48 protein-coding genes and 5 tRNA genes (2 of these 53 cut by a window edge) are annotated in these 57,671 nt (G+C 38.5%); 39 read left to right on the forward strand and 14 right to left on the reverse strand.

Features of this window, described 5'->3' with window-relative positions:
• From B3E92_RS20600 to B3E92_RS20650, 11 genes are all read right to left on the reverse strand, one after another.
• Positions 1-1,397, reverse strand: the 5' portion of a protein-coding gene (locus tag B3E92_RS20600) for an ABC transporter permease (protein WP_070566251.1). 994 nt of this gene lie to the left of the window's left edge; 1,397 of the gene's 2,391 nt are visible here — the first part of the coding sequence; the start codon lies at positions 1,395-1,397; the stop codon falls past the left edge of the window.
• A 215-nt stretch (positions 1,398-1,612) separates the two neighbouring features.
• The gene (locus B3E92_RS20605; RefSeq protein WP_070566253.1) at positions 1,613-3,976 is read right to left on the reverse strand and encodes an FtsX-like permease family protein; all 2,364 of its coding nucleotides are present in this window, start codon (positions 3,974-3,976) and stop codon (positions 1,613-1,615) included.
• A 33-nt stretch (positions 3,977-4,009) separates the two neighbouring features.
• Positions 4,010-6,391, reverse strand: a complete 2,382-nt coding sequence (locus B3E92_RS20610) for an ABC transporter permease (RefSeq protein ID WP_070566255.1) — start codon at positions 6,389-6,391, stop codon at positions 4,010-4,012.
• Positions 6,392-6,460: 69 nt separating this feature from the next.
• The gene (locus B3E92_RS20615; RefSeq protein ID WP_070566257.1) at positions 6,461-8,869 is read right to left on the reverse strand and encodes an ABC transporter permease; all 2,409 of its coding nucleotides are present in this window, start codon (positions 8,867-8,869) and stop codon (positions 6,461-6,463) included.
• A gap of 45 nt (positions 8,870-8,914) precedes the next feature.
• Entirely contained in the window at positions 8,915-11,386 is a 2,472-nt protein-coding gene (locus B3E92_RS20620; protein WP_286898114.1) for an ABC transporter permease, read from the reverse strand.
• Positions 11,387-11,420: 34 nt separating this feature from the next.
• Positions 11,421-13,841: an ABC transporter permease gene (locus B3E92_RS20625; protein WP_286898115.1), complete on the reverse strand. Its 2,421-nt coding sequence runs from the start codon at positions 13,839-13,841 to the stop codon at positions 11,421-11,423.
• Between the two features lie 60 nt (positions 13,842-13,901).
• Positions 13,902-16,277: an ABC transporter permease gene (locus B3E92_RS20630; RefSeq protein WP_070566264.1), complete on the reverse strand. Its 2,376-nt coding sequence runs from the start codon at positions 16,275-16,277 to the stop codon at positions 13,902-13,904.
• Between the two features lie 48 nt (positions 16,278-16,325).
• A complete protein-coding gene (locus B3E92_RS20635) occupies positions 16,326-18,731 on the reverse strand; it encodes an ABC transporter permease (RefSeq protein WP_286898116.1) in 2,406 nt (801 codons plus the stop codon).
• A gap of 44 nt (positions 18,732-18,775) precedes the next feature.
• A complete protein-coding gene (locus B3E92_RS20640) occupies positions 18,776-19,453 on the reverse strand; it encodes an ABC transporter ATP-binding protein (protein ID WP_046672289.1) in 678 nt (225 codons plus the stop codon).
• Positions 19,454-19,544: 91 nt separating this feature from the next.
• A complete protein-coding gene (locus tag B3E92_RS20645; RefSeq protein ID WP_088160331.1) occupies positions 19,545-21,911 on the reverse strand; it encodes an ABC transporter permease in 2,367 nt (788 codons plus the stop codon).
• A gap of 66 nt (positions 21,912-21,977) precedes the next feature.
• Positions 21,978-23,231 (reverse strand): efflux RND transporter periplasmic adaptor subunit, encoded by a 1,254-nt coding sequence (locus tag B3E92_RS20650; protein ID WP_120333433.1) that lies wholly within the window; start codon positions 23,229-23,231, stop codon positions 21,978-21,980.
• A 657-nt stretch (positions 23,232-23,888) separates the two neighbouring features.
• On the opposite strand from B3E92_RS20650, the gene B3E92_RS20655 reads away from it, so the two are divergent.
• From B3E92_RS20655 to B3E92_RS20670, 4 genes are all read left to right on the forward strand, one after another.
• Complete coding sequence (locus B3E92_RS20655) at positions 23,889-25,271, forward strand: TolC family protein (RefSeq protein WP_158638948.1); 1,383 nt, start codon at positions 23,889-23,891, stop codon at positions 25,269-25,271.
• Positions 25,272-25,303: 32 nt separating this feature from the next.
• Complete coding sequence (locus tag B3E92_RS20660) at positions 25,304-26,665, forward strand: sigma-54-dependent transcriptional regulator (RefSeq protein WP_070566332.1); 1,362 nt, start codon at positions 25,304-25,306, stop codon at positions 26,663-26,665.
• Between the two features lie 3 nt (positions 26,666-26,668).
• Complete coding sequence (locus B3E92_RS20665) at positions 26,669-27,988, forward strand: sensor histidine kinase (RefSeq protein WP_070566275.1); 1,320 nt, start codon at positions 26,669-26,671, stop codon at positions 27,986-27,988.
• Positions 27,989-28,071: 83 nt separating this feature from the next.
• The gene (locus B3E92_RS20670) at positions 28,072-28,590 is read left to right on the forward strand and encodes a hypothetical protein (RefSeq protein ID WP_115047353.1); all 519 of its coding nucleotides are present in this window, start codon (positions 28,072-28,074) and stop codon (positions 28,588-28,590) included.
• A gap of 213 nt (positions 28,591-28,803) precedes the next feature.
• Here B3E92_RS20670 and B3E92_RS20675 read toward each other — a convergent pair whose 3' ends face one another.
• Positions 28,804-29,967: a BamA/TamA family outer membrane protein gene (locus tag B3E92_RS20675; protein WP_070566280.1), complete on the reverse strand. Its 1,164-nt coding sequence runs from the start codon at positions 29,965-29,967 to the stop codon at positions 28,804-28,806.
• Positions 29,968-30,293: 326 nt separating this feature from the next.
• On the opposite strand from B3E92_RS20675, the gene B3E92_RS20680 reads away from it, so the two are divergent.
• From B3E92_RS20680 to B3E92_RS20720, 9 genes are all read left to right on the forward strand, one after another.
• Positions 30,294-30,366 (forward strand) — tRNA-Thr (locus B3E92_RS20680).
• 26 nt (positions 30,367-30,392) lie between these two features.
• Positions 30,393-30,473: transfer RNA gene (locus tag B3E92_RS20685), tRNA-Tyr, on the forward strand.
• 50 nt (positions 30,474-30,523) lie between these two features.
• A tRNA-Gly gene (locus tag B3E92_RS20690) sits at positions 30,524-30,596 on the forward strand.
• Positions 30,597-30,691: 95 nt separating this feature from the next.
• Positions 30,692-30,763 (forward strand) — tRNA-Thr (locus B3E92_RS20695).
• A 72-nt stretch (positions 30,764-30,835) separates the two neighbouring features.
• Positions 30,836-32,020, forward strand: a complete 1,185-nt coding sequence (tuf, locus tag B3E92_RS20700) for an elongation factor Tu (protein ID WP_075991174.1) — start codon at positions 30,836-30,838, stop codon at positions 32,018-32,020.
• A 163-nt stretch (positions 32,021-32,183) separates the two neighbouring features.
• Positions 32,184-32,254 (forward strand) — tRNA-Trp (locus B3E92_RS20705).
• Between the two features lie 23 nt (positions 32,255-32,277).
• The gene (secE, locus tag B3E92_RS20710; RefSeq protein WP_028072657.1) at positions 32,278-32,472 is read left to right on the forward strand and encodes a preprotein translocase subunit SecE; all 195 of its coding nucleotides are present in this window, start codon (positions 32,278-32,280) and stop codon (positions 32,470-32,472) included.
• A 20-nt stretch (positions 32,473-32,492) separates the two neighbouring features.
• Positions 32,493-33,038, forward strand: a complete 546-nt coding sequence (gene nusG / locus B3E92_RS20715; RefSeq protein ID WP_046672242.1) for a transcription termination/antitermination protein NusG — start codon at positions 32,493-32,495, stop codon at positions 33,036-33,038.
• Positions 33,039-33,108: 70 nt separating this feature from the next.
• A complete protein-coding gene (locus tag B3E92_RS20720) occupies positions 33,109-34,689 on the forward strand; it encodes a S41 family peptidase (RefSeq protein WP_115047355.1) in 1,581 nt (526 codons plus the stop codon).
• A 20-nt stretch (positions 34,690-34,709) separates the two neighbouring features.
• Here B3E92_RS20720 and B3E92_RS20725 read toward each other — a convergent pair whose 3' ends face one another.
• On the reverse strand, positions 34,710-35,030 hold the full coding sequence (locus tag B3E92_RS20725; RefSeq protein ID WP_070566287.1) for a helix-turn-helix domain-containing protein: 321 nt from the start codon (positions 35,028-35,030) through the stop codon (positions 34,710-34,712).
• Positions 35,031-35,181: 151 nt separating this feature from the next.
• On the opposite strand from B3E92_RS20725, the gene B3E92_RS20730 reads away from it, so the two are divergent.
• A complete protein-coding gene (locus B3E92_RS20730; RefSeq protein WP_286728094.1) occupies positions 35,182-35,319 on the forward strand; it encodes a hypothetical protein in 138 nt (45 codons plus the stop codon).
• On the opposite strand, the gene B3E92_RS20735 is transcribed toward B3E92_RS20730, so the two are convergent.
• Positions 35,316-35,957 (reverse strand): rhomboid family intramembrane serine protease, encoded by a 642-nt coding sequence (locus B3E92_RS20735; protein WP_070566289.1) that lies wholly within the window; start codon positions 35,955-35,957, stop codon positions 35,316-35,318. The two genes, B3E92_RS20730 and B3E92_RS20735, sit on opposite strands and share 4 nt — an antisense overlap.
• Positions 35,958-36,125: 168 nt before the next feature.
• On the opposite strand from B3E92_RS20735, the gene B3E92_RS20740 reads away from it, so the two are divergent.
• The 25 genes from B3E92_RS20740 to rpoB form a co-directional block, all read left to right on the forward strand.
• Positions 36,126-36,356, forward strand: a complete 231-nt coding sequence (locus B3E92_RS20740) for a hypothetical protein (protein WP_070566291.1) — start codon at positions 36,126-36,128, stop codon at positions 36,354-36,356.
• Between the two features lie 80 nt (positions 36,357-36,436).
• Positions 36,437-36,667 carry a hypothetical protein gene (locus tag B3E92_RS20745; RefSeq protein ID WP_139144992.1) on the forward strand — a complete coding sequence of 77 codons (231 nt, stop codon included), beginning with the start codon at positions 36,437-36,439 and terminating at the stop codon, positions 36,665-36,667.
• 24 nt (positions 36,668-36,691) lie between these two features.
• Positions 36,692-37,756, forward strand: coding sequence for a hypothetical protein (locus B3E92_RS20750; protein ID WP_201639708.1), 1,065 nt, complete (start codon positions 36,692-36,694; stop codon positions 37,754-37,756).
• Between the two features lie 4 nt (positions 37,757-37,760).
• The gene (locus tag B3E92_RS20755) at positions 37,761-38,201 is read left to right on the forward strand and encodes a MauE/DoxX family redox-associated membrane protein (protein ID WP_145329975.1); all 441 of its coding nucleotides are present in this window, start codon (positions 37,761-37,763) and stop codon (positions 38,199-38,201) included.
• Complete coding sequence (locus B3E92_RS20760) at positions 38,176-38,886, forward strand: GLPGLI family protein (RefSeq protein WP_070566299.1); 711 nt, start codon at positions 38,176-38,178, stop codon at positions 38,884-38,886. Before B3E92_RS20755 ends, B3E92_RS20760 begins: the two co-directional genes overlap by 26 nt.
• Positions 38,887-38,894: 8 nt before the next feature.
• Positions 38,895-41,474 carry a carboxypeptidase-like regulatory domain-containing protein gene (locus B3E92_RS20765; RefSeq protein ID WP_145329977.1) on the forward strand — a complete coding sequence of 860 codons (2,580 nt, stop codon included), beginning with the start codon at positions 38,895-38,897 and terminating at the stop codon, positions 41,472-41,474.
• Between the two features lie 80 nt (positions 41,475-41,554).
• Positions 41,555-42,655: an HlyD family secretion protein gene (locus tag B3E92_RS20770; protein WP_286850966.1), complete on the forward strand. Its 1,101-nt coding sequence runs from the start codon at positions 41,555-41,557 to the stop codon at positions 42,653-42,655.
• 36 nt (positions 42,656-42,691) lie between these two features.
• Positions 42,692-44,854: a peptidase domain-containing ABC transporter gene (locus tag B3E92_RS20775; RefSeq protein ID WP_286898117.1), complete on the forward strand. Its 2,163-nt coding sequence runs from the start codon at positions 42,692-42,694 to the stop codon at positions 44,852-44,854.
• A gap of 17 nt (positions 44,855-44,871) precedes the next feature.
• A complete protein-coding gene (locus B3E92_RS20780; protein WP_286850964.1) occupies positions 44,872-46,218 on the forward strand; it encodes a TolC family protein in 1,347 nt (448 codons plus the stop codon).
• A gap of 7 nt (positions 46,219-46,225) precedes the next feature.
• On the forward strand, positions 46,226-46,558 hold the full coding sequence (locus B3E92_RS20785) for a hypothetical protein (protein ID WP_070566309.1): 333 nt from the start codon (positions 46,226-46,228) through the stop codon (positions 46,556-46,558).
• Positions 46,559-46,648: 90 nt separating this feature from the next.
• On the forward strand, positions 46,649-46,825 hold the full coding sequence (locus B3E92_RS20790) for a hypothetical protein (protein ID WP_175441997.1): 177 nt from the start codon (positions 46,649-46,651) through the stop codon (positions 46,823-46,825).
• 12 nt (positions 46,826-46,837) lie between these two features.
• The gene (locus B3E92_RS20795) at positions 46,838-47,002 is read left to right on the forward strand and encodes a hypothetical protein (protein WP_157625908.1); all 165 of its coding nucleotides are present in this window, start codon (positions 46,838-46,840) and stop codon (positions 47,000-47,002) included.
• Between the two features lie 80 nt (positions 47,003-47,082).
• Positions 47,083-47,676, forward strand: coding sequence for a CPBP family intramembrane glutamic endopeptidase (locus B3E92_RS20800; RefSeq protein ID WP_070566311.1), 594 nt, complete (start codon positions 47,083-47,085; stop codon positions 47,674-47,676).
• Between the two features lie 468 nt (positions 47,677-48,144).
• Entirely contained in the window at positions 48,145-48,750 is a 606-nt protein-coding gene (locus B3E92_RS20805; RefSeq protein ID WP_070566313.1) for a DUF3267 domain-containing protein, read from the forward strand.
• Positions 48,751-48,896: 146 nt separating this feature from the next.
• Complete coding sequence (locus tag B3E92_RS20810; RefSeq protein ID WP_262896115.1) at positions 48,897-49,028, forward strand: hypothetical protein; 132 nt, start codon at positions 48,897-48,899, stop codon at positions 49,026-49,028.
• A 19-nt stretch (positions 49,029-49,047) separates the two neighbouring features.
• Positions 49,048-49,896, forward strand: a complete 849-nt coding sequence (locus tag B3E92_RS20815) for a TraB/GumN family protein (RefSeq protein ID WP_157698365.1) — start codon at positions 49,048-49,050, stop codon at positions 49,894-49,896.
• Between the two features lie 194 nt (positions 49,897-50,090).
• Positions 50,091-50,261: a DUF3267 domain-containing protein gene (locus B3E92_RS24410; protein WP_368072491.1), complete on the forward strand. Its 171-nt coding sequence runs from the start codon at positions 50,091-50,093 to the stop codon at positions 50,259-50,261.
• A 231-nt stretch (positions 50,262-50,492) separates the two neighbouring features.
• On the forward strand, positions 50,493-50,918 hold the full coding sequence (locus B3E92_RS24415; protein WP_376747257.1) for a type II CAAX prenyl endopeptidase Rce1 family protein: 426 nt from the start codon (positions 50,493-50,495) through the stop codon (positions 50,916-50,918).
• Positions 50,919-51,380: 462 nt separating this feature from the next.
• Complete coding sequence (locus tag B3E92_RS20820; RefSeq protein WP_145329983.1) at positions 51,381-52,487, forward strand: hypothetical protein; 1,107 nt, start codon at positions 51,381-51,383, stop codon at positions 52,485-52,487.
• Positions 52,488-52,786: 299 nt separating this feature from the next.
• A complete protein-coding gene (locus B3E92_RS20825) occupies positions 52,787-53,899 on the forward strand; it encodes a hypothetical protein (RefSeq protein WP_286898118.1) in 1,113 nt (370 codons plus the stop codon).
• A 354-nt stretch (positions 53,900-54,253) separates the two neighbouring features.
• Positions 54,254-54,697: a 50S ribosomal protein L11 gene (gene rplK, locus B3E92_RS20830; protein ID WP_286775308.1), complete on the forward strand. Its 444-nt coding sequence runs from the start codon at positions 54,254-54,256 to the stop codon at positions 54,695-54,697.
• A 22-nt stretch (positions 54,698-54,719) separates the two neighbouring features.
• Complete coding sequence (gene rplA, locus B3E92_RS20835; protein WP_046672240.1) at positions 54,720-55,418, forward strand: 50S ribosomal protein L1; 699 nt, start codon at positions 54,720-54,722, stop codon at positions 55,416-55,418.
• Positions 55,419-55,420: 2 nt separating this feature from the next.
• Positions 55,421-55,939: a 50S ribosomal protein L10 gene (gene rplJ / locus B3E92_RS20840; protein WP_046672239.1), complete on the forward strand. Its 519-nt coding sequence runs from the start codon at positions 55,421-55,423 to the stop codon at positions 55,937-55,939.
• Positions 55,940-56,017: 78 nt separating this feature from the next.
• Positions 56,018-56,395 (forward strand): 50S ribosomal protein L7/L12, encoded by a 378-nt coding sequence (gene rplL / locus B3E92_RS20845; protein WP_002992785.1) that lies wholly within the window; start codon positions 56,018-56,020, stop codon positions 56,393-56,395.
• Positions 56,396-56,563: 168 nt separating this feature from the next.
• Positions 56,564-57,671, forward strand: partial view of a DNA-directed RNA polymerase subunit beta gene (rpoB, locus tag B3E92_RS20850; protein WP_046672286.1) — the 5' end (the start) only. Its footprint extends 2,702 nt past the window's final position; only the first 1,108 of its 3,810 coding nucleotides appear in the window; the start codon lies at positions 56,564-56,566; its stop codon lies off the right edge, out of view.

Genomic DNA, 57,671 nt, shown 5'->3' on the forward strand with positions numbered 1-57,671 from the left:
CCTCGGCCATCGATGACAAGCATATCAGAGCGATCTAACCCGGTATTCTTAGACTGGATAAAATCCATCTGTCTACTCGCAAATAAGGTACAGATAATAAAAAATATAGAGATACTGAATTGAAAAGTAACGAGCACCTTGCTTAAAGATAGGCCACGTAGTTTTTCAGTTAATTTTCGCTTGAAAATAGAAATAGGCTTTGAACTGGCAATTGAATAGGCTGGCCAGCCACCTGACAAAAGCGTCAGCAAGGCTATGAAAACAAGTAAAATTGTATAAAACCGAGGGTCTGTCCATATGGTTAATTTCATTTCGGCCCCCATAAATGAACTGAACACGGGCAACAAGAGTACCGTAGTCAGAAGGCTAAATACAACAGCTAGAAAAACCATCAGGCTACATTCAAAAAAGAACTGGAAGAATATCGTTTTCTTTGCTGCACCCAAAACTTTCTTGACACCGATTTCTTTCTTGCGTTCAAGCGCATGTGCTAAGACCAAATTTGTAAAATTGATGCAGGTTAAAATAATAAGTGCAGCACCTAATGCCAATAAAATATAGATATAAGTGATGTTTCCCGTACCTGCTGCTTTGGAGTGAAGATGGATATCGGTCAGCTTTTCCAGGACGAATCGAAATTGATAGCCTTGTTTTGTTGCTTCGGCGAATTTTGATTTTGTCATTTGGTCCAATTTCTGTTGGATCGAACCGACCTGATCTTTGTTTTTTAGGAGCGCTATGGTTATATCATTTGCAGATGACCAAGCCATTTCTTTGTAGCGTTCTAATCCTTTGTTGGAAAGGAGCGCAGAGAAGTTCAACTGTGTATTTGTGGGCAAGTCTGCGATGATACCTGTGATTTTCCAGTTGACTTTGTCAATGGATAGTGTCTGACCGATGGCCGACTGATTGGGGAAATATTTCGCTGCGAGTTTTTTTGTTAAGACAATCTGATTTGGTTCTGCTAAGGCTGATCGTGAATCACCTTCGAGAAAGGTATAACCTAAAGTTTTAAAAACATTCTGGTCAGCATACAGTAGGCCTTTTTCAGTTATTAGTGCCTCTTTGGATTCTATTTTGCCGCCTTTGGAATAGCCGTATAATCTGGTTGCCTGTTCTACATCCGGAAATTCAGCCTGCAACGTAGGAGCTAAGCCTGTCGGTGTTACGGCAGAATTTACTTCTTCCGTGCTATTGGGTGCTTTATAGGTGAGGCTAATATAAGTCAGGCGGTCCGCATTGGGAAGGAAACGCTCATAACTGGATTCATGATAGATGTACGCTGCCAACAATAGGAAACATGTTATTCCGATGCTGAGGCCAAACATATTTAAAAGAGAAAATCCTTTGTTTTTTCTGATATTCCGCCAAGCAATTTTAAAATAGTTCTTTAACATGGTTATGAGCATTTATACTGTTAATTAGGCTATATTCTTGTCACTTAGCTCGCTTTAGTAGAAGGCTCCGTTATTCGAAAAATAGCAAAGCCAAGTAGTTCAATTCGTTTGCCATAAATATAATGTATTGATTTTTAGGCTTTTGTTGTGTTTTTATAGCGGTTTTAAATGTTCGGAAACGGACAGTATAGTGTCCGTCCCCGAACAAATTGGTATTATTCGCTTCTTAAGGTTTTTACAGGATTTGCTAATGTTGCTTTAATCGCTTGGTAACTAACGGTTAATAAGGTGATGATTAGGGCGGTTAAGCCTGTGATAGCAAAGACCGTCCATGTAATTGATATGCGGTAGACATAATCTTCGAGCCATGATTCCATTAGCAGATAGGCTAAAGGGGCTGCGAGTAAAAAGCCAATGCCTGTGAGCCAAATGTATTCTGTGGAAAGTAGTCGCCACAAGCCAAGTTCTGATGCGCCCAATACTTTACGAATGCCAATTTCTTTTTCTCGTTGCTCCGTAAGAAAGGAAACCAGCGCGTAGAGACCAAGACATGAAATGAGTATGGCCAACCCTGTAAATAAACTGGTTAAGCTCTTGATCATTTCCATCTGTTGAAACTCTTTGGCATATTCCTGATCCGTAAAGGTATAATCAAAAATAAGATCAGGATCTATGCGGTTGAATGCTGTGGCAATAGCTTTTAGGTTTTGTTTGACATCTTGATTTTCATCCAGTTGAAGCGTGATTTTATTCTTTGGTAAAAATTTTAGAAAATAAGCCGTCGGTGTAATGGATTTGAACGGCGATTCGGACAGCGTGTTCTGGATAATACCCACGATATGGTAATTAATACCGGCACGTGAAAGTTGTTTGCTGTTTAGGTCGGTAACTCCCATAAATTTGGCCGCAGCTTCGTTCAGAATAACAGCTGTTGAATCTGTTTTGAAATCTTTTGAAAAATTGCGTCCTTTTATAAAGTTCCATTGTACAGTATTAGCAAAGTTTTCATCCACGGTGAAGATCCCCATGATCGCACCGTCCCTGGTATCATTGCCCTGCCAATTAAAGCCACCACCCGTTAAGGATAGGTGGTTGACAAAGTTGGAAGAAAGGGAAGCATCTTTAACTAAACGCTGACCGATCAACTCTTTTCTAAGGACATCAAAGTTTTTGACGATAGTTGAATTGGATGAAGTAATGTTTATCAAATTTGAACCTTTATAACCTATTGGGCGGTCCTTGGTATAATGCAGTTGTTGAATCACCAGATAAGTGGATATCATCAGGAAAATAGAAATCGCAAATTGCACGATGACCATTGCCTTTCTACTTCTTGATCCGCCTTTTCGGTTGTTGATCTTACCTTTAAGTGCAAGAATAGGATTAAAGGCCGATAGAAATAATGCCGGATACATACCCGCTAAAAGCCCTATAACGCCTATTCCTAATAAAGAATAGCCATAAAAACGAATATCCGCAAAAGGTATATGCAATGAAGTGTGTGTAATCGTTTTGACCCAAGGCAAAAGCAATGTAGCGAATAGAACAGCGATCAAAAATGCGCAGGCTACCGCTAGGATTGACTCAACAAGAAAGCCTGCAATAAGCTGCCGGCGGTTGACACCAACCGATTTTAAAACCCCGATTTCTTTTCCTCTTTTCAGGCTTCTCGCCGTACTCAAGTTAATAAAATTAATACTGGCCAATAAAATAATGAATACGCTTATCCAAACAAACATCCATACATATTGAATCTGCCCGCCGACGTTCTTTCCATTTTTAAATGAATCGTATAAATGCCATTTGGACATCGCATGTAACAGGATTTCAGGTTTTATATCCGTCAGTTTTTTGTTGATGATATTTGTTAGTTTATTTTCCAAAGCGGGAACAAAGGCAGCATTTTCGATCTTAGCGAAAGTGCTGAAATAACAGCTGGACCAGCTTTCTTCAATACCTTGGTCTTTAGCAAGATAATCGACAAACGGCAATACATAATCTAAGCCATAAAAAGTGTTGTTTTCAGGAATATCTTTATAAACGCCCTGAACAGTATATTGTTCTTTACCATTCAATTGGAGCGTTTTCCCGATAACACTTGTCTGATTGAACAGTCGTTTTGCTAAGGATTCGGAAATTATGATGGTCGATGGATTGCCCGGTGTGGTACTATTTCCTTCTAAAGATTCGAGGGAAAATAATTCGGCGAATTTTCCCATGGCATAGAATCCCGGTGCATTAAGCTTTTTATCACCTACTTTAAGATTGTTGCTTTCCATATTGGTGACCAAAGTGGCATCTGCCATCTCATTTTTGAAATCAGACGCGATTGTTTTGACCAAGGGAATAGGGGTGGAGCGATCAGTAGATTTCTCATCATTGAAGGTTCCAGTCATCATGACCTGATAAATATGTTGATAATTGCTGTAATGCTTATCAAAAGAAAATTGTTTCAGTACCCATAATGTACTTATCAGGGCAACAGTAAACCCCAGTGCTAACCCCAAAATATTTATTGTTGTGTTTAAGGGACTGCGCTTCAAATTTCTCAGCGCTGCTTTTAGGAATAATCGAATCATTTTATGCTGTTGTTTTTGGTTCTCAAATATAAACTATTCATCGTGCAAACTTTTCACAGGATTGGCGTATGCCGCTTTAATGGATTGGAAACTCACCGTAAATAATGCAATAGCAATGGTTATCCCCGCCGCATATAGAAATATGGTGAATGGGAGCGTCGTTCTAAAGGCAAAACCATCGAGCCAATTTATACTGAAATATACAGCAATTGGTATTGCGATGACATTGGCCAAAATGACTAAGAGTAGAAATTCCTTGTTTAATAATTGCATAATGCTAAATACCGTTGCGCCAAGGACCTTTCTGATACCAATTTCTTTGGTCCTAACTTGTGCAGTATAGGTACATAGTCCTAAGAGTCCTAAGCAGGAGATGACGATGGCGATCAGGGCAAAAAAATTGAATAAAGAGCCTTGTTTCTGCTCATTCGTATATTGCTTTTGATAGCTTTCGTCCAGGAAGCTGTAGTTCATAGGCATATCATCATAATAACTTTTCCAGATGTGTTGCAAGGAGTTTAATGCGGATTTTGTACCAGAAGTTGTTGTTTTGATGTATAGCTGCCAGCAATCTTTTGGGCTATATTGAAAGACCATCGGCTCGATCTTTTGTCTAGCGCTCGCATAATTAAAATCTTTTACAACCCCAATAATAGTTCCCGGAACTGTTCGAATGCGTAAACGTGTGCCAATAGGATCTTTTAAACCCATTTCCCGTACTGCCGTTTCATTAAGAATGAAATGTGTTGAATCTGCTATGGAGCCTGTGAAATTACGACCTTGTGTTAGTTTTATCTTAAAAAAGTTGAGTGCAGATTGATCAGAATAGGTCATATTGAACCAGAGATTGGATTTGCTGGGCTTTCCTTCCCAATCGTTGTCTCCAGTTGAAGCTCCACCATAAACCATATCCCGGCCAAGACGGATAACATCATCAATATCCTTGTTTTTTAGAAGTTCGGTTTTGACAGCATCAAAATGTTTGGACATTTTTGGTGCCATAGCAACGGAAATAATATGATCCTTTTCGTAGCCTAAATTTTGATGTTTTATAAAATCCAATTGGCGACCGATAACAATTGTTAAAGTGATAAGGATGATGGAAACAGTGAACTGCAGGACAACCAGTATTTTTCGTGCACTGGAATTTTTTATGGTAAACCGGCCTTTAAGTACTTTAATCGGATCAAATCTCGATAAAAGCAGGGCAGGATATACACTTGTAAGTACAAGTGTTCCTAAAAGCATGAGCAGTAGGCTTATCCATAACGTAGGATTAAAGAGCTGTAGGGAAATCTGCTTCCCCGAGAAATTATTAAACAAAGGGAGGCCAATAAATACTAGCGCAAGTGCCAATGTTGATGCAATGACAAATAGTATGGTTGTTTCCAATATAAATTGGAAAAAAAGTTCCTTTTTACCAGCGCCGATAACTTTACGTATCCCCACTTCTTTTGCGCGCGACAACGACCGTGCAGTAGAAAGATTGATATAGTTAATACTTGCGATAACAAGAATCATAATCGCTACGCCTATAAAAACTCGAACATTGTCAATTCCTGCATCACTACCATCCATTTGGTAGAGATGCACCTTTGCGAGTGCTTGTGTAACGTAGGGGACAGGGGCATCCTCAGGTTTATTCCTTTCGTGTATCGCCTGTAGCTTTTTTGAAACTGTGGCAAGATTTGCATCAGGCCTCAGTTGGAGATAAGTTTCGAATGAAAAATTGGACCAATCTTCATCCATGGAAGATAAAAAGGTCTTATTATCATAGGTCGTTTTGTTTTTAATGTAAGCCTGTTCGTTAAATCTCGAAATGGGGAGCAGAACCTGAAATTGAAAAGTAGAGTTTTCTGGATAATCAGCAATGACACCTGATACAACACAAAGGTCCTCGATACCCAATGTCACAGTTTTTCCAATTGGATTTTCATCACCGAAGTACCGACGTGCCGTACGTTGCGTAAGTACAATGGAATTGTTGTCGGGGAAGGGTTGTTTTGAATTGCCCTGTAGTAGTGGAAAATCGAAAACCGTAAAATAACTGGGGTCTACAAATGCAAAGTTCTTTTCATTAAATCTCTTCTCTTTATATTTAAGTGCAGCATCTCCAATTTTGAAAATACGGACTGCATCCTGGACTTCAGGAATTTCCTTTTTTGCGAAACTTCCTAGGGGAGCAATGATGGATCCAAAGATTCGTTTTGATATCCCAGTTCCTCCTTCTATTCCAATTTTGTAGATGGAATGCTGATTTTTATGGAACCGGTCAAAGGACAACTCGTCTTGTATCCACAGCAATAAGAATATCCCCACAACCATTCCTGCTGTTAATCCTAAAATATTAATGGCGCTGTAGAATTTATTAGAAAAAATACTTCGCCACGCGGTTTTGATGAAGTTCTTTATCATTGTTATGGGGTTTTAAGTTCTTAATATATGTTATGCACAGGAGTACGCTTATTGCTTTTACCCGCTGATTTATTCATCCCTTAGACTATTGATCGGATTTGCTTTTGCTGCAAAGACACTTTTGGTTGATAATACAAGACTTGCAAATGCAATCAAGCCCAGTGCAGACAGTCCAAAAATCCAGGGACTTATCGTGGTTCGATAAACAAATTCATTGAGCCAGCTCTGCATAAAATAATAAGCAATTGGAAAGGCTACTAGACAGGCTATTGCAACCAATGATAGCAAATTCCGAAGCAGTAGAAAGGTTATCTGGAAAACAGATGCCCCCAATACTTTACGGATTCCAATTTCCTTTGTGCGTTGATTTGCCGTAAATATGGCTAATCCAAATAAACCTAGGCCAGCAATCAGGATTGAAAGCCCTACTGCCCATGATAGAAGCTTAGAAAGCTGTTTTTCTTGGGTGTAGAAATTTTGGACGACATCATCCAAAAATTTCAGATCCAGTTCGTCGTCTGGAAAGACCGATTTATAATTAGCCGTTATTTTATCAATGGTATTTTTCCAGTTTTCGGGATGCGATTGGTCCAATGCAATATGGAGTACGTATCCTTCCTTACTGCCTGTATACAAGACTGGTTTAACCGCCTGTCGGGCAGAGGCTAGATCAAAATCCTCCATTACACCAACGATGATATTCTGCCCATTTTCGAAAGTTTTACCAATGGCATCCTGGGGATCTTTGATATGCAGTAGCTCAAGTCCTTTTCTATTGATCAGCATTTCACTGGTTGAATCCAGTAAACGTATATTCCTTCCTGCCAGAAGTGGAATTTGATAGACTTCCAAATAATTTTCATCACCTGAGCGGCTATCGAATGTTAGCGATTCCTTTGTTGGCGACTGATCATAAGTGATTCCTGTGGTCATCCAGCCGTTCATCGCGGGTGCAATGTTCCCAAAACTAATCGCTTTGATATCCGGCAATTTTTTGAGCTCATTTTTAAGCACGAGACCTTTTGTAGAATTTTGGAAAGCTCCAGGAATATTGATGTTGACGATCGCGTCTTTCTGAAAACCCATGTCTCGATGGGAGACGTAATTGATCTGCCGCACGACAACGAGTACACAAATCAGAAAAGCCTGAGCTAAGACAAATTGGAAAATAGTCAGTGCTTTGCGGACCCATACGCTTCGGGAAAGATTGGTGTTTTTTCCAAGCTGGTTTTTGAGTGCCAATACAGGAGCGTATCCTGTCAATACCCAAGCTGGATAAAACCCCGCAAGAATGGTGACCACGATAAGCTGCCCGAATAAGAATAAAAGAATAACGGTTTTGTCTAAACGGTCTAAACTTAAGTTTTTGGGAATAAATCCTTCAAAAACATGTAAGAACAAAGGAAGCAATAAAACCGCGAGTATTGTCGCCGATAAGGTAATCAGAAATGTCTCTAGTAAGAATTGTTTAATTAATGTTGCCTTAGAGCTACCCAATGTCTTGCGAATACCCACTTCTTTAGCTCTTTCGATGGATTGTGCTGTGGATAAATTGATAAAATTTACCGCCCCTAGGGCTAACAGGAAGAATGCCAGTAAAATGAGGTTGCGAAGTGCTTCTGGATGAGTCGCTTCATAATTAAATCGCGTGTCGAAATGAACATCAGATAAGGCTTGTAATTCAAGTTTATCGTTGATTTTTTCACCTTCTTTGTATTTGTATTTTTTAAGGAGATTAGCAATATTCCGTTCCAGAAGACGCGGATTGCTGTGTGCTTTTGTCTTGATGAGTACCTGATGTGAATCAGAGATGCTGTTCCAAGCTTCCCAACTATACATCTTCTTTAGGTTGTTGTCTTGGACGATGGTCGCATCAGCGATGAAACTATCAAAATTAAAATCCGAATTATGTTGTGGATTTTCGATTACACCAGCGACCTGAAGTGGGATACTATCTGCATAGATGATGGTTTTGCCAATTACATTTGCAGGCAGTTCTTTTCCATAAAACTTTTCTAGTGTTTTCTGTGTAAGGATAATATTTCCGGATGAATTCAAAGCCTTAGGACTTCCAGCCAACCATTTCGAAGGGAAAATATCGAAGTATTGACTGTTGGTAAAAGCCATCTTTTGCTCTTTTGGAAAAGTTTGGAATTTATCCGTCGCGGTTGAAACTTTTAGTTTGGGAATATGGCTTCGATAAATGGGGGCTACTGCTTCTAAGTTCGGTAATTCCGATTCCATGGTACGAACCAATGGTACGTAAACACCGGCATTTTTAAATTCACCATTATTGACAACACGATAGACCTGTTCTTGATTTGGAACGTGTTTATCAAAACTGTAGTCGTATTGGATCATTAAGAAAATAACCAGCGTCGCCGTAATGCCAATCGCGAGACTAGTGATATTGATAAACGTGATCAACTTATGTTTTTTTAAAAAACGATAGGCTGTTTTAAGTGAATTTCTAATCATTGTTATTTCGTTTTTTGTTAACCCCAATTTGATATTCTAGTGTTGCTATTCGTCCCGTAAGCTATTTACGGGGTTTTGGATAGCAGCCTTGATCGATTGAAAACTAATGGTCAGTACCGCCGCAGATAGTGCTAGCCCAGCGCCTAATAGAAAAGGTGTTGCCGTAAGATCGATGCGGTAGTAAAAATCTTCCAGCCACTTGCTACAGGTCCACCAGGTCAAGGGTGCGGCAATAAGAATGCTGATTAAAATAAGCTGTACAAAGTTTTTAGCCAATAAATGAAAGATACTTGGAATACTTGCACCCAAAACTTTACGGATACCGATCTCTTTGCTGCGTTGGAAAGCCGCAAGGGTAATCAGCCCAAAGAGGCCCAAACAACCGATCAAAACAGCAACAATTGTACTCACGTTAATTAATTTGGCCAGATTTTGCTCTTTTTGATAGAGTGACGCAATCGTTTCATCGTAGAACTTTATTTCTATGGGGAGTTCCGGAAAAAACTGCGTATATACTTTGTTGATCGCTTCAATACTGGTTTTCCATTCTTTGCTGTTTCCCGATAGTTTTATATTGAAGGTATAGGCACCACGGCTAAAACTGCGCAAAGCCAAAGGTGTGATCTCTTTATAGAATTCCTGGGCATGAAAATCTTTAATAACGCCAACGATCGGGAAGGTACTGTCTTCTTGACCAATTGACTTCCCAATAGCATCTTGAGGCGAATTGAAACCGAACGCCTTGACAGCAGATTCATTAATAATATAAGCATTGACAGTCTCGGATTGTGGTAGATTGGTGCCCGCAATTAACTTCATATCATAGACAGCGATATAATTCGCATCCGCATTTTTAAAGAAAATATCGGATGAAATTTTCTCTTTTAACGTAGGGTCTTGTCGATGAAACCAAGATGATGAATAATTATTTGATAAGGGCTTGCTGCCGATTGACGCTGCCGAAACACCTTTTATTTTTTGGATCTCATGTAGGAGTGTTTGTTTCTTACTTTGATCCAGTTTTTCCTCATAAAATTTGTTGATGAGCTTGGAAGGTAGATCGAAGGTAACAACAGCATCTTTGTCGAATCCCATATCTTTGTTGAGGGTATAGGAGAGTTGTTGGCCGATAATGAGTGCTGAAACCGTAAAAAATTGAGCAATAAAGAATTGGAATACAATCAATGTTTTCCGAAGGTTGATTTGTGTTTTTCCGATTTGGAACTGCTTGCCGGCACGAAATAAGTTGACAGGCTGTACCTTTTTAATTAACCAAGAAGGATATGCCGAGGAAATTAAAGTCGTTACGGTCAGTAAAATTGCGATAAACAGCATGGATGTCGTCGAACTTGTAAAATCCTTTACTTTTTCCGGAATCATTTCCTGAAAATAGAAAAAGGCCAGTTTCGTCAGAAAGACCGAACAAACAAGTGCAATAGCAATGGTTAAAAACGATTCAAAAATAATTTGGCTAACCAATTTTCCCTGACTACTTCCCAATGTTTTACGGACACCAATATCTTTACTCCGCGCTGGTATTTGTGCCGTACTAAGATTGATATAGTTGATACAGGCCAAAAGCATCAGAAAAGCAGCTACGGCAATTAACCCATAAATAACGGTTTTGCTTGTTCTTTCGGCGTACCATTCTTTTATGTGTACTGCAAAATGGGAATCTTTTAGTGGCATGACTACGACCTTACGGTTGTAGTCAAACTTCGGTTTTTTTTCCTGGCTGAATTCCTGCCATTTTTTTTGTCCGATCTTATTGATAGCTGCCTGGATTGGAAGGTCTTTTACACCATCTTTTAATCGGATATAAAGTCTGTCAGTACCATTGGTATTCGTCCAGACATTCAGTGGGTAGACTTCTTCTTTAAGCAAGACGAATTCTGTGCCATTGAACTCCGTGTTGAAGCCAAGGTCATCAACAATGCCAGTTACTGTTTTGGGTATACTGTCGTTATAAAAGATGGTTTTACCGATTAAGCCCTGGACAGCCTGGTTTGGGAAATAAATGGCTGCCCTTTTTTTTGTCAATACGATGTCGTTGGCAGTTGAAAATGCTTTCTCTGGTGAACCTGCTAACCATTTGTAGCCAACGAGCTTGAAGTAGTCGCTGGTAGTCTCCGTCACATTGCCTTCAGCCTCATCAAAGTCCTCGACAAGTTTTTGATTTTTTTGTCCCTTGTTGATTGTGACAGATTCCATTTGATAATTTCTGAATGCTGGAGCGACCAGTTCCACGCCCGGAATTTCTTTTCGGATGGCCTGATAAAACGGCTTGGCCAATCCCCCATTGTAATTATCCTTGCCATCATTTTTAAACTGAGAAATGATCCTATAGGTTCGTTCAAGCTGAGGAACTCCAGCTTCAAAACTATACTCATAATTGACAATCTTAAATATGACCCAACATGACGTAATACCGATGGCTAGTCCAATAATATTTAATAGGGAGAATAGTTTATTCTTCCAAAGTTGTCGAATTGCCGATTTTAATAGGTGGTTGTTCATAGCTGGAATATCGTGATGGGATTAAATTATATTGTTATTCGTCTCTTAAACTATCTACAGGATTTGCCTTGGCAGCCTTGAGTGTTTGAAAACTCACCGTTACTAATGCGATAGTGATTGTAGCAAAACCAGCAAAGACAAACATCCACCATTGTGGTTCAATATGGTATGCAAAGTTGTCAAGCCATTTTTTCATCGCCATCCAAGATAGCGGTGTCGCGATGAGGAGCGCTACAGCCAATAACTTGATGAAGTCGGAAGAGAGCAGGAGGATTAAATTATAGATGGATGCACCGAGAACTTTCCGTACACCGATTTCTTTGGTACGCTGTTGGGCTGTATACGTAACAAGTCCCAATAAACCTAAACAGGCAATAAAAAGTGCCAGTCCGGAGAAGGCTGTAAAAAGTCTTCTAAAATTAAAATCCGCTTCATATTGTCGATTGAAATTGTCGTCGAGAAAGCTATATAAAAATGGACGGTTTGGTACAAGTTCATTCCACAGCTTGCCGATTCTGGCAACGGTCTCAGGCTGGTTTACATGTTGGATATTCAAGGTTAAATACCGGCTGCTGCTTGGTTCAAGTCGCAAAGCTAAAGGCTCAATCTTACGGTGTAAAGAAAGGTAATTGAAATCTTTCACTACACCGATAACCGTTCCTTCTCTTCCCCATTGATGAAATTGTTTGCCAATAATATCTTGTGGATTTGAATAGCCCCATTGTTTTGCAGCAGATTCATTGATAACAAGTGAATGGGCCGTATCCGCTGGGAAATCTCTGGAATAGGCACGTCCTGCGGCCATTTGCAGACCAATATTAGGAATAAAGTCAACATCGACTTCATATAAGAAAGGAGCGAATTGACTCATCGTTCCGTTTGCTGACATGATTTCTGTTCCTGCATTTGGAAAAAATGTTCCCGGTACCGTACGTGATGCAGTGACAGACAAAACATCTTTATCTTTTGCTAGTGTAGATTTTATCGCTTCCAGGTTATTGTTTACCTTATCATCGAAATTATAATCTATCACAAGCCGTTGATCTTTTTGAAATCCAAGATCTCGGTGCTGTAATTGATCTAGTTGAGAAAAGACGACGACTGTACCTGCAATGAGCGCAATAGAAAGGCAAAATTGGAAAACAACTAATACGCGACGTAATAATGTACCACCTTTGCTGTTGCTATAACTTCCTTTAAGTACTGCAATCGGTTTGAAATTTGCTAGAATCAACGCGGGATAGCTGGCGGCAAGAAGTCCCGTAAAAATGGTAGTGAATAGGAATATTGCCCAGGTCGTCCCATTTTTCAGGGATGAATAATTGAGGTGTTTGCCCGAGAATGCTTCCAAAAAGGGGAGAAAGGCCATAACGAGCAGTATAGCCAAAATACTACTGACGAATACAAGAACCAATGATTCAGACATAAACTGAAAGATCAGATTGCTTTTGCTTGCTCCTATGGTTTTTCGTACGCCTACTTCCTTTGCTCTTTCCATTGACCTTGATGTAGCCAGATTCATAAAGTTCACACAGGCGATCAGTAAGATGAATCCGCCAATAATGCTGAATATGTATAAATTCTGATAGCTTCCATTGGTACCGGGTTGACGATCTGCAGACGAGTGCATGTAAGCTTGCAGAAGTGGCTCGATATGGAAATTGTATTTTGCATTTGGGTTTTCATTTGTTGGGAGATGCCGCTTGAGAAACTCCGGTATTTTCTGGTCGAACTTTACAGGATCAAAGTCTTTTGAAGCGAGAAAGTATGTGTAGAAGTCTACATAATCCCAGCCTTCTTTATTAAATACGTCTGGCCGTGCTTTTCGGAATGTACTCATCGAGAGCAATGCATCGAACGTAAAGTGTGAATTAGCAGGTACATCGGCCATTACTGCCGTTACAGTATATAGACCTGCGTCAGCACGGCCCGCAGCTAAACCTCCCTCCAGCGTCTTGCCAATGGGATTTTGATCTCCGAAATATTTCTTTGCGGTACTTTCTGTTAATACAACAGAATAGGCGTTTTTTAAAGCTGTATGAGGATCGCCGGCCAAAACCTTCCAACTGAAGACATCAAATGCAGTGGAGTCCATGAAAAATACATTTTCCTCCTGGAATCTTTTATCGCCCTGTTTGAGCAGGATAGATGTTTGACCCGAGAATTGAACAACTTTCTCGATTTCTGGAAAGTCTGCTTTGATAGCTTCACCAATAGGTCCATTGCCCCAGATTTGATGCTGCTCTGTGCTGCTAACATCTTTATAGTCGTGTACGATGCGGTAAATCCGCTCTTTGTTTACGTGATATTTATCGTAGGAAAGTTCGTTCTGAACATAAATTGCGATCAATAGGCAACAGGCCAAACCTATTGCAAGGCCAATGATATTGATGGTCGAGTATCCTCTGTTTTTCTGGATATTGCGCCAGGCTATTTTTATATAATTCTTGATCATAGCTTTATTTCTTAAGTGCCAGTGTATACATGCCAATCATCCACTTTCTTATATTCGTTTTTATTCGTCCCTTAAACTATCTACGGGATTGGATAAAGCTGCCCGAACAGCCTGGTAGCTGACGGTAACAATGGCGATCAGCAAGGCCAAAATACCACCGAAGACAAATGTTTGCAGCTCTAGATCTGTTTTATATGCAAAATTGCTTAACCATTGTTTCATCAGGTAAACCGCTATGGGACAGGCTATCAGAATGGAAATGGAAACGAGTAGCACGAAATTTTTTCCCAATAGCCGGACGACACCAAAGGTGCTAGCTCCAAGAACTTTACGGATGCCGATTTCTTTTATACGCATTTGCGCTTCGTGAGTTGCCAATGCAAACAGACCTAAAGCAGATATAAAAATGGCAATACCTGCAAAAACATTGAACAACAAACCTGTACGCTGTTCGGATTTGTATAGACTATCAAATTGTTGATCAATGAAAGTATATTTGAAAGGAGCGTCTGATGGATAGCGGTTATAAACCTTCTCTAAGGCTTTGATAGCCTCAGCGGCTTTTGTGGTACTTGTTTTTACATAAAGCGTGCCCGATCCCCAGCGCGTCCAGAAGACCATTGGACCTATTTTATCTTTGATGGATTTGAAGTGAAAATCTTTCACCACACCGATAATTTGTCCAGGGAAATCGTGGAAACTCATATTGGATCCCACATATGGCGGCTTTAACCCCATTTGTTTTGCTAAGGTCTCGTTGATAATATATCCGGAAGAATCCGCTGGCAGGCCTGTGAAATTTTTCCCCTCAACGAACTGTATATTCATTAACGGAATAAAATCCTTGTCAATTTTGGCTTGCGCTACGATTAGCTTGTTGTCTTTGGATTTGCCAGGCCAATCTATATCGCCCGTGGCATTTCCGAAATCCGTCATGTTGTAAACACTTGAAAGAGAGACTCCTTGTATTGCGTCGTTATTTTTGAGTTCGGTCTGTATGGCGTCCATATGTTTGTAGGCCTCCTCAGGAAGACCAAGTGTAATGACATGATCTCGGTCGTATCCGAGGTTGATCTTTTGGATAAAATCCAGTTGATTGCGGATAACCAAGGTGCATACAATCAGTGTTACAGAAAGTGTAAATTGAAAAACCACCAATATTTTACGCATGGTCGTTGAGGAAACTCCTTTAACTGATTTTCCTTTTAACGAATGAATGGGATTGAATGAGGAAAGTTGTATCGCAGGATATATACTGGATAAGCCTAGTGTGCCGATAATCGCAACACCTATATATAACCATATTGTACTGTTTTGGAAGGAGTAGCTGATTGATTTTTGTGCAATTTGATTGTATCCAGTATGAAGTACAAGGATAAGAATGAAAGCTATTACGAGCGAGCAAAAGAATACAACAACCGTTTCGGTGATAAACTGTAAGAATAGATGGAGACGATTAGCACCGATTATCTTTCGGATGCCAACATCTTTGGCCCGGTCCAATGCCCGTGCAGTACTCAAATTGACATAATTTACTGCACCAATAACCAATAATAAGATTGCAATGATCCCAAAAATTTGCACCATGCGAAGTGTCGATTTATTGCCGTCCGGGGCGATTAAGTGCATGGTTTTTAAAGGATCTAAAACAAAGATGGTTGAATTTTCACCATCGCGGGCTTTGGTATAATTCTCCGAGATAAATTTTCCAATGAGGGTAGGAGAAGCCGTTGGTTTTACTTTGACGTAGGTAGCGAAGCTGTAATTGCCTAAGTCTTCATCGATTGTTTTCCATTTTCCATTACCGCCCCAATTTGTAAACCGTTGTGCATGATAACCTAATGGAATGATCACATTGAATTGCATCGAGGAATTTTGTGGAACATCTTTTAAGATACCGGCTACGGTGAACAGATCTGCACCATAACGGAAGGTCTTTCCAATGGCCTGCTGGCTGCTAAAGAGTTTTTCTGCTGTTGATGCTGTGACCAGTGCCTGTTTATAATTTTCCTGAAAACCTACAAGCGAGCCCTCTTGTAAGGGAAAATGAAACATATTAAAAAAACTGCCATCAACATAATAGATACTCATATCCGTTACAGGGCGTTTCAGCTTATCGTTGACCAAGGTAACATTATAATCCTGTGAAACGCGCGTTGCAAATTCTACGTCGGGTGCATTTTTGGCATAGTTGCCTATAGGGCCGGGAGTTATGCCCCAAATTGCGCCGTTATGTTCTGGATCCAAATGGGAATTTACGGTATATATTGCCTCATAGTTTGGGTGAAATTTATCAAAGCTCTGTTCATCCTGTACCCAAAAAATAATTAATATCGCTGCAGTAAGACTGACCGACAGACCTAATATATTGATAGCGGTATAGAATTTTCTTTTCCTTAATTCTCTAATTGCGGTTATTAAATAATTCTTTATCATAGGGACAGGTGTTAGTTGTATTGTTCATTAATGAGCTTCTTTATCATCTTATTCATCTCTTAAACTATGTACTGGATTTGCACGTGCCGCTTTTATGGATTGGTAGCTCATCGTAAAAAATGCAATAAGTAGGGTTGCGGCAGCCGGAATGATAAACATCCACCAGGATAGATCTATCTTATAAGCAAAATCATCCAACCATTTGTGCATCGCCCACCAAGCAATTGGGGTGGCGATCAAAATAGAAATGAGTATAAGTTTGATATAATCTTTTGATAATAATCCAATAATCCCCAATACCGTGCTTCCCAATACTTTTCGAATACCAATTTCTTTGGTACGTTGTACCGTGGTGATGGTAACCAGGCCGATCAATCCCAAGCAGCTGATGAGAATTGTCGTCGATGTAAATAGATTGATGATCTTCGAGAATTTTAGATCACTGCTATAGAGTTCTTTGATTTGCTGATCATAGAAATCATATTTGAATGGGGCTTTTGGATAATATTTTTTCCATTCTTTCTCAATCTGTTTTAAAGTTTCCGGCCAGGTAGTTGAATTATTGTTGAGTTTCACACTTAGTCTGTTTAATTCCCATTTTTTAATGGAACTCAGCATGACAACAGGTTGAATGGCTGCATGGAGATTTTTCGTGTGAAAATTGTCGGTTACTCCCACAATCTGACGCTGTTTGTCGGTATACGTAACAAAGCTCCCTACAGCGTTTTCAGCAGATTTAAAACCTAATTTTTGAACGCTGGCTAAGTTTAACACGATGCCTGTGCTCGTATCGGCCAATTGCAGCGGGCGGCCAGCAAGCATTTTAAAATTATAGAGCTTAAAGTTATCTTGGTCGACAAATTTCATTTGTACATCGGCTTGTAACTGTCCCGTATCACTTTTGGCAAACAAGGCATTTCCCCAATGGTCGTTACTCATGGGCAGATGCCCCAAGGAAGCCTGCTCAACACCTGCGATGTGCTTAATCGCTTGTTTGAAAACAAAAGGATCAACATTACTGTCCTGATAGCTTTTACTCGGAAAACGTAGGGTAATGATCGCATCCTTATCAAAGCCGTAGTTATTCTGTAGTGCATGTTTCAATTGTAGACCAATGATGCAAGTTGAAATAACAAATAGCTGGGCAATCAAAAATTGAAAAACAATGAGCATTTTTCGAAAAGAAAGATTGCCAAATTTGAGCGTTTGCGCATTCGAGATTTTAATGACTTCAACAATCTTGACTTTGTTTGTCAATAAAATCGGATAACCTGAGGAAATTAAAGTAATCGTAATTGTAAGTGTTGCTAAAAATAGCGATACACCCCAGGGATCTGGATATAGCTTGAGCTGATCGGGAATATATGCGGCTAAAACTGTTTGAATGAGAATAAGTAAAGGCCAAGATAAAAGCACCGAAAAAGCCGTAATGCAAAATGTTTCTAGCAGAAAGGATTTTGTAATTCTTTTCTGGCTTTCTCCCAATGTCTTTCTGATACCAATTTCCTTAGCGCGTTGTGGGATTTGGGCTGTAGCGAGATTGATGTAATTGACACAGGCGAGTAAGAGCAAAAATATACCTATGCCGATAAGACCGTACATTATTTTCTGATCAACATTATTTTGCGCATAAGAAGTAAAATGTAAGTCTTTTAAAGGAACTGTATTTACATGCATTTTAAATCCAAACTTGTCAAATTCAGCATGTGTCATCTCATACGCCTTTTTGTCGGCTGTCTTTATGAGGTTAGGAAGGGAAGCCGATGATTTTACCTTAATAAAAAGCTGCCAATTGGAATTTGAATTGTTCCAGTTTGTGCTATTCCATTCCTGTTCTGGAATCCGGATAAATTCTTTACCCAAAAAGCTGCTTGGATGAGCTAGATCTTTTACAATACCGGCGACATTGTACAATGTACTATCATAGGATAAGGTCTGTCCTATGATTTGGTCTATTGACGTGTTTGGGAAATACAATTTAGCCCGCGATTCTGTCAGGATGACTTCATGGCTATTTTTTAGTATATTCCTTTGGTCGCCAGCTAACCAAACATAAGGTGTCATTTTGAAATAGTCTCCCGTGGTACCGATGATTTCGGGCTGATCTTCAAACTCTATTTTCTGCGCGCCGCCATTATTACTGACACGCTCGAAGTATTGTTTAAAGATGGGTACTGTCAGTTCAACATTGACAAAGTTATCCTTGATATATGCCGGTAATGGTGCGGGAACACCATCGAAATGATCTAATTTATCCTTTTCCTCATAGGAGGTATGGACCTTGTAAATCTGCTCACTTTCTGGATGATGCTGGTCAAAACTAAATTCATAATTGACGATACGGAAAATTAGCCAACAGGCACTTATTCCGATGGCAAGCCCAAATACATTTAAAAATGTGAAAAGACGGTTGCGCCATAATTGTCTGAAAATTAATTTAATCGTGCTCATCATCTATAGGTTATTAGGATTAATATCTTGGTTATATATGAGTTGTCTTATACCGAAGTTGTTTCCATAATCACTTGTCCGTCTAGCATGCGGATTACACGATCAGAGAATTTTGCATCGTGCTCACTGTGTGTTACCATGACGATGGTTGTGCCGGCCTCGTTCAATTCAGTCAGGAGTTGCATAACTTCGTTACCGTTATTGGAATCGAGGTTACCTGTAGGCTCATCGGCAAGGATCAGTTTGGGATTATTGACAACCGCACGAGCGACAGCCACACGTTGCTGTTGACCTCCGGAAAGCTGTTGTGGGAAGTGATTGCGACGGTGCATGATCTGCACTTTTTCCAAAACTTCTTCTACACGTTTTTTGCGTTCTGCTGCTGGAACATTGGTATAAACCAGTGGAAGTTCCACGTTTTCAAATACGGTCAGCTCATCGATCAAATTGAAGCTCTGGAACACAAAACCAATGTTATGTTTGCGAAGATCTGAGCGACCGCGTTCTTTGAATTTGGCAACTTCAATCTCGTTGAATAGATAGCTTCCTTCATCCAAATCATCCAATAGACCAATGATATTGAGTAAAGTCGATTTCCCACAGCCCGAAGGCCCCATTACAGCAACAAACTCTCCCTCTTTGACATGGATATTGAGGTTGTTTAATGCGACGGTTTCAACTTCTTCTGTGCGGTAATACTTTTGAAGATTTGTGATTTTGATCATATTTTTTGTGCTCATGGTTTTTATGTTTTGTATCCTTGGCGAAATTGCTTTGGACAGTTACTATTTCTGTTATTAAATTCTTTTTTAGTGTTTATTGATCTCTTAAAGTCTTTGTCGGATTGGCTATCGCTGCTTTAAATGCCTGTGAACTGATGGTCAATAGGGCAATGATAATAGCTGTCAGACCACTGATGATAAAAATGGTCCAGGAAATATCGATATGATGTGCATAATTAGTTAGCCATTTGCTCATGATCATCCATGCAATAGGAAAGGCAATGATACATGATATTGCTACAAGAATGACAAATTCACGGTTGAGCATTTGGATAAGTCCCGAAACAGAGGCGCCCAAGACTTTACGAATGCTGATCTCTTTTGCGCGTTGCTCTGTTGCAAAGGCGGCTAAACCAAATAGACCTAAGCAGGATATAATGATAGACATCAGTGCAAATACACTGGATAGTTGCTGTACAAAAAGCTCCGCTTTAAACTTATTATTGAAACTATCATCTAAAAATTTATAGTCAAAAGGGAAGCCTGGGTTATTTTTGACGATGACCTTCTCGATTTGTTGAATGGCATCTGGTAAATCTACTCCAGCCTTTGTCTTAATGGTCATGATCCCATTATCTCTATTCATTGGTAGAAACAGCATCGGCTCAGGATCGGCATACACATTGTTATAAACGAAGTTCTTGACGACACCGGCGATAGTAAACTTTTCCTCACCGTAGCTGATGATGTTACCGGCCACAAGGCCATCTTTTTTGATCAGTTTTGCAAATGCTTCGTTGATGACAACCGATGTGCTGTCGCCTACAAAATTTTGATGAAAGTTTCTACCGTCAAAAAGCTTTAAGTCTAAAGCTGGAATAAGGCCCTCATCAGAACGTAACATACCAATCAAAATACTGGCATTTGGATCTTTTCCCTCCCAGCTAAAACCGGACGTATTGGAGTTGATATTGAGGATACTCATGTCACTGACACCGACTTCTTGCACAACTCCTGTTGCTAATAATTGATTTTTAATGAGCGGCAGATGTTTGCCCATATCGCCTTGTAGCGCTGTAGTCAACACCTGACTCTTATCAAAACCGAGATCTCTGTTCTTGTTGTGCTGAATCTGTTGGTAGATGATAATGGTACAGATAATTAACACAACTGAGGCTGTATATTGCAGGATGACCAACCCTTTACGGACGAGACTTCCACTACCGGCCTTCTGTTTCGTTCCTTTGATCGTTGAAAGCGGCTTGAATGCCGAAAGGAAAAACGCGGGATAGCTACCTGCAAATAATCCACATGCTAATGTTATTGTCGTTAAAAATAGCAGGTGTGAGGGGGCTAAAAGATTAACCTGAAGATTCTGGCCTATCATGGTGTTGAACGGCCTGATGAAGATATAGATTAGCAATATAGCAACAAGAGAGGAAATAATTGCCAAAACAAGGGATTCTCCCAAGAATTGCATAATGAGCGATTTGCGACTTGCACCAACCACTTTGCGCATTCCAACTTCTTTTGCTCTTTTTTCAGATCTTGCAGTTGCAAGATTCATGAAATTGATACAGGCGATCAGTAAGACAACCCAAGCGATAAAGGTAAATAGACGAATATTTTTAATGCCACCTTCTTTTTCAATACCACTGTTATCAAACTGATTGTAGGTAATCCAACGTTCCATTGGATAGAGGAAATTCTGTGAAAAAGTGACTTCACCATTGGTCTTGTGTTTGACGAAATCCATCATCTGCTTGTTAATCTGATCGACGTTGGCATTATCTTCGACCTGAACTAGGGTTTGAACACTATTGTTCCCCCAATTTTTTAGAAAATCCTGACCTGCTTCAAATTTTTTGAAAGGGATGAGCCATTGAAAATCATAGCTGCTATTTTTGGGGAGGTCCTTGATTACCCCCGCAATAATAAATGGCTCACTATTGTTTGTTTTGACGGTTTTTCCCAAGGCAGGACGGTTGCCAAATAATTTCTTCGCTGCAGTTTCTGATAATACAATGTTATTGACCTGATCAAAGGCAGTCTTTCGATCCCCTTCAAGAAATGCAAGGGATAGCACATCAGCGATGCTTCCATCGGCATATACACCATTTTGAAATATATTATTGTCTCCGACGGAAAACAGCATTGGCGAATTCCAGCTTATGCGTACTGCATGCTTGATGCCTGGGATTTCTTTCGCTATGCTTTGGGCAAAGGGTCCTGGGGTAGATTCAAATACATAGGTGGCTCCATCGTATGTCTGTTTTGATTTGACAATGTAGATATCCTTTTTGTTGGCGAAATTATCGTTGAAGCTCAACTGATTTTCAACCCATAAAAAAATCAACGATGCCGCAGCAATCCCGACCGCCAGTCCAAAAATATTTAGAAAGCTGTAACCTTTGGTTTTCCAAAGGTTACGAAGTGCGGTTTTAATAAAGTTTTTAATCATAATTATGGTCGTATGATAAAAGCGGTTATCGACAGACCTGATGTTATCGATAACCGCTGTATGATGTTACTTTTTAATATTCAGCTCCTGTACCTTGTCATACGTCTCGTAGCTCGATACAATAACTTTATCTCCCGGTTGTAGACCTTTGATGACCTCATAATATTCCGGATTCTGTCTTCCTAGTTGGATATCCACACGATACGCTGTGCTTCCATTTTTATCCAATTTGAAAATCCAGTTACCACCGGTCTGTTGATAGAATCCTCCTTTTGCCAGTAATAATGCTTTTGTCTCGTCACTTAACGCTAAACGTATCTGCAAAGTTTGTCCACGACGGATCCCTTTTGGAACATCATTGATAAATTCCATGTCAACCTGGAATCGACCATTGGTGACTTGTGTATAGACTTTCTTGATACGGAGTTTGTAGGTTTTTTCACCGATAGAAAATTCACCTTGTAGATCTGGGAAAATACGGTTGATATAATGTTCGTCAATATCAGCACGCACTTTGAATCCTGTCAAAACGTCGATTTGTCCCAACCGTTCCCCGGCATTTTTGTTTTGTCCGATTTCTGCATCGAAAGCTGTCAATTGTCCGTCAACAGGCGCTCTAACGATCAGATCACCAATTTTTCTTTTCATCAGTTCCAATGCACTCTGTGTACGTTGATAAGTTTGCTTATCCTGATTAGTTTTTTGCGCATTGGAGATTTCGTCCTGTTTTAGGATCTGTTTGGTCAAGTTGACCCGCTCTTTTTGATAGTTGTATTCGTTCTTTGATTTTTCGAACTCTTGTGTACCAATGGCTTTTTCAGCGAGTAATTTTCTATTTAAGGTATAGATTCGTTCAGCTTCACGATAAGCTTGTTCTACATCAGCCATTTGGTTGCGGTTGTTAATCGATGCTTGTTGTGCATTGGTCTGCGCTATTTGGGACTGTGTCAATAGATTCAGCACTTGTGTTTCTTGTTGTACCAAGGTAAGCTCCTGATCGGTATTGGAAAGACGCATGATTGCATCCCCTTTTTTTAAGATAGCGCCATCTTCTACAAACTTTTCTTCTACGCGTCCACCAACAGAAGCATCGAGGTATATGCTGCTAATAGGAAGTACAGTACCATTTATAGGGATAAATTCCTGAAAGTTTCCATTTTTTATTTCGACAATAGAGATGCGGTCAGCTTCAACATTCAGTTTGCTTTTGCCGGAGGTAAAATAGAAACTGGCGCTGATCAATCCAACTAAGCCAGCAACCCCCACAATAGTCATGATACGTTTGCTATTCCACTTCTTCTTTTCTAAAGGTCTGTCCATAATTTAATATCAATTTTGTATATAACTATGAAAGCTGTGCCAAGAATGTAAATTATTGATTGATAGGTTCTTGTTTTGTTTAGTTTTAAGCTTGGTGTTCGATAGCGGACACTTCTTGTACGAAGGCGTACAACTGGAAGTTTTTTGCTGTTTAGAGCGTCAACTGAAGCGCTTTTGGCAGATATAATCTGGCTGCGGTGATGCACATTAATTCCGATGGAGCAGGGGTTACTCTGTTGGTGTAAATTAGGGAAGGGGGTAGGTAGCTATATTGGTCGATCGGTTATAACGGTTGGTAAAAGTGGTCTGTTAAAATTAAGGATTTAACTATATTACTTTCGTTATTTACTCGACCCTTGTTCGGTGCTTAGTCGGTGCTTAGTCGGTGCTTGTTCGGTACTTCTTCGGTGCTTCTTCGGTTGTGACCGAAAAAAGTCCGAACAAGCTCCGACTGATATCCATTGAATGGAAGAATAAATATCGAACTTGATTTGAATTATTCTGCTATTTATACAGTTTGTCTTTGCTATTGTCCAACTACGCACACCGACTGTTCATTAATGAACATTTTTGAAAATATTTTTTTTGTATCTATTTGATAGTTAGTGTTTTTGTTGTTTGGCATGGCGATGGTCAGCAAGAAAATAAAAAATGGATATGAAGAGAGTCTATATATATAGTACATTATGCTTTTTATTGAGTTATGCCAAGGCAGGGGCGCAACAGACGGAGCAGCGACTAACGGAAAGAGTGGCTGGGACAGCAACAATTGCAGCGGTCGACGATAAACAAATTACCAAGCGGAGCTTAGCTGAGTGTATTCAGTTGGCAATAAAGGCCAATCCAACCTTATTGCAGAATGAACTCGATGTGAGGCGTGCGGAGGTGAATTTAGCACAGGCTAAAGCGAATAGACTTCCCGATGTTGATGCAAGCCTACAACATAGCCTAACATCAGGAAGATCTCAGGATAATTCGACCCTTCAATATATTTCATCCAACAACTCAACAGGAAATTTTTCTTTGGGCGCAAGCCTTCCAATATTTAGAGGGTTCCGTTTATTTCACGATATCCGGATGCGTGCTGATGCAAAGACTGCCGGTAAATTGACTTTTGATACGCAGATTAATGCGTTAAAACTGGACGTTATTACCGCTTATATCCAAAGCTTAACTGCTCAGGATATATTGCGGCAATCAGAAATGCAGACTGAAGTAACCCGAGAACAGGTCAGACGTGCGGAGAGTATGCATAAGGAAGGTGCAATTAATCCTGGGGATTACTTTGATCTGAAAGGACAACTGGCAAATGATGTCAACACGATTGAAAATAATCGTCAGTTACTATACAGTAGCCGCGTGAAGCTTGCTGCCTTACTAAATATGGATGAAAATCAATTGGGCGAATTGGATAACCTCGGAATAAAAGAAAGCGGGCAACGACTGGATGCGAAACAGCTCTATGAAATGGCCGTTGATCAATTGCCCGATATACAGGCGCTGGATTATCGGATCAAAGTGGCGGAGCGGGATATTAAGATTGCAAAATCATACTATTATCCGTCATTGAGTCTGAGCGCTGGTTTAGGGTCAAATTATTCTAAATTGGGGATTCAGGGAACGTATTGGTCACAAATGCGTAATAACGTAGGAAAGTATATTTCTCTCAATCTTTCTGTTCCGATTTTTAATCATTTGCAAGTTTATAACAACGTCCGCTTGGCAAAATTAGATCTGCAGACGGCTAGATTTCAAAAAGAGATCCAACAAAATGTTTTGCGGTCGGCGACGTCCAATGCGGTTTTTAACTTGCAGAATGCAAGTAACATGATTACACAATTACGTAGTCAAAATGAAAACTACGCGGAATCTTTTCGTATTGCCAAGGTAGTTTTCGAATTGGGAAACAGTAATTCAGTGATTTTTTTGACCGCAAAAAATAAATTCGATAACAGCCAGATTCAATTGGTCGTCAAACAGTATGAATGGCTGCTGCAAAAATATATCAATGATTATTACGCAGGCTCGTTGAATTTATAGTTATCTTAGTATCTTCAATGAAGTCAGGAAGTATGAAAAAAGCATCTATTTTAGTCGTTGATGATGACCAGGACTTATTAACTGCGGCAAGAATCTTGCTTAAACCTAAAGTTAGTCATATTCAAGTTGAACCCAATCCGGAGAATCTAATAGCACATCTGGAGAAGACACCTTATGATCTGGTGCTTTTAGATATGAATTTTAAAAGTACGATTAATACCGGTAATGAGGGATTATATTGGTTGTCCCGGATCAAAGAAAAGTTTCCACAGGTACATGTCATTATGATTACCGCTTATGGAGCTGTTGATCTCGCTGTAAAATCGCTGAAACAGGGAGCATCGGATTTTGTCGTGAAACCTTGGGAAAATGAGCAATTATTGGCAACGATAGAAAGCGCTCTTGCCGAATCAAAAAATAAAGAAAAGAAAAGTAAAAGTTCCTTGCTCAGTAGTGGGAGCAGTCCTGATTTGATTGGTAATTCCATTGTTATGGACGAATTGCAATATAAATTGGAGAAAATTGCCCCCACAGATGCGAATATATTAATATTAGGTGAAAATGGGACCGGGAAAGACCTGATTGCTCAAGCCATTCAGCGAAGATCCTTACGTTCAGATCGGACTTATGTAAAGGTTGATGTCGGGGCGCTGACAGAAACGTTATTTGAAAGTGAGCTTTTCGGTTATAAGAAGGGCGCATTTACAGATGCACGTGAAGACCGCCAAGGTAGATTCGAAGCTGCAAATGGGGGAACATTGTTCCTCGATGAAATTGGCAATATCTCTTTGCAGCAACAAGCCAAACTGTTAACCGTACTGCAGAATAGACAGGTTACACCGTTGGGTTCCTATCAACCAATATCGGTGGATATACGCTTGATTTCAGCAACCAATGTTCCGTTGAAACAGCTCGCAGATGAAAGCCGTTTTCGAAAAGACTTAATTTATCGGATCAATACCGTTGAAATTCAGGTACCGCCATTGCGTGAACGAGGAGAGGATATCAAGCTATTGGCTAATCATTTTCTCGATATCTATTCGAAGAAATACAATAAGCGGATTGAAGGCTTTGAACCGGATGCGGTTAAAAAAATGTGTGCGTATCATTTTCCCGGCAACGTCCGAGAACTCCAATACAGCATCGAGCGTGCTGTTATTATGGCTGATCAGCTCAGTATAGCTGGAAATGACCTCTTTTTCTCGCCAATAGAACAACAAATAGATAACCGCGTTGTCGAATCCAGTCCCAGCAGTCAAAATCTGGAAGAATTGGAACGTAAAGCAATCAAATCGGCGATTGAACGTTATAACGGAAATATCAGTAAAGCCGCAAAAGAATTAGGGCTTACCAGGGCGGCACTTTATAGACGTTTGGAGAAATATGATATTTAGTCGATGAGGCACGGAAAAATCTTAAATGCAATCAAGGTTATCTTACTGCTGGTAGCAGCACTTGTGAGCGCTTATTTGCTACTTAAAAGAGAATATGTACAGGCGGCTTTGATCTTTTGTATGATGCTATACCTGGGTTTTAACCTATATGCACAGTATAATTTTTTGGCCAGGCAGCTGATTGAATTTTCCGAAGCGGTCAAATACCGCGACTTTACCAGACGCTTCTTGGTGAAAAATACAAAGTCAGTGGAAGGGCAGCTTTTTATGGCCTTTAATCAGATCAACGAGACTTATAAGGAGATCAGCATTAAGCAGGAGATTCAGCACCAATACCTGGATCGTGTGATCAATATGCTGAATTCGGCGATTATCTTTTATGAGATGGATAGTGGTAAGGTCATGTGGGTAAATGAAGCTTTCAAACAGCTATTTCATTTGCCACACCTTGGAAATATCACTGGATTGAAGAAAAAAAACAATGATCTTTATGAAAAAACCATGTTGCTTGAAAATGGACAGCAGCAAATGGAGTCCGTTCAGTCAAGTAAAGGAAAAATAAAATTATTGATTCAGAGCTCAAGCTTTGAGACACAGGAAGCTTTGTTTCGCATTGTGGTGTACCAAAATATCAACGAAGCAATTGATGAGACTGAGACAAAGGCATGGCATAAATTATTACGTGTACTGACACATGAAATCATGAATTCCATCGCTCCGATCAGCTCACTTGCTGAAACCTTAAACGGTCGTTTGGACCATTTTAAAGGAGCTGAAGATATTGATGATCTAAAAACAGGTATTTCCACCATCAAACGTCGTAGCGAAGGACTTTTACATTTTGCGAAGAGTTATCGTATGATCAATAAAGTCGATCAGCCTCAGCTAGCGCCGATCCAGATTTCGCAGTTATTTGAGCATATCTATCAGCTGCTTGAACCAACCTTGATCCAGAAAAATATTGATGTCGATATTATTCTGAAAAATACACGGCTAATCTTATCTGCAGATGTTAATTTGATCGAGCAGGTTATTATCAACTTAATGTTGAATGCAATAGATGCGGTTAAAAATAGGGAAGAAGCCTATATTAGTTTATCTGCTCTTGAAGTAGACGGAAAGGTGCAGATTCGGATTGAAGATAACGGGGCAGGAATTCCTGCTGATCTTCAGGAGCAGATCTTTACACCATTTTTTACAACGAAGAAGACGGGTACAGGGGTCGGCCTTACCCTGAGCAAACAGATTATGCTTTTGCACAAGGGAACTATTTTCCTCAATAGTACGGAAGGAGAAGGAAGTGTTTTTATTCTCCAGTTTTAGGGGGATCATTCCCGCAAACTAAAACCTAATGTTCCATGTGAAAAATCATAAAATTTAGCGATGTTTGCAGCGAAATGAACTACATGCTTAAGTATTGGCGACATTATTTTGTATCCCATAGTCGCCATGGGACCCATTCTCCTTTTGTTTATAAATTGGTAGACGAAGTAATTTATCAAAAGACATCCAAAGGGAGCGTTTCAGAATTACCACAAACTATTCAAAACGAGAGCAAGGTAGAACAGAAAAAGTATGCATTAATCGATCGATTATTAAGGACATTTGCTTACGACAATTTTAGCTATTGGGCCGATCAGCCGCGCGAAAGTTATAGGAGTCTTTTGCACGACCGATGTGGACGTTATGCGTACCGACATATTTATTATATTGACCAGGACGATCTTGACCTGAATTTTTTGGGAAATGTTGGGGATCGAGATCTATTAATTATAAACGAGCCCCATTTATCAGTGAAAAGGGAAGCCTATTGGAATAGGCTGAAGGAGGATGATCATAGTGTAGTTACGATAGATCTATACCGAATTGGGTTGGTTTACTTTAGAAAAGGACAGCGAAAAGAGAATTTTCTGATTCGATTTTAGCCTTCTGTTCCGATCTAGCCTTCTGTTCCGATCTAGCCTTCTGTTCCGACCTCTTTTTGACTGTCGATGGTCAGTCATCTACCGCGTTCCGTTGGGCATCAACTATTTTAGCTGAAGTTGAGGGAATTGGAGAGGAGGGGAAAAAGGAAAAGGTGGATGTCATTAGGCAAGAATAAACAAGAGCATCCACACATATACGGATGCTCTTGTTTATTAAAAAGCTTCACTTAGGGACAGATAGAAACCCGACTGTCGTTTTTCTCCGGGTCTTTGTTCACCAAAAGAATAATCAAAGCGTATGCTGCTATTGTGTTCGAGACTAAAGAAGTAGCGTAAACCACCACCATAACTTGCGACATATCGACTGCTATTTTCCTTGGAAAAGGTCGATCCGAGTCCTGAAAATCCAGCGATGCCAAAGCGTGGATGAAAGCGATAACGCAGTTCAGCCTGTGAGGCAAGATAATTCTTGTCCCGGTAACGTCCGAGGTAATAACCGCGCATCATCATGTCTCCACCGAGCTCACGGTAGTTGTAAAATGGGACGGTTTTTCCAAATGTGGAACGAAAGATTCCTTGCAGGGCCAGCGTGACTTGGTTGTGCAGGGGAATAAAGCCACGGAGATCTACATCGAGGTTTGCCCCCGTAAAATCAGTACTTGTCCATAACTTTGGAGCATAGGCCAGCCGCAATTTAGCATAATACCCCTTTGTTGTATAAGAAACGTTGTCCCTATTGTCAAACAATTGCGAAAGACCTATGAGTAGCTGTTGTCCGCCATGCTTTCCAATAAGATCGGAATGATTGAAAATGCGATCGGCACTGTCGCTACGAATGGTGAAGTTATCGTATTGAATGTTGATACCCGAATACAGGTTGTTGCTGATTTTTTTCTCCGCTTCGAGTTTGACGCGAAATAATTTTTGATCAATGCGTTCTTCATCGGCTTTCCAAGTGTCCATACCGACGCCATAATAGTTAAAGGGCCAATTACGGTAGCGTATTTCACTAATCAGATGGTAGTCGTTGTTTCTAGTCCAAAGATCGGTCTGCAGTTTGAAGTTGGACTGACTATTGGATGTAAAGGTTCCCATCACCATGACAGTGGAGGTGCGGATTTTGGGATCAGATTTGTCCAGATAAAAATTATAAGCGCTCGCCAGGCCGTATTCAACTCCAGTTTCCTGCGCATAACCAACGGCCGGTAAAACCATAAAACTACCTGAACGTGTAGAATCTCTTTCGGAGGAAAGAAATTTTTTACTCAATTTTTGAATAATATTTTGAGCTTTCAATTCAGCCGATCCCATTAAAAGTACCGTAAATAGTACGGAGTATCGGGTAAGTTTTGAAAGTGATTGCGGTAAAATTTGCATGCCCAAAGATAGTATATTAGCCAAATAACCAAAACAGGTAAATATGCAATCAAAAATTATTGTGCTGCATATCAGTATAATTGCCAAAAACTGTCTTTTTTTTTTGACAAATATTTTTGTAAAGTGAGTTTTGTGTCTATCTTTGCATCAGCAAACAAGGGAACAACGGTTCAAAACAACTAAAGTTTGCTTAGTTCTTTAAATGAAAAAAAATAAAAAATAAACTTGCAGAAATCAAAAGTAAATTCGATATTTGCACTCGCTGAAAAGGTAGAAATACTTGGTCAGACGTTGATAGAATGTAAGTTTAAATAAAGATATTAGAAGCCTCTTTAGCTCAGCTGGTAGAGCAACTGACTTGTAATCAGTAGGTCATTGGTTCGATTCCGATAAGAGGCTCTAAATGTAACGAAAGTTACAGGTCTGGAGGGGTTCCAGAGCGGTCAAATGGGACGGACTGTAAATCCGTTGCTTCGGCTTCGAAGGTTCGAATCCTTCTCCCTCCACACTTTATTTTAATTAGGGTGTTAGATTTACTCTAGTTTCTAATTATTAAGCGGAAGTAGCTCAGTTGGTAGAGCGATAGCCTTCCAAGCTATAGGTCGCGAGTTCGAACCTCGTCTTCCGCTCAAATTTTTCAAGTATTAAATTTAGTCTCTATCTTCTTTGATAATAATGTATCTAAAGGTGGGGGCATTAATACGTAAATAAGGTTTTTTAGTAAGCCGAAGTAGCTCAGGGGTAGAGCACTTCCTTGGTAAGGAAGAGGTCGTGGGTTCAAATCCCATCTTTGGCTCGTACTTGTGTAAAAGTTAAGCAAGAGTATATAACAAATAGAAATAATTTATAATTACTAATTCGCATAAACATGGCAAAAGAGAAATTTGACCGTAGTAAACCACACTTAAACATTGGTACTATCGGTCACGTTGACCACGGTAAAACTACAACTACAGCTGCTATCACTAAAGTATTGGCTGATAAAGGTTTGTCAGAAGCTCGTTCATTTGATTCAATTGACTCTGCTCCTGAAGAAAAAGAGCGTGGTATCACAATCAATACTGCACACGTAGAATATTCTACAGCTAACCGTCACTATGCACACGTTGACTGTCCAGGTCACGCTGACTACGTTAAGAACATGGTAACTGGTGCTGCTCAAATGGACGGTGCTATCATCGTAGTTGCTGCGACTGATGGTCCTATGCCTCAAACTCGTGAGCACATCTTGTTGGCTCGCCAAGTAGGTGTTCCTGCGTTAGTAGTATTCATGAACAAAACTGACTTAGTTGATGACCCTGAGTTGTTAGACTTAGTTGAAATGGAAGTTCGTGAGTTATTATCATTCTACGAATTCCCTGGTGATGATATCCCTGTAATCAAAGGTTCTGCTTTAGGTGCATTGAACGGTGAGCCTGAGTGGGTTGAGAAAATCATGGAATTAATGGATGCTGTAGATAACTACATTCCAATTCCTCCACGTTTGACTGACTTACCTTTCTTGATGCCAGTTGAAGACGTATTCTCGATCACAGGTCGTGGTACAGTTGCTACAGGTCGTATCGAAAGAGGTGTAATCAACTCTGGTGATCCAGTTGAGATCTTAGGTATGGGTGCTGAGAACTTGAAATCTACAGTAACAGGTGTTGAGATGTTCCGTAAAATCTTAGATTACGGTGAGGCTGGTGATAACGTAGGTTTATTGTTACGTGGTATTGAGAAAACTGATATCAAACGTGGTATGGTTATCTGTAAACCAGGTTCAGTAACTCCTCACGATCATTTCAAAGCTGAGGTTTACGTATTGTCAAAAGCTGAAGGTGGTCGTCACACTCCATTCTTCAACAAATACCGTCCTCAATTCTATTTCCGTACAACTGACGTAACTGGAGAGATCTCTTTACCAGAAGGTACTGAAATGGTTATGCCAGGTGATAACGTTACAATCAGCGTGAAATTAATTTCTGCTATTGCAATGGAAAAAGGTCTACGTTTCGCTATCCGTGAGGGTGGTCGTACAGTAGGTGCTGGTCAGGTAACTGAAATTATCTAGTCTTTAATAAAGATTTAGAATCACATAGAATAAGCTAATCGACTGAGGTTGATTAGCTTATTTTTTCGATAAGCGATTTATCGGATTAGAATAAAAAAAAGTGAAAAAAGATTTGCAGAAAGTGGTTTAAAACACTATATTTGCATCACAAAATAAGAAATACACGGGCATAGTTTAAAGGTAGAACGAAGGTCTCCAAAACCTTTGGTCTGGGTTCGAGTCCTGGTGCCCGTGCTTATAAAAACAGATAAACTAAAATGGCAAAAGTACTTGATTTTTTTAAAGACTCTTATGTAGAGATCACTGAGAAAGTGACTTGGCCTACATGGTCTCAGTTACAAAGTTCAGCTGTTATTGTGCTTGTTGCGTCTCTTCTTATTGCATTGGTTGTCTTTGTAATGGATAAAGCTTCAAGCGTAGGGTTAGAATTCTTGTACGGTATTGCTTCTTAATTTTTCAATCGTATTTATTTATGGCAGATCAAGGTTTAAAGTGGTACGTAGTTCGTGCTGTAAGTGGTAAAGAAAAGAAAGTAAAGCAATATATTGATGCCGAAGTTAGCCGTTTAGGTATTGAGCACTTGATTCCTCAGGTGTTGATTCCAATGGAAAAATACTACTTGATGCGCGATGGTAAGAAAGTTGCTAAAGAACGTAACTACTATCCTGGTTATGTTTTATTAGAAGCAGCTCTTGACGGTGAGTTAGAGCACATCATCAAAAATATCAATAGTGTAATTGGTTTCTTGGGCGATAAAGCTGGTAACGCGGTTCCTTTGCGCCAAGCAGAAGTAAATCGTATCCTAGGTAAAGTGGATGAAATGGCCGAGCAAGGTGAAACCATTAACGTTCCTTACTATGTGGGTGAAACAGTGAAAGTCAACGACGGTCCTTTCAACGGATTTACCGGAGAAATCGAAGAAGTCCACGAAGATAAAAAGAAATTAATCGTGATGGTGAAAGTCTTCGGTCGTAAGACGCCACTTGAACTAAACTACATGCAAGTAGAAAAAGAGTAAGATTAGTAATTAACGATAGAGAAAAGCTTTTCATGAAAATTGGAAGGCTTTTTTTTGTATCTTACTACAAATGAAAAGGCCAACTATTTATCTATTCGTATTGGTGTATGTGCTGACATTGCTGAGCTGTGCAAATGTCGAGAAGTACAATCGATTTATTGAAACTCCCCTGGCGGTGGAAGCTATGCAGCAAGATATCAACTATGTTGAGCATAACTTATGGAAAATGCATCCAGACTTGTTTCTATATGTGCGGGAAGATCAGTTAAAGGTTAAGTTCGACAGCCTTCGTAGGGCGATCCGTCAGCCATTATTGCCGAATCAGTTTCAGTTGGCATTAGCATCTGTACTGGCTCAAGTTCGGCAGGGGCATATGACGCTGAGTCCCCTTATTTCCAAATTTGACCCGAAAGGTAAGGATAAAGTCCGTTATCAAAAAAGTAAGGGTCCCTTTTCACAACTGGGATTTCATTGGCAGGAAAATACACTCTATCTCTCAAAAAATGGAACGTTAGATTCAAGTTTGGTAGCAGGCTCTAAAATTCTTTCTATTGAGGGTATACAACCACAAAATCTGTACACAAAATATCGTCCAACCTTTACGTCGGACGGCTATAATACGACATTTATAGATCAGGCTTTTGAGCGTTTATTACCGCGGTATTACCAATTGGAACTGGGGTATAAAGATTCTATTTCGGTTTTGTTTTCTCGCGCCGATAGTACATATCAGCGGACTGTGGTCAGAAGGTTTGACAGTGTCGATACAAAGGCTAAATCAGGGATAAGGACCACGGTTGTGAAAAAAGTGAGCCAACCTGATCAGAAGAAAAGTGATCAAAAAAAGCAGCGTAAAATCTTTGGGTATAATGCCAACCTAAAAAGAATGAGTAAACAGCTCTCTTTCCCTGTTAAAGGCGATAGTAGTGTTGCTTTATTGAAAGTGGTTGACTTTTCGTATGGACGTCCAAAAGAAGCCTATAGAAGGATTTTTGATCGGCTGGAGCTTAATTCGGTCCAATACCTGATCTTGGATCTTCGTGGCAATTTGGGTGGACGTTTGTCCGATGTCCGTGAACTATACAGTTACTTAGTGGAAGAAGATAAATTCCAATTTATTCAGCCGGCAGTTATCAGCTCAAAATTCAACTTGCCGTTTTATCAGGTAAAAGGATTGCCGGGCTGGTCTTATCCCATTTTATCACCATTTATTATACCAAGTGCTGTAGTATCCTGGACAAAGAGCTTTTCCAAAGATGGGATAAATTATACCCACCTTACAGGGAGTAAAGTCGAAAAATCAAAAGGCAGTCGCTATCGCGGTGATTTATTTGTATTGATTGATGGCGGTACTTTTTCTGCTGCGAGTTTAATTGCTACAAATCTAAAAGTTGGGAAGCGGGCTGTGTTTGTGGGCGAGGAGACAGGTGGGGCAGCTAGTGGCACAGTTGCGGGAGTTCTTCCAGTGCTGAAACTTCCAAACTCCCATCTGCGTTGGCGTTTTGGCCTAATGGATGTCAAACCTTATTATCAAGTATCAGAAGAGGGAAGGGGTGTCATGCCGGATATTCCTGTCGTGCGGAGTGTTGATGATGTTATCAAGGGGAAAGATCCGGTATTGGATAAGGTGTTGAAGTCTATTAAAAAATAAGGAGAAGTGTAAGCGGGGGATTAGGCTTTACTTTGAGATCGTTTCCCTTGAAATAAGGTAATTATTTTCTTTAGAACAAGTTTGCTATAATGATAGATTAAGCCAAATATATTCTCTCCTGTTATATCGCTAGCCAAAGCAGGTGGTAAAAGTTCATAGATCGTGATACCAAAATAATCCGCTATTTTGTATACCTGCTCTACCTTTAGCTTCGTCTCATTGCGTTCGATTTTTGAATAGGCAGCCTGTGATATCTCCAAAACGAATGCAACAGCTTCCTGTGATATCCTGAGACTTTCTCTTTTCTGCCTAATAATTGTTCCGATTTCTTCTCTTGCCATTCTTTAAAAACCCAAATTATCGAATGGCCTAATTTAATAAATATAACTTGAAGTTGTGAAGTTTTTCAATGTTAAAACTTCTAGTTATAGTCTATAACCCTAGGTTGTGGTAGCTCAGCCTCTTTTCCATGAATTTTGATAAAAATAAATATTGAGATATCATGGAAAAGAAATTAATGTTAGCGAGTTGGATGCAAATGAAGTGTTGGAGATTGAAGGAGGATCGGAGCGGGAGGGTGAGAAAAATACAAATTGGTTAGAATCCATATGGAATTATCTTAAACCTTAAAATGCGTCTTTCAATTCGATAGCATAGGGGCTCATAATTAGTGCTAATATGGAGCCAAGAACAAATGCGACCAAGTGTAAGGATCTATTTATTTTGGATATTTTGATGAGGGAAAGTAGTACTGATGTTAGTAAAGCATATATCCAATAGTGTGTTGAATTATGAATCCATGGAATGAATAAATGATTCATTTTTTGCAAAGGGAAAAATAGTCCAGAAAAACCGAATAGTCCAAAGGAAAGGCCAGATGAACCCACAGCGGTAAATGTGAAGTCTTTCTTTTTAAAAAGTGTTTGGATGAGATTTGGTAGGATTATAAGAAGGAGAAAAATAAATATAGTAAAGACGTAAGCAATAGTAATTCCGTGTGCTTGATTTAAGACAGCACACATATCATACCCTAATCCGAAAATTACAATACAATTAAACAAGAGGTGAATCCAGTTGCGATGAATCAAAGCCGAGGTAAGCAAAGTATGAATACGCTTACCTCTTGCTATTTCGTAGGGGTGCAGGATCAGTGCATGGAAAAACGATTTATTATAAAATCCAATGATGCTGCATACCAATATAATCGGTACGACAATATAGGAATAGGGGGCTTCGGCAAAAGTTGGGAATATATCGAAAAATTTCATTTATAGTTGTTGGTGAATCACGCAAAAATATCTAATAAATTTTAAAATACAACCTCAGGTTGTGGTGGACGTAATGGGTAATGCCCAAATTTGTATCGTTGATCAACAAAAGCAGTTGCCGAAAAAGCTTTAAAATAGAGTAGGAATCAATAAATAATTTTTAATTTTATGAAAACAATAAAAAAAAATTCTCTTGCCTTATTGGCGGTAATATTTACTCTTGTAGGTATTTCTAAGATTGATTTGGTGAAAGCATCAAATGCAGGCGTGAAAGTATGTCCTGGTGATGGCAAAGGTTGCGTTCTTTGGGGTGCAATTGAAAAAGGCGACGGTAGTGGCTTTATTGAAATTGGAAAGGACGACGAATCTCAGGATACACCAGCTGAACCAGGAGCCTAACTCTATTTTATAACAAGTCTTGTAGCTAAGGGCTACAAGGCTGTATTTAATTTAAGCTATTTTTTATGAAAATTATTTTAGTGAAAACTATAAGCACATTATGTGTTATGGTATGTGTATTTTTGTCTATGCATTCGTATGCGGGTACAAACGAGAAAGACCATGCTTTTACCTCCAATGGTGTTAGAATCTGTCCTGGAAGTGGATCTTCTTGTATTCTGTGGGGTTTGGTTTATAAAGGTTCTGATAATTCTCATGTTGAACCAATGCCAGATGAGGAATCCCAACCAACACCCTCAGACAATCAGTAAAATTTAAGTATATAAATTCATCTAATGAAAATCCAATTGTTAATACCAAGTTTAGTGTTGTTGATTTCCTGTGGTTTAAAATCACCAAGCAGCTTCAATGCACTAGAAAAGCGAAATATTGTTGTTTGTGATGCACTTCAAATTGAAGGAAAGACCATCTACGGTGATTTGCAAAATGATTTGGAGGCTGTACCTTATACTAAATCATTAAAACCTGCAGATTTTGGTGATAAACTATATCAAATAGCAAGTTCCAGTGTGGAACGGTATTATCTCAAAGAGAGTAATCAACAAGTTCATTATTGGGATGTTGCTAATCTTGAACATCATACGATGGACGTATCAAAAAAATATCCCTTTGGATTGGTTATAGGACAAGATGAACATAGTATATATTTCTATAATTCATCTACAAAAGGAAAAAGTTTTGGTACGTATAACTTGGTTTCTGAAAAATTGAATATTGTCAATTTTGATGGATATACTGTAATTAGTACAGCCAAGCTCGGCAAGAAACCAGATGTTTTGCTATCCACAGGAGTAAAGGATGAAAAATTGGGTTTTTACCTTATTGATACCTTGCAACAAACTCAAACATTGATAAAAGCAATTGAGACTAAAGATCCCGTTAATGGAGACCCTGGTGTCTATGGTGGTAAATTTTATGTATTCCAAGATCGTATACTGTATGTGTTCGATAATCGATTAAGCTTTTATGAATTTGATCAAGACGGAAGATTTGTTCGTGAAATTACCACTATAGATACCTTTGATTTTAAGGGGAAGTCCAATAAGGCATACAATATACAGCTGGAAGGGTTGTATAAAGGTCTAGAAATCTTTGACAATATTTTGTATGTACGGACAAATATTATCAGTACTAAAAATAGTTATATACTTTATGATCGGTATGATCTCGTGGAAGGAAAATATAAAGATAGCTTTAAGCTCAATTTTGATTTTGATATCAGTCAATATTCTTATCCCATCTTCACCAATCATTTAACGGCTGATAAGTTTAGCTTAATATTTGGGGATAAATATAGGTCTGGTCGTTATGCCAAGATTACGTTATTTTTCAAAAAATAACTTTATGAAAAGATATCTTTTATATTTTATTGTATCGGTTATACAATTTGGGCTTTTTGTGTTACTCATGATTTCTGTATATCAAAAGATTAAAAATTTTGAAACTTTCATGGATACATTAGTTGGAACTAATTTGTTTTATGTAAATTCCGTGAAGTATTTTGCGATAGCTGTGATCGTTGCGGAGTTGATTGTTGCTTTCTTCTTATTGGCCTATCGAAAAATAGGATTTTATTTGACTATTCTTCTTTTTTCAGTTTATACCCTCTATATTATTATATTAGAATTATACTATTTTTATCCTTCCTGCGGCTGTGGTGGTATTATGGCGCAATTACCATTCAAGGAACATTTAACTCTTAATCTTATTTATATAATTTTGGCTGCGATTAGTATTCTATTCGTGAGAAAATCAACATATGAAAAAAATATTGTTATCGTTTAGTTTTTGTATATATGCGTTACTTTGTGTTGCGCAAAATCAATATAAGATTACCTATAAAGGAACATTGCTTTCCTCTTCTCTCAATGCGAGATTGGAGCAAGAAGTAAATGATCCAGTGTTTTTGCAAGGATATAAAGATTTGATTGAGGGTTTCGAAGTGCAATATGCATTGTATGTTGATGTATCCAAGGGGAGATCAATCCTCTTGGAACAGAAAGAAATTGGATTGGATGGTCCTCCCCCATTCAAACATTTATTCTCTTTTTATGATCAGGCCGGTAACCTATATTTTGAAGATCTATTCCGCGGTAAGCAATTTAAGGTGCGAGACTCGCCAGCAGTATTACAATGGGATGTAAAACAGGAAATAATGAAAGTTGGCAATTTTAATTGCCGTAAAGCAGTCCTTAAGAATGATCCTTTCAATACCGTAGTATGGTTTTGTGAAGATTATCCGATTAGTTTTGGACCCTATATCGGAGCTAAACTTCCGGGTTTGGCAGTTTTGTTGGAGAATGATTACTATGTTATCAAAATCGATAAAATAACAAAAGAGGCATTTTCCAAGAATATCGAAAATCAAATGAATGCAGCTCAGAAAAAGACTGGTATTTCTTACGCCAAGTATAGAGAACAGGTAGCCCCTTTGCTAAAAAAGATGAAAACTGAAAATATTATTGATTAGGACAACAAATGAGGTTTTGGTCGGGTATTTTCTTCATTTTTTCTTGTTATTGTGCTTCAGCTCAGCTGCTTGATGGTCGTGTAGTTTCCCGAACCAGTGGAGATCCGATTTCAGGAGCAATAATTAGTCTCTATAGTGTACAGGATTCTGATCGTATGCTGCACTATATGACGACGGACGACAAAGGCAGATACCGTTTGCGTGAACATGGATTTCCGTTCATACTAAAGGTGAGATCTATGTCTTTTCAAACTTTTCGAACTAAAGTGAGTAAAGCATCTGATTTTCCTGCAGTGATCATGCTAAGCGATGAGTCTATTCGCATGGATGAAGTATTGGTAAATATGAACAAAGGCTTTGCGTCCTTTAATAATGATACGACGGTCTATAATCTTAAGGCTTTGAATCTTCAAGATAGAGACAATCTGAAAGAGATTTTATTACGGATTCCTGGATTCAAAGTCGATGAAAATTACAAAATCGTGCATGGTGGGAAAGAGATTAATAAAATTCTGATCAATGGTAAAGAAGTCTTCGAGTTTCAAAATAAAATAGCTTTGGAGAACATGGAATCTGGAATGTTAGATCACATAAGAGTGATTGCCAATTATCAGGATCCATTTCGTGTCAATCTTGGCAATGAGCATGAAGAGAAAGTGTTGGATCTAAAGGTGAAAGATAGTTTTACGAATATATTGAAAGGAAATGTGGAAGCATTTCTAGGCTATAAGAATAAGTATAAATTTAAACCCTTTCTCTTTTATTTTGGCGACAATCTTTCTTTGTTTTCGTTGACGAATATCAATAATGTCTTTGATAAGGACTGGTCGAGTGAGGATTATGCAGGCGCAATACGTTCTAACAATGTCGCTTCAAGTTATTATTCCTCTCAGAATAAGAAGGTATTTTATACGAAGGACATTACGCTAAATAATGAATCTAGCTTATTGAATGCGACAATGATTAAAAAGAACACGGAGCGATATTCATTACAAGCGGTTCTGAATTTAAATTATTTGAAGTCCATCCGACTCTCTGAAGAGAATTCCAGATTTTTAGGAAATAATCTTTATGAAAAAAATAGTACGGATAGTTTGCGCGCTAGAATGATCGGTACTATGTTGAATTTCCGATATAAATTGAGTGAAAGTAGTATTGCCAAAAATATCTTTTCCAGTTATCAAGACCGTTTGAAAGGAGAGGGAAGTTACGAATCAATATATCCTCAAACAAAGGAGCTTTTTAATCTCGGAGAGATGACGGAGCAGAGGAGCAATATTTTATCAAATCGTTTGACTTATGAGACCAAGATAAATAATGCCTTAGCCTGGAATATGGGCTGGGACTGGAAAAATGAGATTTCAAGAGATACTTGGCAACTTCAATATTTAGAGACAACGAAAGAGCAGACTAATCGGAATAAACAGAATATTAAATTTTCAAGCAATGAAAGTATATTGCATACTAATTTGAGACAGCTTTTGGGAAAAGTAAATACACTTGTCTATGAATTATCTTATAGTAATATACATAATAGCTTTATTCCTGATAATATTAACCAAGCCAAAACGCGATATATAGCTCGCACAGAAGCAAATTTTAATTTAAAACGCTTTAACCTTCGTAGTACAATAGCCTTGCAGCGTCAAAGAATCGAAGTATTTGATTCTATATCTACTTCTACTTTTTTATTGGCTAACATTAATTTGGATTACTTTTTGGATCGATTTAAGAAAAATCGTTTAATTTTTAATTGGGGAAGAACTACCCAAGCACCTGACGTCAAATCAGGGCTAAGCCAGCGCGTAATCTCTTATGATCAGACAATACTTGGAAACCATCAATTGCTGCATGATATTTATGCAATCAATACAGTAAAGCTCGGCTATTTATATGATTTTCCATTTAAAGGGCAATCTTTTAGAATAAATCTCTATAGACAGCACAGTGAAAAAGCGCTGGTACAATTTATTGATATGACTTTTCCGCTTTTAAGAAATTTGAAATTGGTTCAGGGGTATCGAAATGTAGGGCTAGATGTCTCTTATGCACAAAATCTTTTTAAAGATCAGTTTCCTATGAATGTTTCCTTGTTCTATAACTATCAGAACAACCGCTCTTATCAGTTTTCGGGTGCTGGAGAATCGCAGATTAAGCAGCGGAATCATGGTTATATGCTAAATCTAAATTCTTTTTCCTCAGGAGCGATCAACATTTCTATGACCCTCAAAAACGATTATACACGGTATGGTTATCAAGATGGACTTCTAACGGATCAGAACTCACTAATGATTTTGTTGGGGCCAAAATTTAATCATAAAAGGACGGAATGGAAGACAATGCTTAAATATAGCGTTATAAATAGTGTTGATCAACGGCGCGAGTTTATGGATATAGATCTTTCCTCGGTATATATCATTAGTAAAAAGCTAGAACTGATATTGACTTGTGAAAACATGTTGCAGAATTTAGGTTTTAAAAACAACGCTGTTTTGTCTGTTTTTAATAATCAAAATGGAATTGAAAATTTTCAATCTTTTAAGAATTTAGTTGGATATAGTGCGGTAGGTGTCAAGTACAGATTTTGATGAAAATTTAAAAATACAACCTCAGGTTGTGGTGGATTTAATCAACAATAGACAGTTTTGTATTGTTGATTAAAACCAAGATGAAAAGAACAAATATTATATACCTGCTGCTGATAGTGGCTATAATTATAGGGTTGATATTATTACCGCTTATCAAAGTGCCGATTTCAATTTCGGCACAGGGAATCGTCAGGCCTACGATGGAGAATACAAAGATGCTATCCTTGGTCAGTGGCCGTATTATTGACAACCGTATAGTAGGCAACAATCAGCAGGTAAAACAGGGGGATACACTACTAATCATTGTTTCCGAAGATCTGGAAAATAAATTGTCTCTAAATAAGGGTTTAACGGATGACTATGCGAGGCAAATCGCTGATCTAAAACTTATTCTTGATGGTAGGGCAAAAAGTCTGCAAAGTGGACAATATCAACTGGAATATCTGTCCATGGAACAACGTATGTCTGAAATACAGTCGCAGCTTACCTTAGCACGCCGTGAACTGGACCGACATAATCAGCTATTCAGCCAGGGGGTGGTTTCCCAAGCAGAACTTGATAAAACACAATACTCTTTTGAACAACTTGAAAATCAGTTTTTGACGATACGGAAGCAGCAGATGGCGCAATGGAGCGCTAAGTTGGTCGAACTGAAACAGAAGGCACAGTCGCTGTCGTCCGAGAAAAAGTCTATCTTGATTGATGGTCAAAATTATATTGTTCGAGCGCCCATAACAGGTACAGTGGTTAATTTTAAAGGATATCAAAAAGGAGGACAGCTCGTGCAGGGACAGGATATTTTGGAAATTTCGCCAGAGGATCAGCTTATAGCTGAATGTATGGTGCCTGCCAAATCGATCGGCTATATCAAAAAGAATCAATCGGTCAAATTCCAGATGGACACGTATAATTATAACCAATGGGGATTTCTTTCGGGGACAGTGCATGATATTGACTACAATCTGGTAAACGATCAACAAAAAGGATCCTTTTTTAAGGTCAGGTGCCGTATGGATCAAAACTTTCTGAGCCTCCCCAATGGAAATAAGGCCTTTGTAGGAAAGGGAAATACATTTAATGCGCGGTTTTACCTCTTGGACCGTACGTTATGGCAGCTCCTGTTCGATCGGGCCGACAATCTGTTCAATCCAAATCTTGGCGCTAAAACGAGCGCATTATAAAAATTTCTTTATTAATCTGACAACAGTAAATTTGTAATGAAAAAATCTCCTGTTTGCATTAAGCAGCACGATATCCGTGACTGTGGGGCGGCCTGTCTGGCTTCTATTGCGGGCTATTATGGTACACATATTCCTATTGCCAAGATTAGACAATTCTGTCACACCGATACGCGTGGTACCAATGTGTTAGGTATGGTTCAAGGACTGCAACAAATGGGTTTTAATGCCAAAGGTGTCAAGGGCGCTATAGATGCCATTCCGCAGATACCTTTACCAGCAATTGCCCATGTTGTGCTAAAAGAGCAGCTCCAACACTATGTGGTAATCTATCAGGTGGAAAAGGATAAAATTACGGTGATGGATCCTGGTTTGGGAAAAGTAGAAAAATATACCTTTGAGGCCTTTCAGAAGATTTGGACTGGGGTGTTGATCTTAATGGAACCCAATGAATATTTTGAACAGAAAAATGAGAAGATCGATGTTTACAAGAGATTCTGGAATCTGATCCGGCCGCATCGCTCGGTGATCGTTCAGGCACTGGTGGGAGCTGCTGTGTATACGCTGCTGGGGCTTTCAACATCGTTTTACATTGAGAAAATTACCGATTATGTACTGGTCGATGGCAATCTGCGCTTATTGAACCTTCTTTCGATCGGTATGTTGGTCATTCTGATTTTTCAGTTGCTCATTGGTACATTGAAAAGTGTCATGGTCCTGCAGACGGGGCAAAGGATCGATAAATACCTGATTTTGGGTTACTATAAGCACTTGCTGAGCCTTCCGCAACGCTTCTTTGATACAATGAAAGTAGGCGAGATTATATCGCGGGTCAATGATGCAGTCAAAATTCGTGCTTTTATCAACGATGTAGCCATACAAGCGGTCGTTAATGTGTTGATCGTAGTCTTTTCCTTTGCGCTTATGTTTACCTACTTCTGGAAGCTGGCTTTGATCATGTTGCTTGTTATCCCTTTTTATCTTGGGGTCTATTGGCTTTCGAATAAACTGAACAAAAAAGTAGAGCGCCGGATGATGGAAGAAGGGGCCGAACTGGAATCTCATCTGGTCGAATCGCTCAATTCGGTCAAGACTATCAAGCAGTTTGGCATTGAAACTTATTTTAATAGTGGTACAGACAATCGGTTTTCGCATGTATTGAAAACCATTTATGCCTCGGTGATGAATGGCTTGTTTTCCAGTACCTCTGGCGAGTTATTGTCACGGTTATTTACCATTATCCTCTTATGGGTTGGCTCATACTATGTGATCGAACGTACGATCACACCGGGAGAACTACTCTCATTTTACGCCCTGATCGGTTATTTTACAGGTCCGGTGACGCAATTGATCGGCATGAACAAGACATTGCAAAATGCATTGATTGCAGCAGATCGCCTGTTTGAAATTATGGATCTGGAGCGCGAAGAATCAGAAGAAAAATTACAGCTTACTTCGGATCTGGTTGGGGATATTGTCTTTGATAATGTTCGTTTTTCTTACGGATCACGGGTAGAGGTATTCCGAAATTTTAGCTGCCGGATACAACAGAGCAAGATGACGGCTGTGATCGGAGAAAGTGGAAGCGGTAAGACTACGCTGGGAGCGCTTATTCAACAGCTGTATCCATTACAGGAGGGGAAGATTTCTATTGGGCAATACGATCTGAACTATATTTCGAAGAGCTCCCTTCGGGAACGCATTGCCATCGTGCCCCAGCAGATCGATCTTTTTTCGGGTAACGTCGTTAGCAATATTGCCGTCGGAGAAGATATTCCCAATTTTCAGCGGCTATTGCAAGTAGTCAATGAATTGGACATGATGTCTTTTATTGAAAAGCTGCCAGCTGGTTTTGAAACCCAGCTGGGTGAAAATGGATCCATGCTATCCGGTGGACAGCGGCAACGAATTGCCATTGCACGAGCATTATACCGCAATCCGGACATTCTGATTTTAGACGAAGCAACTTCAGCTTTGGATACTTCAACAGAACAGGTAATCCAGCGGGCATTCCGTCGCTTTAAAGATTCGGGTAAGACGATGATTGTGATTGCCCATCGGTTGAGTACGATTGCCGAGGCCGATACCATTATGGTGCTTAAAGATGGTGTACTTATCGAACAAGGGGAGCATAATCAGTTGTTAGCCCAAGAGTCTGCCTATAAGGATATGTGGAAAAAGCAATCGATCGTGTTAAACTAACTGTTGTTTTTTATTCAATGATGAACAATTATCAAAGAAGTAGGATAAAGTGTTGGTTTATTACTATAAACATACTGTTATCTACGAATGTACTGGCGCAGCGAGCCTGGACTTTACAGGATTGTATCGACTATGCTGTGGCTCATAATCTGCCGATCAAACAGCAGGACATCAAGGCTAAGATAAAAGTGCTGGATCAGGAAATGGCAGTGCGGGAACGCTTGCCAAGTGTGAGCGGCTACGCAAATGGTTATACCACTTTTGGATCATCACAGGATGTGTTTGGTACGATTCGGCGCAATGACAATCTGAATAGCAACATGGGGATCAATGCGGAGCTGACCCTATACCAATATAACTATTTTCGAAACCAGGCCAAGAAAGCTGCTTCCGAAGCGGAACAGGAACATATCGAAAAAGAGATATTGAAACGGAATCTTACCGTTCAGCTGATGGAAGCCTATCTGCAGACCTTGCTGGCTCAGGCACTGCTGGTCTCACAGGATTCGGCCATGCAGTTTTCACAGCAACTCTTGGATAAGGCCCAGAAAAGTACGGCGGTAGGGGCAACAGCAGTGTCGGTAGTTGCCGAAGCAAAAGCCAATCTGGCACGGGAGAAACAGCAATACCAACAATATCACAAAGATAGACAACAGTCCTTGCTCAAACTAGCCCAGCTGATGAACTACCCGGACTATAATAACTTAAGCCTGGCTGTCCCAGTAGCGGAGAGTGATCTTCTGCAAGAGCATACTTTTTCGGATATATCGAACCTGCGGGAAGAAGCTTATTTGCATAATCCGGTATTTGCTAAGTTTCGAAGTCAAGCTGTTGGACTTGAGGTCGAGTCCAAGTTGGTTAAAGCAGCGTTATTTCCGACGGTAAAGGGATCCGCTGGCTTGGGAAGTACCTATTTCAATGCTTTTAAAGCGGACAATACGCGATCTTTTTTTGTACAGAGTAAAGACAACTTTGCCCAGCAGCTCGCTGTGACGGTTTCGGTGCCCATCTTCAACAAAGGAAAAACAAAACGTCAGTTGAAGCAGATCGACTTGAACCAGCAAAATATACAATTGGCGATTGATAATGAAAAGTTTGCTCAGCAGCAGATCTTAGATAAGCTATTGCTTGAATTGGATGAGAACAGAAAGCAATATGGTATTGCGGTAGAAGCGAGCACGGCAACAGCGCAATCTTTGGATTACACCTTGCGGAGTTTTGAAGCGGGCAAGGCATCGATCTATGATGTCAATACGAGTAAAAGTAATTTGATTAAAGCGGAGTCGGAAACGATCCGCAGCAAATATACTGTGGTGTTCAATCAGCTCATGCTGCGCTATCAGATTTATGGATCGATAAATTAAAATCATTATGAAGCTATTTCAATATATAGATCGGATTAATTTGTTGGACAAGTTGATCCGCCAAAGAAGGACGGGGACGCAGTCAGAACTAGCAGTCCGCCTCGGGCTTTCTGTGTCACGATTGGCCCGTATTATTGAATATCTTAGAGATATTGGTGCTCCAATTACTTTTGATAGATCGCTTAATACGTATTACTATGAAAAAGACTATTCAATCCAAATCAAGGTAGAGGTTCAGCAGGAAAATATTCATTTGCTGGATTTAAATCAGATGAGACAAGCAAATGCGGGTGATAATTTTATTTCAAATCATTTTCTGAATGCTTTTTTTGTGCATTGAGCAAAAGTAATTTAGTAGTGTTGATCAATAGAGCAGGAATCCGAAAAGGCTAACAATAGAGTAGGGACTAATTTTTTATAAATCAAAAAAATGAATACATTAGATTTAAAAGGTTTCGGTGTTCAGGAAATGGATGCGAAAGAAATGGAAGTAATTGATGGGGGATGGTGGCAAGCTGCTTTGGGGACATTTTTATATAATGTCGTTGCTGATTGGAGACAAAACGTTGCTGCATTTGAAAGAGGAATAAATGGTGAAGCTTTATAAACTTGTAAATTTATGAACAAAATAGAACTAACAGAATTGACTAATTCTGAGATTATTGAAGTAAACGGTGGAGATGGTATGACAGAAGCTTTTTTTTGGGTTTTAGGTCGATTTTTTCAGGCTCAACAGAGAGATCTAGATGGATCCATTGGTGGCCCTACAGCAATTCATGGGTAATTTAGTGCTTTGAAAATAAAAACTATTTTACGTAAGAACCTAAGTACTTTACTACTTAGGTTCGTCCTAATTTTGATTTATTGAAACAAAAAATAAAACTTTTAATATTTGGTACTTTACAATCAAGTATTATATTGATTGTGTTTTTTCTATTGTTTGGCTTAGATATAGCCTCCAATACTATTACCATGTCTGATCAATTTAATATCTTTCTAATATGTATCTGTACAGCTTTTTTTGAAGAGATTGTCTTTCGGTATTATTTGATTCGCGGGTTGAGTAGATTTTTTAATAAGAAAAAATCAGTAATAATTTCCGCTGTGTTATTTGCTGCATGTCATCTAGGAAATTCTCATTTTACGACCACAGCATTTGCTTCCCATTTTCTAGGTGGTATAATTTATGCATATGCTTATATTCATACGAAATCTATATATTATCCTGTTGGATTACACTTCGGTTGGAATTATATTCAATGGTTATTTTCACTTCCAATGAGTGGAACAACAAAAAGTGGTTTATATAGTCTTATTTTGCCAACCAATGATTATTGGTTGGGAGGAAATTATGGGATAGAAGGAGGGTTTGCAAGTCTTCTGATTAGGAGTATCTTGTTTGGCGTTATCTTATTTACAGTTTCCAGATATGAAAGAAATGCACACGTGAATTATTAGGTTTCGGTTTTCTATTAATGTTAACATTTTATTTATATATGGGCCCAAAATAAGTAAAAAAGGGGAGAGTAGCATGATATTGAAATTATTAAAAAGTTGTGAATATAAGAATTATTCCATTGGATTGGGCTTTAAATTAAGATATTTAAATTATGTTGTTAGTAAAAAGTCATAACTTGATTATTATATTTGGCTATCGAATTTTTCTAATTTTGCTACTTATCCGTGCAATGGTTGCACATAATCAAAAAAATAAAGCCCGTATATAAATTAATACCACTAAATAATGATGAATCGCAGGCTATAAGAATAAACTATGGTATAAATTTATAGGAGAAAAGCATCTTCTATAAATATAATTTGAAGACATTATTACTTTTTCTACCCTAGTTCAAAGAAAGTAATGGTGTTTTGACTTGTGCTATTGGCAATTGAAGAGTAGTTGATGAGAATAATGTGAGAAAATTAATGAATGAATTAATAGATTATCCAGGGTTTGTTGTAGAGCCGAGATTGATTAGTATGTCTAAAGCTAACATGATAGGCATGTTGTTTTTCGCTGTTTTCATTCTCTTATACGGGATACCTTTTTGTTTACTGTGGGATCTAAAGGAAGAGCTGGCGGCAATTAAAGATAGCCTATATAATAAAGCTTCGAATGCATGGTGGGTTTATGGTATTGTCATTATTATCGGTGTCGTTCTTCATGAATTGATTCATGGCATTGTATTCGCATCCTTTGCGAAGCAAGGTTTCAAATCCATAAAGTTTGGAATTATTTGGAAAATGCTCACTCCATATGCTCATTGCAAAGAACCGTTACGGGTAAGACCTTATATGTTAGGTGTAGTTATGCCTTTTCTCCTTGTTGGCTTTTTACCCGCGATTTATTCAATTTTTACTGGAAATTTACCACTTTTATTTTTTGCAATTTTCTTCTCTGGTGCGGCAGTCGGAGATTTCATGATTTTAAATTTAATTTATAAAGAGAATAAAGATAACCTGGTACTTGATCATCCTACTGAGGGAGGTTGCTTTATTTTGAAAAAGGTTACTAATCCAGCGGATTTGTGATTACAAAACGATATTTGAGCTGAGATTCTAGTCTAAATACTTGTGTGATAAATTCTTAACTTCCTAATTTTTCCTTTAGCCTCACCCTTGTAATATAGATATATCCTAATGTTTATTTTTGGGACAGTAACTAAATCTAAATATTTATGGAAACTAAAACAATTTTATTATTTGTAGTAATAATAGCTATTCTGGCATTTTGTGTCTATCTGCTATCTAATGTCGGCGAATTTATTCGAGGATTTGAAGATGGTTTTAATGCGGCCAAAAATAAATAAAAACCTTAAATTTAAACGGATGAAAAAACACTTTATTCTTCTATTACTTTTTTTTATAATCACTTTTAGTGGTTTTGCGCAGGGGAATTCGATGCTGTGGAAAATCTCGGGAAATGGACTTAAACAAGATTCCTATCTGTTTGGTACGATCCACATGTTGTGCCCTGACGATTTTGAGATCAAACAAAAATGCCTGGATGCGCTTAATTCGAGTCAGAAAGTCGTATTTGAAGTGGATCTGTCGAAACCTGAAAATATGGAGGTCCTACAGGCATTTGCCGTACCTGACCCTAGTTTTATTAAAAACTTTACCGATAGCGAAGTGCGTAAAATGGATAGCGTCTTGTTGGCACAGCAGCTTTCAATTAAATTATTGGATCATGTTTCACCGGTAACAATGGCTTCCTTATTTTCAATGAAAGGCTTTAATTGTCCTGATCCAACAAAGTTGAAATCATATGAAATTGAGCTATCGGCTCTGGCCTCCGCTCAGGGTAAAACAATTGGCGAACTTGAAACAGCAGATTATCAATTCGGGTTATTGAAAGACTTGATTACGCCAAAGTTATTTATGGACTGGGTATTGCAGTTGGATAAATATCCCGCTCTAACGGCCAAAATGGTCAATGCCTATAAAAATGAAAACCTCAAAGAATTAACTGCATTGATTGAGGATCCTACATGGATGTCTGTCGAACAGAAAGAAAAGCTCTTGACAGGGCGGAATATAAACTGGACAACGATTATTCCGAATTTGATCAAAGACCAGGGTTGCTTTATTGCTGTGGGAGCTGGACACCTGTCTGGTGAAAAGGGCTTGATCTCGTTACTTAGAGCAAAAGGTTATAGCTTGACGGCAATTGATTAGGATTGTTATTTTTTGAGATAAAGGAAGTATAGTCCCTTGATAGAATACGCTTATTGTTTTTCGATGGTCTCATCGTTTTATATGGAGTGCCCTTTTATTTATTGTGGGATCTAAAGAAAGAGCTGGCGGCAATTAAAGATCGCCTATATCATAAAGTTTCGAATGCATGATGGGTTTATGGCATTGTCATTATTATCGGTGTCGTTCTTAATGAATTGATTCATGGTATTGTATTCGTATCCTTTGCGAAGCAAGGTTTCAAATCTATAAAGTTTGGAATTATTTGGAAAATGCTCACCCCATATGCTCATTGCAAAGAACCGTTACGGGTAAGACCTTATATGTTAGGTGTAGTTATGCCTTAAAGTTTTAATTTATAACTTATGAAGTCGCTTAAGATCACTATCTAAAATGAAAAACGGACAATTTACGATGTGAAAATTGTCCGTTTTAGCTGGTTAAATTATTCTTTCATAACTTACTGTTGTAAAGGTTTATCCATATAGACTTATCATACAGTTTCATCAAAAAGGAAATACATGTCAAAATATATAAATCGATTGTTGAAATTACCTGTGCTTTATTTATATACTCTTATGATAGTTTCTTATCTGAGTATTGATGTTTTGTGTCACGTAATACTTATTGATTTATTCAAGTTTGAATCGGTTTCAAATGCGGTAACTCGAGATCAAAGTATATTGAAAATATTCATATATGCACTAATTTTAGGGCCATTTTTTGAGACATTACTATTTCAATTTATACCCGTAAAACTTCTGTCTACATATGTTTTTTTTAAAAAGAAAAAAATATGGATAGTTTTAATTTCTGCCCTTCTTTTCGCTTTGACTCATTTATATAGCTCTTATTATTTCATTTATACTTTTTTGATGGGTATAAATTTAGTCTTATTCTTTTTTATTATGGAGTTTAAGAATAAAGGTTCAGGACTTTGGCATACCACATTGCTACATGCTATTATTAATCTAATGGTTTTTATCCATAAATATTTTAGATAAGAAAATTTTGGCGTGCAGTAATCGATTTCCAAAAAAATAGTCGAAATTGATGGGGGATAAGCTACATTGTACATTTTATAATGGTGTTTCTGATTGGAGCCAAAATGTTGCTATATTTGAGCGAAATCTAAATAGTTGAGCTTTATAAAAGATGTATGCTACGAACAAAGTAAAGTTAACAGAATTCTGAATATAAACTGGATAACGATTATTCCGAATTTGATCAAAGATCAGGGTTGCTTTATTACTGTGTGAGCTGGACACCTCTCTGGTGAAAAGGGCTTGATCTGGTTACTTAGAGCAACAGGTTATAGCTTGATAGTAATTGATTTTATCTATGGATTGGGTTTACATCTATTGGTGAGCTTTATAGCCGTTCTCATGAAAATATAGGTATAAAAATAATGAGTTGCGCTACAGGCATGGCCAATATAGTAGCCTTTTAGTAGGTTGACTATGCATATGAAACTAAAATTTACATTTATTCTGATCTGTTTGTTAGCCGGGCTATTATGCAAAGCGCAGATACAGTTTGTCGGCGCTCAGAATAAGTTGCCAATTCCCTCATTAAATATTTACAATGAAAAAGGGACATTGATTGGATTTACAGATAAAACTGGTGTAACTCAGTTTCTCGATAATGGAGTGAAGAAGCAAAAACTACCATTAGCAGTTACGGTACAACATATCTCCTATGAAAACAAAACCTTTTCATTAGTATCGCTGGACGATAAACAACTATATTTTTTGGAGTCAAGACCTCAAGTCTTAAAAGAAGTCACTGTTACGGCAAAGCCAAAAGAAGTCGTGGTATTGAAAGGGTATTTCCGCTCCCTAGAGACATTTGATCATCAGTATAAGTATTTTTCGGACGGAATTGTAGAGTTTTATATTCCGTTGAAGAAGGGTAAACCTAAATATAGATTGATTGATTATCGTGTGTTTGTAGATTCTATTGTCGCTAAGGATTATAATGCAAAAATGCGATCTTTCTTCCAGATTCCTAGGATTACGGAAATAGATAATAGAAAATTAGCGGATCGATTAAATGATCTCGTTAAGGAAAACGATACGTCTAGCCGTATTCGCTTGTTGAAAAAAGGAAATGAGGTAGGGCACCTGACGACAGATGCTGATCGAAGTAATGTTCAATTGTATTTGGATAAGGTGTTGCCAGATACTGTAGTGAATGAAAAACTTTTTAGCCTAGAGGCGAAGACGTTTCACGAGGTTACAATTGAAAATTATAATGCAACCGAATTAAACAGCATGACGCCTTTCAATTTAACAGCCCTTTACCAAAATATTGTTGCGTCTTTAAAACGCAAAAAGGAATACGGCCATATCCCTTGTGAGATACTTAATGAATTTTATGTCATGGAGAATGGGTATATAACGGAAGAGGAATATAAATCTAATCAAAAGGGCTTGACGAAGAGTATTTACACAACGCTCCAAAAAAGCAATTATAAGACACGATTTTGGGAGAAGTTGGAAGACTATCATATTCCAGCGATCAACGATGGACTGGTAAAACAACTTGGTGAAAATCTCCAATTGATTAATTGATATTTAACGGTAATTTGTCGCTATGTAACCACAGGTTGTGGTACAACTATATCATAATGTCTATTTTTGGGACAATAGTTAAATCTAAATAATTATGGAAATTAAGAAACTTTTAAAATTTGCAGCAGTAGTAGTGGTGCTCGCTCTCATCGTTTATGTCATCATGAATAGTAGCGCCTTTATTGATGCATTTAATGAAGGGTATAATAGGACCAGAAATAAATAAGTAGAATTATAGAAGATTATTGGATACTGTTAATCCCTAATTAATTAATAAAGGCCAAATAAAAAGGACTGAAATGAAATTTGAAATAAGAATAGGATTTATTATCGGGATATTAACGATGATTTCTGTCTTGGCCAATGCACAAATTAAAGTCATTGATAGCCTAACACAGGAACCTATAAGTGGTGTCAATCTGTATGCGGATAACGGTAGCTTACTTGGTGCAACAAATATAGCCGGAGAAGTTGTGTTGGATTCGTTGAAACAGGAAAAAACCGTGAATCTAACTTTTCAGCATGTTGCCTATAGTAGCTTGATGGTGCCTTTTTCGGAAGTAAAGACGATGGGCAAGATCAAAATAGTTCCCCGATCAATTAAGATTGATGAGGTAGCGATAGGCGATCGGAGTAAGGCTGACTATGTTGTTTTAAAAGGGTATTTTCGGAACCTTGCTTTACTTAATGATAAGATGGGATATTTTGTCGATGGCATAATTTCGTATTATATTCCACTAAAGAATAAGAAAGAAAAGGTTCGGTTTATTCTGAAGGGGTACCGCATTTTTGAAAATAAAGGTGCTACGCAAGATCTCGCAGATAAGATGGGAACTTTTTTTTCCTATAATCCAAGCGTGATCAATCTTAAAAACACTTCGATCGCCTATCAGTTGCCGAAAGGATTTCGGTTGGAGAAGGATAAAGGTCGGCGGTTTATAAAACAAGGGAGTACAAACATGGGCTTTGTACAAGTTTCCAACGAGGGAAAAGGGCAGGTATATCTAAATCGGGTAGCGCCGGGTACCTCAATTGACCGAAAGATATTTAAAATACAGGGCCGTCAACATAGTGGCGTAACGATAGAAACGTATGCGCATGTAACTCCGGATAATTTAACAATGGATCATTTGGTCAGTGTCGTGAGGTCAGCTGTCGCTAGCGTTAAGAAAAAGAGCCAAGTTGAAAATATGCCGATAGAGTCATCTGATGAATTTTATGTGCTTGAAAAGGAGTATATCTCCACAAATCAATTTACTGAATACAAAAAGCAATTTGCAAAAAGTATATTTCTGAAAGGAAGCAGTGATTATCAGCGCACCTATTGGAATGATCTCGATAGCTACGGAATCCCCGCTTTGCCTAAAGGGATTAAAGATCAATTGGGAAATATTTTAAAAATTAAAGAGTAGCCTTATCGGAGCTTACCATCGAATTATCAAAAATTGAAACCTAACCCGATGAAATACATGCTATATACGTTGGTTATTAGTGTTTTTTTTATTGTATTTGTAAATAGTTTTGATGGCTTTTATGCTCGGGGTGAATAGAGAGGTCGGTGATATATTTGAAAAATAAACGAATGGATGCCAGCTTTTTAAAAAAAGTATAAATTCCTGAAAAATTAAAAGTTAGATACTTGCAGGATTCAAATCTTCTTATTAACTTTGCACCTCGGTTGGGGTGTTACGTCCTGGCCGATGAATGTTACGTTATTTGCTTCCAACTTACTAACAGACATTTAACAAAATTAAATTCAAAACAAAATGGCAAAAGAAGTCAGTGCGTTAGTAAAATTACAAGTTAAGGGCGGAGCTGCGAATCCTTCACCTCCAGTAGGACCTGCATTAGGTGCTAAAGGTGTGAATATCATGGATTTCTGTAAGCAGTTTAACGCTCGTACGCAAGACAAACCAGGTCAAATATTGCCTGTTGTCATTACAGTTTACGCTGATAAATCATTTGATTTTATCATCAAGACTCCACCGGTAGCAGTTCAGTTGAAAGACGCTGCGAAATTAAAAAGTGGATCTGGCGAGCCTAACCGTAAAAAAGTTGCGGCTATCACTTGGGAACAAGTTGAGACAATCGCTAAAGATAAAATGCCTGATTTAAATGCATTTACTGTAGAGGCTGCTATGAAAATGGTAGCTGGTACAGCACGTAGTATGGGTATTACTGTATCAGGTAATGCTCCTTGGAACAATTAATTAAGAAATCAATTTAAGAAAAGTGGCTAGATTAACAAAAAATCAAAAAGCGGCACTATCCAAAATTGAAGCTGGTAAAGCATACTCTTTGAAAGAAGCTTCGGCTTTAGTTAAAGAAATCTCATTGACCAAATTTGATGCTTCTGTGGATATCGACGTTCGTTTGGGCGTAGATCCTCGTAAAGCAAATCAAATGGTTCGTGGTATTGCAACATTACCTCACGGTACTGGTAAAACTGTTCGTGTTTTAGTTTTATGTACTCCTGATAAGGAAGAAGAAGCTAAAGCGGCAGGTGCAGACTACGTAGGTTTAGATGATTACATCAGCAAAATTGAAGGTGGTTGGACTGACGTTGATATCATTATTACTATGCCTAGTGTTATGGCTAAAGTTGGTAAATTGGGTCGTATTTTAGGTCCAAGAAACTTGATGCCTAACCCTAAAACTGGTACAGTTACAACAGAAGTTGGTAAAGCTGTAACAGATGTAAAAGGTGGTAAGATCGATTTCAAAGTTGACAAAACCGGTATCATCCATACTTCTATTGGTAAAGCGTCGTTCGATGCAGATAAGATATATGATAACGCACTAGAGGTATTACAAACTCTAGCTCGTTTGAAACCATCTGCAGCTAAAGGAACTTACTTTAAAAGTATTCACATTTCCTCAACTATGAGTCCTGGTATTCATATTGAGACTAAATCAGTAGCAGGTATTTAATCATGAGAAAAGAAGAAAAACAAGAAATTGTTCTAGCTTTGGCCGAACAGATTAAATCTTACGGTAACTTCTACATTACCGATACTGCTGAGTTGTCAGTTGAAAAAGTGAATAACATTCGTCGTAAATGTTTTGAACAAGGCATCGAGATTAAAGCTGTAAAAAACACTTTAATCAAGAAAGCATTAATCGAAGCTGGTGTTGATGAAGAAGAAATCTTTGGAACGCTTAAAGGAGCGTCTACAATGATGTTTTCAGAAGTCGCTAATGCGCCTGCGAAATTAATCAAAGAATTGCGTAAATCAGGTGAAAAACCGTTGTTAAAAGCGGCTTTCATTGAAGCAACTGCATTCGTTGGAGATAATCAATTAACTGCATTAGTTAATCTTAAATCTAAAAACGAACTTATTGCGGACGTTATCGCAGCCTTGGAATCTCCTGCGAAAAATGTTATTTCAGCTCTTCAATCAGGAGGAAATACTGTTGCAGGTTTAGTAAAAGCTTTAGAAGAAAGAGGTTAACGAATCCTCTAGAACAGAAACATTCGTTACAATTTAATTAACAATTTTTATAAAGTACATTCAAAAATTCAAAATAAAATGGCAGATTTAAAACAACTTGCTGAACAGTTAGTTAACTTAACAGTAAAAGAAGTTAAAGAATTAGCTGATATCTTAAAAGACGAGTATGGCATCGAGCCTGCTGCTGCTGCTGTTGCTGTAGCTGCTGCTCCAGCTGAAGGTGGTGCTGCTGCTGCAGAAGAGAAAACTTCATTTGACGTTATCTTGAAAGAAGCTGGTGGTCAAAAATTAGCTGTAGTTAAATTGGTTAAAGATTTAGCTGGATTAGGCTTGAAAGAAGCTAAAGATTTAGTTGACGGAGCACCTAAAGAATTAAAAGCTGGTGTATCTAAAGACGAAGCAGAAGCTTTGAAAAAACAATTAGAAGAAGCTGGTGCTGTTGTTGAGATTAAATAATCTCAACTAATTAGCCCGAAAAGGTTTAGACTCTGACGATTTTTCGTCAGAGTCTATTCCTATTTATATCAATACGCCACTATGCTGTGTATATGCTGGGCACAGTGGAAAGGTGGTTTACAGCATAAGTGTAAGCGCAGTTTTTTTAAAACTAAAATTCATATTCCCTTGGCAAACAATAATATTCAACAAGAAAGAATAAACTTTGCGACAAGTAAGAAAGTATTGGAATATCCAGATTTCTTAGATGTGCAATTGGAATCTTTCAAGGAGTTTTTTCAATTAGAAACTACTTCTGACAACCGCCATCAGGAAGGGCTGTTCAAGGTATTCTCGGAAAACTTCCCTATTTCTGATTCAAGAAACATTTTTGTGCTAGAGTTTTTGGATTATTTCATTGATCCACCACGTTATGATATCCAAGAGTGTATCGAGCGCGGCTTGACTTATAGCGTTCCTTTAAAGGCTAAGTTAAAGTTATCTTGTAATGATGAAGAACACGAAGATTTCGAAACTATTGTTCAGGATGTATATTTAGGGACTATCCCTTATATGACTCCTAAAGGTACTTTCGTGGTAAATGGTGCAGAGCGTGTCATCGTATCGCAATTACACCGTTCACCAGGCGTTTTCTTTGGTCAAAGTAGACACACAAATGGTACTAAACTTTATTCTGCAAGGGTAATTCCTTTCAAAGGATCTTGGATCGAATTTGCAACTGACGTAAATAACGTCATGTATGCGTACATCGACCGTAAAAAGAAATTCCCAGTTACGACCTTATTGCGTGCTATCGGTTACGATTCGGATAAAGATATCTTAGAATTGTTCGATTTAGCGGATGAAGTAAAAGTTAGTAAATCTGGTCTTAAAAAATATGTTGGTCGTCGTCTTGCGGCTAGGGTATTGAAAAAATGGGTAGAAGATTTCGTGGATGAGGATACAGGTGAAGTTGTATCTATCGACCGTAACGAAATTATCCTTGAGCGTGAAACTGTTCTAGAAGAAGATCACATTGATTTGATTATCGAAGCTGGCGTTAAGTCTATTATCTTAGCGAAAGATGATGAATCAAACAATGCGGACTATTCTATTATATATAACACTTTACAAAAAGATACGTCCAACTCAGAAAAAGAAGCGGTAGAACATATCTATCGTCAATTGCGTAACGCTGAACCACCAGATGAGGAAACTGCTCGTGGTATCATCGATCGTTTATTCTTCTCTGACAAACGTTACGATTTAGGTGATGTAGGTCGTTACCGTATCAATC

The sequence above is a fragment of the Sphingobacterium sp. UBA6317 genome, assembly GCF_002440385.1.
In the GTDB taxonomy this organism is placed as follows: Bacteria; Bacteroidota; Bacteroidia; order Sphingobacteriales; family Sphingobacteriaceae; genus Sphingobacterium; species Sphingobacterium multivorum.

What these genes read in the sequence shown, in the direction of transcription:
- B3E92_RS20605 (WP_070566253.1), bottom strand. Translation starts at nt 3,976, where the DNA reads ATGATTCGATTATTCCTAAAAGCAGCGCTGAGAAATTTGAAGCGCAGT.
- B3E92_RS20610 (WP_070566255.1), bottom strand. Translation starts at nt 6,391, where the DNA reads ATGATAAAGAACTTCATCAAAACCGCGTGGCGAAGTATTTTTTCTAAT.
- B3E92_RS20615 (WP_070566257.1), bottom strand. Translation starts at nt 8,869, where the DNA reads ATGATTAGAAATTCACTTAAAACAGCCTATCGTTTTTTAAAAAAACAT.
- B3E92_RS20620 (WP_286898114.1), bottom strand. Translation starts at nt 11,386, where the DNA reads ATGAACAACCACCTATTAAAATCGGCAATTCGACAACTTTGGAAGAAT.
- B3E92_RS20625 (WP_286898115.1), bottom strand. Translation starts at nt 13,841, where the DNA reads ATGATCAAGAATTATATAAAAATAGCCTGGCGCAATATCCAGAAAAAC.
- B3E92_RS20630 (WP_070566264.1), bottom strand. Translation starts at nt 16,277, where the DNA reads ATGATAAAGAATTATTTAATAACCGCAATTAGAGAATTAAGGAAAAGA.
- B3E92_RS20635 (WP_286898116.1), bottom strand. Translation starts at nt 18,731, where the DNA reads ATGATGAGCACGATTAAATTAATTTTCAGACAATTATGGCGCAACCGT.
- B3E92_RS20640 (WP_046672289.1), bottom strand. Translation starts at nt 19,453, where the DNA reads ATGATCAAAATCACAAATCTTCAAAAGTATTACCGCACAGAAGAAGTT.
- B3E92_RS20645 (WP_088160331.1), bottom strand. Translation starts at nt 21,911, where the DNA reads ATGATTAAAAACTTTATTAAAACCGCACTTCGTAACCTTTGGAAAACC.
- B3E92_RS20650 (WP_120333433.1), bottom strand. Translation starts at nt 23,231, where the DNA reads ATGGACAGACCTTTAGAAAAGAAGAAGTGGAATAGCAAACGTATCATG.
- B3E92_RS20655 (WP_158638948.1), top strand. Translation starts at nt 23,889, where the DNA reads ATGAAGAGAGTCTATATATATAGTACATTATGCTTTTTATTGAGTTAT.
- B3E92_RS20660 (WP_070566332.1), top strand. Translation starts at nt 25,304, where the DNA reads ATGAAAAAAGCATCTATTTTAGTCGTTGATGATGACCAGGACTTATTA.
- B3E92_RS20665 (WP_070566275.1), top strand. Translation starts at nt 26,669, where the DNA reads ATGAGGCACGGAAAAATCTTAAATGCAATCAAGGTTATCTTACTGCTG.
- B3E92_RS20670 (WP_115047353.1), top strand. Translation starts at nt 28,072, where the DNA reads ATGCTTAAGTATTGGCGACATTATTTTGTATCCCATAGTCGCCATGGG.
- B3E92_RS20675 (WP_070566280.1), bottom strand. Translation starts at nt 29,967, where the DNA reads ATGCAAATTTTACCGCAATCACTTTCAAAACTTACCCGATACTCCGTA.
- tuf (WP_075991174.1), top strand. Translation starts at nt 30,836, where the DNA reads ATGGCAAAAGAGAAATTTGACCGTAGTAAACCACACTTAAACATTGGT.
- secE (WP_028072657.1), top strand. Translation starts at nt 32,278, where the DNA reads ATGGCAAAAGTACTTGATTTTTTTAAAGACTCTTATGTAGAGATCACT.
- nusG (WP_046672242.1), top strand. Translation starts at nt 32,493, where the DNA reads ATGGCAGATCAAGGTTTAAAGTGGTACGTAGTTCGTGCTGTAAGTGGT.
- B3E92_RS20720 (WP_115047355.1), top strand. Translation starts at nt 33,109, where the DNA reads ATGAAAAGGCCAACTATTTATCTATTCGTATTGGTGTATGTGCTGACA.
- B3E92_RS20725 (WP_070566287.1), bottom strand. Translation starts at nt 35,030, where the DNA reads ATGGCAAGAGAAGAAATCGGAACAATTATTAGGCAGAAAAGAGAAAGT.
- B3E92_RS20735 (WP_070566289.1), bottom strand. Translation starts at nt 35,957, where the DNA reads ATGAAATTTTTCGATATATTCCCAACTTTTGCCGAAGCCCCCTATTCC.
- B3E92_RS20740 (WP_070566291.1), top strand. Translation starts at nt 36,126, where the DNA reads ATGAAAACAATAAAAAAAAATTCTCTTGCCTTATTGGCGGTAATATTT.
- B3E92_RS20750 (WP_201639708.1), top strand. Translation starts at nt 36,692, where the DNA reads ATGAAAATCCAATTGTTAATACCAAGTTTAGTGTTGTTGATTTCCTGT.
- B3E92_RS20755 (WP_145329975.1), top strand. Translation starts at nt 37,761, where the DNA reads ATGAAAAGATATCTTTTATATTTTATTGTATCGGTTATACAATTTGGG.
- B3E92_RS20760 (WP_070566299.1), top strand. Translation starts at nt 38,176, where the DNA reads ATGAAAAAAATATTGTTATCGTTTAGTTTTTGTATATATGCGTTACTT.
- B3E92_RS20765 (WP_145329977.1), top strand. Translation starts at nt 38,895, where the DNA reads ATGAGGTTTTGGTCGGGTATTTTCTTCATTTTTTCTTGTTATTGTGCT.
- B3E92_RS20770 (WP_286850966.1), top strand. Translation starts at nt 41,555, where the DNA reads ATGAAAAGAACAAATATTATATACCTGCTGCTGATAGTGGCTATAATT.
- B3E92_RS20775 (WP_286898117.1), top strand. Translation starts at nt 42,692, where the DNA reads ATGAAAAAATCTCCTGTTTGCATTAAGCAGCACGATATCCGTGACTGT.
- B3E92_RS20780 (WP_286850964.1), top strand. Translation starts at nt 44,872, where the DNA reads ATGATGAACAATTATCAAAGAAGTAGGATAAAGTGTTGGTTTATTACT.
- B3E92_RS20785 (WP_070566309.1), top strand. Translation starts at nt 46,226, where the DNA reads ATGAAGCTATTTCAATATATAGATCGGATTAATTTGTTGGACAAGTTG.
- B3E92_RS20790 (WP_175441997.1), top strand. Translation starts at nt 46,649, where the DNA reads ATGAATACATTAGATTTAAAAGGTTTCGGTGTTCAGGAAATGGATGCG.
- B3E92_RS20795 (WP_157625908.1), top strand. Translation starts at nt 46,838, where the DNA reads ATGAACAAAATAGAACTAACAGAATTGACTAATTCTGAGATTATTGAA.
- B3E92_RS20805 (WP_070566313.1), top strand. Translation starts at nt 48,145, where the DNA reads ATGAATGAATTAATAGATTATCCAGGGTTTGTTGTAGAGCCGAGATTG.
- B3E92_RS20810 (WP_262896115.1), top strand. Translation starts at nt 48,897, where the DNA reads ATGGAAACTAAAACAATTTTATTATTTGTAGTAATAATAGCTATTCTG.
- B3E92_RS20815 (WP_157698365.1), top strand. Translation starts at nt 49,048, where the DNA reads ATGAAAAAACACTTTATTCTTCTATTACTTTTTTTTATAATCACTTTT.
- B3E92_RS24415 (WP_376747257.1), top strand. Translation starts at nt 50,493, where the DNA reads ATGATAGTTTCTTATCTGAGTATTGATGTTTTGTGTCACGTAATACTT.
- B3E92_RS20820 (WP_145329983.1), top strand. Translation starts at nt 51,381, where the DNA reads ATGAAACTAAAATTTACATTTATTCTGATCTGTTTGTTAGCCGGGCTA.
- B3E92_RS20825 (WP_286898118.1), top strand. Translation starts at nt 52,787, where the DNA reads ATGAAATTTGAAATAAGAATAGGATTTATTATCGGGATATTAACGATG.
- rplK (WP_286775308.1), top strand. Translation starts at nt 54,254, where the DNA reads ATGGCAAAAGAAGTCAGTGCGTTAGTAAAATTACAAGTTAAGGGCGGA.
- rplJ (WP_046672239.1), top strand. Translation starts at nt 55,421, where the DNA reads ATGAGAAAAGAAGAAAAACAAGAAATTGTTCTAGCTTTGGCCGAACAG.
- rplL (WP_002992785.1), top strand. Translation starts at nt 56,018, where the DNA reads ATGGCAGATTTAAAACAACTTGCTGAACAGTTAGTTAACTTAACAGTA.